The organism is Thermodesulfobacteriota bacterium (assembly GCA_040757775.1).
Lineage (GTDB): Bacteria > Desulfobacterota > UBA8473 > UBA8473 > UBA8473 > UBA8473.
In genome coordinates, this window is record JBFLWQ010000022.1 from 1 (window position 1) to 57,671 (window position 57,671).

59 protein-coding genes and 1 riboswitch (1 of these 60 running past the window's edge) are annotated in these 57,671 nt (G+C 41.5%); of the genes, 21 read left to right on the forward strand and 38 right to left on the reverse strand.

Annotated elements, in window-relative coordinates:
- Positions 1-1,003 precede the first annotated feature (1,003 nt).
- From AB1401_12230 to AB1401_12270, 9 genes are all read right to left on the reverse strand, one after another.
- The gene (locus tag AB1401_12230) at positions 1,004-1,237 is read right to left on the reverse strand and encodes a DUF2283 domain-containing protein (GenBank protein MEW6616212.1); all 234 of its coding nucleotides are present in this window, start codon (positions 1,235-1,237) and stop codon (positions 1,004-1,006) included.
- Positions 1,225-1,452, reverse strand: a complete 228-nt coding sequence (locus tag AB1401_12235; GenBank protein ID MEW6616213.1) for a hypothetical protein — start codon at positions 1,450-1,452, stop codon at positions 1,225-1,227. Before AB1401_12235 ends, AB1401_12230 begins: the two co-directional genes overlap by 13 nt.
- A gap of 220 nt (positions 1,453-1,672) precedes the next feature.
- Entirely contained in the window at positions 1,673-3,052 is a 1,380-nt protein-coding gene (locus AB1401_12240; protein ID MEW6616214.1) for an FAD-linked oxidase C-terminal domain-containing protein, read from the reverse strand.
- 5 nt (positions 3,053-3,057) lie between these two features.
- Positions 3,058-4,353, reverse strand: a complete 1,296-nt coding sequence (gene larA, locus AB1401_12245; GenBank protein MEW6616215.1) for a nickel-dependent lactate racemase — start codon at positions 4,351-4,353, stop codon at positions 3,058-3,060.
- 26 nt (positions 4,354-4,379) lie between these two features.
- Positions 4,380-5,801 carry an L-seryl-tRNA(Sec) selenium transferase gene (selA, locus tag AB1401_12250; protein ID MEW6616216.1) on the reverse strand — a complete coding sequence of 474 codons (1,422 nt, stop codon included), beginning with the start codon at positions 5,799-5,801 and terminating at the stop codon, positions 4,380-4,382.
- A gap of 39 nt (positions 5,802-5,840) precedes the next feature.
- Positions 5,841-6,449, reverse strand: a complete 609-nt coding sequence (locus AB1401_12255; protein MEW6616217.1) for a MarC family protein — start codon at positions 6,447-6,449, stop codon at positions 5,841-5,843.
- Positions 6,450-6,667: 218 nt separating this feature from the next.
- Positions 6,668-7,297: a ribulose-phosphate 3-epimerase gene (locus tag AB1401_12260; GenBank protein ID MEW6616218.1), complete on the reverse strand. Its 630-nt coding sequence runs from the start codon at positions 7,295-7,297 to the stop codon at positions 6,668-6,670.
- Positions 7,298-7,410: 113 nt separating this feature from the next.
- On the reverse strand, positions 7,411-7,821 hold the full coding sequence (locus AB1401_12265) for an EamA family transporter (protein MEW6616219.1): 411 nt from the start codon (positions 7,819-7,821) through the stop codon (positions 7,411-7,413).
- Positions 7,822-7,928: 107 nt separating this feature from the next.
- Positions 7,929-10,652, reverse strand: a complete 2,724-nt coding sequence (locus tag AB1401_12270; protein ID MEW6616220.1) for a cation-translocating P-type ATPase — start codon at positions 10,650-10,652, stop codon at positions 7,929-7,931.
- Positions 10,653-10,884: 232 nt separating this feature from the next.
- Here AB1401_12270 and AB1401_12275 point away from each other — a divergent pair, with 232 nt between their 5' ends.
- The 4 genes from AB1401_12275 to argC all read left to right on the forward strand — a co-directional run bounded on the left by AB1401_12275 (position 10,885) and on the right by argC (position 13,916).
- Entirely contained in the window at positions 10,885-11,685 is an 801-nt protein-coding gene (locus tag AB1401_12275) for an SDR family oxidoreductase (protein MEW6616221.1), read from the forward strand.
- 243 nt (positions 11,686-11,928) lie between these two features.
- A complete protein-coding gene (rplM, locus tag AB1401_12280) occupies positions 11,929-12,357 on the forward strand; it encodes a 50S ribosomal protein L13 (protein ID MEW6616222.1) in 429 nt (142 codons plus the stop codon).
- Between the two features lie 65 nt (positions 12,358-12,422).
- Positions 12,423-12,815 (forward strand): 30S ribosomal protein S9, encoded by a 393-nt coding sequence (rpsI, locus tag AB1401_12285; GenBank protein MEW6616223.1) that lies wholly within the window; start codon positions 12,423-12,425, stop codon positions 12,813-12,815.
- Between the two features lie 63 nt (positions 12,816-12,878).
- On the forward strand, positions 12,879-13,916 hold the full coding sequence (gene argC / locus AB1401_12290; protein ID MEW6616224.1) for an N-acetyl-gamma-glutamyl-phosphate reductase: 1,038 nt from the start codon (positions 12,879-12,881) through the stop codon (positions 13,914-13,916).
- Between the two features lie 118 nt (positions 13,917-14,034).
- Here the strand turns inward: argC and AB1401_12295 are convergent, their stop codons facing one another.
- Entirely contained in the window at positions 14,035-15,453 is a 1,419-nt protein-coding gene (locus AB1401_12295; GenBank protein MEW6616225.1) for an HD domain-containing phosphohydrolase, read from the reverse strand.
- 336 nt (positions 15,454-15,789) lie between these two features.
- Here AB1401_12295 and tnpA point away from each other — a divergent pair, with 336 nt between their 5' ends.
- The gene (gene tnpA, locus AB1401_12300) at positions 15,790-16,278 is read left to right on the forward strand and encodes an IS200/IS605 family transposase (protein ID MEW6616226.1); all 489 of its coding nucleotides are present in this window, start codon (positions 15,790-15,792) and stop codon (positions 16,276-16,278) included.
- An 18-nt stretch (positions 16,279-16,296) separates the two neighbouring features.
- Here the strand turns inward: tnpA and pyrF are convergent, their stop codons facing one another.
- The 16 genes from pyrF to AB1401_12380 form a co-directional block, all read right to left on the reverse strand.
- Positions 16,297-17,034, reverse strand: coding sequence for an orotidine-5'-phosphate decarboxylase (gene pyrF / locus AB1401_12305; protein ID MEW6616227.1), 738 nt, complete (start codon positions 17,032-17,034; stop codon positions 16,297-16,299).
- 357 nt (positions 17,035-17,391) lie between these two features.
- Positions 17,392-18,003 carry a guanylate kinase gene (gene gmk / locus AB1401_12310; protein ID MEW6616228.1) on the reverse strand — a complete coding sequence of 204 codons (612 nt, stop codon included), beginning with the start codon at positions 18,001-18,003 and terminating at the stop codon, positions 17,392-17,394.
- Between the two features lie 30 nt (positions 18,004-18,033).
- On the reverse strand, positions 18,034-18,291 hold the full coding sequence (locus AB1401_12315) for a DUF370 domain-containing protein (GenBank protein ID MEW6616229.1): 258 nt from the start codon (positions 18,289-18,291) through the stop codon (positions 18,034-18,036).
- 53 nt (positions 18,292-18,344) lie between these two features.
- Positions 18,345-19,229, reverse strand: a complete 885-nt coding sequence (locus AB1401_12320; protein MEW6616230.1) for a YicC/YloC family endoribonuclease — start codon at positions 19,227-19,229, stop codon at positions 18,345-18,347.
- On the reverse strand, positions 19,223-19,771 hold the full coding sequence (locus AB1401_12325; protein ID MEW6616231.1) for a DUF4416 family protein: 549 nt from the start codon (positions 19,769-19,771) through the stop codon (positions 19,223-19,225). Before AB1401_12325 ends, AB1401_12320 begins: the two co-directional genes overlap by 7 nt.
- Entirely contained in the window at positions 19,768-20,775 is a 1,008-nt protein-coding gene (rfaE1, locus tag AB1401_12330) for a D-glycero-beta-D-manno-heptose-7-phosphate kinase (GenBank protein ID MEW6616232.1), read from the reverse strand. The genes AB1401_12325 and rfaE1 overlap by 4 nt, the downstream gene beginning before the upstream one ends.
- 17 nt (positions 20,776-20,792) lie before the next feature.
- Positions 20,793-21,206, reverse strand: coding sequence for a TraR/DksA family transcriptional regulator (locus AB1401_12335; protein ID MEW6616233.1), 414 nt, complete (start codon positions 21,204-21,206; stop codon positions 20,793-20,795).
- Between the two features lie 176 nt (positions 21,207-21,382).
- Positions 21,383-22,726, reverse strand: coding sequence for a 30S ribosomal protein S12 methylthiotransferase RimO (rimO, locus tag AB1401_12340; protein MEW6616234.1), 1,344 nt, complete (start codon positions 22,724-22,726; stop codon positions 21,383-21,385).
- Between the two features lie 125 nt (positions 22,727-22,851).
- Positions 22,852-23,556, reverse strand: a complete 705-nt coding sequence (gene lolA / locus AB1401_12345; protein ID MEW6616235.1) for an outer membrane lipoprotein chaperone LolA — start codon at positions 23,554-23,556, stop codon at positions 22,852-22,854.
- A gap of 5 nt (positions 23,557-23,561) precedes the next feature.
- The gene (locus tag AB1401_12350; GenBank protein ID MEW6616236.1) at positions 23,562-25,784 is read right to left on the reverse strand and encodes a DNA translocase FtsK 4TM domain-containing protein; all 2,223 of its coding nucleotides are present in this window, start codon (positions 25,782-25,784) and stop codon (positions 23,562-23,564) included.
- A gap of 70 nt (positions 25,785-25,854) precedes the next feature.
- Entirely contained in the window at positions 25,855-26,676 is an 822-nt protein-coding gene (gene uppP, locus AB1401_12355; protein MEW6616237.1) for an undecaprenyl-diphosphatase UppP, read from the reverse strand.
- Between the two features lie 62 nt (positions 26,677-26,738).
- Positions 26,739-27,434 (reverse strand): lysophospholipid acyltransferase family protein, encoded by a 696-nt coding sequence (locus AB1401_12360; GenBank protein MEW6616238.1) that lies wholly within the window; start codon positions 27,432-27,434, stop codon positions 26,739-26,741.
- A gap of 159 nt (positions 27,435-27,593) precedes the next feature.
- A complete protein-coding gene (gene ispF / locus AB1401_12365) occupies positions 27,594-28,073 on the reverse strand; it encodes a 2-C-methyl-D-erythritol 2,4-cyclodiphosphate synthase (GenBank protein ID MEW6616239.1) in 480 nt (159 codons plus the stop codon).
- A 62-nt stretch (positions 28,074-28,135) separates the two neighbouring features.
- Positions 28,136-28,819 (reverse strand): 2-C-methyl-D-erythritol 4-phosphate cytidylyltransferase, encoded by a 684-nt coding sequence (ispD, locus tag AB1401_12370; GenBank protein MEW6616240.1) that lies wholly within the window; start codon positions 28,817-28,819, stop codon positions 28,136-28,138.
- Between the two features lie 13 nt (positions 28,820-28,832).
- On the reverse strand, positions 28,833-29,924 hold the full coding sequence (locus AB1401_12375) for a PIN domain-containing protein (protein MEW6616241.1): 1,092 nt from the start codon (positions 29,922-29,924) through the stop codon (positions 28,833-28,835).
- A 292-nt stretch (positions 29,925-30,216) separates the two neighbouring features.
- The gene (locus AB1401_12380) at positions 30,217-30,699 is read right to left on the reverse strand and encodes a CarD family transcriptional regulator (protein ID MEW6616242.1); all 483 of its coding nucleotides are present in this window, start codon (positions 30,697-30,699) and stop codon (positions 30,217-30,219) included.
- A 197-nt stretch (positions 30,700-30,896) separates the two neighbouring features.
- Between AB1401_12380 and AB1401_12385 the strand changes: the two genes are divergently transcribed.
- Entirely contained in the window at positions 30,897-31,046 is a 150-nt protein-coding gene (locus tag AB1401_12385) for a hypothetical protein (protein ID MEW6616243.1), read from the forward strand.
- A gap of 49 nt (positions 31,047-31,095) precedes the next feature.
- Here AB1401_12385 and AB1401_12390 read toward each other — a convergent pair whose 3' ends face one another.
- The 8 genes from AB1401_12390 to AB1401_12425 all read right to left on the reverse strand — a co-directional run bounded on the left by AB1401_12390 (position 31,096) and on the right by AB1401_12425 (position 39,022).
- Positions 31,096-31,971, reverse strand: a complete 876-nt coding sequence (locus tag AB1401_12390) for an FAD/NAD(P)-binding protein (protein MEW6616244.1) — start codon at positions 31,969-31,971, stop codon at positions 31,096-31,098.
- A gap of 49 nt (positions 31,972-32,020) precedes the next feature.
- Positions 32,021-33,034: a 4Fe-4S dicluster domain-containing protein gene (locus AB1401_12395; protein MEW6616245.1), complete on the reverse strand. Its 1,014-nt coding sequence runs from the start codon at positions 33,032-33,034 to the stop codon at positions 32,021-32,023.
- A gap of 11 nt (positions 33,035-33,045) precedes the next feature.
- The gene (locus tag AB1401_12400) at positions 33,046-33,996 is read right to left on the reverse strand and encodes a 4Fe-4S dicluster domain-containing protein (protein ID MEW6616246.1); all 951 of its coding nucleotides are present in this window, start codon (positions 33,994-33,996) and stop codon (positions 33,046-33,048) included.
- Positions 33,986-34,423 carry a hydrogenase iron-sulfur subunit gene (locus AB1401_12405; GenBank protein ID MEW6616247.1) on the reverse strand — a complete coding sequence of 146 codons (438 nt, stop codon included), beginning with the start codon at positions 34,421-34,423 and terminating at the stop codon, positions 33,986-33,988. The genes AB1401_12400 and AB1401_12405 overlap by 11 nt, the downstream gene beginning before the upstream one ends.
- A gap of 19 nt (positions 34,424-34,442) precedes the next feature.
- Positions 34,443-36,413, reverse strand: coding sequence for a CoB--CoM heterodisulfide reductase iron-sulfur subunit A family protein (locus AB1401_12410; GenBank protein MEW6616248.1), 1,971 nt, complete (start codon positions 36,411-36,413; stop codon positions 34,443-34,445).
- 58 nt (positions 36,414-36,471) lie between these two features.
- Positions 36,472-37,347, reverse strand: a complete 876-nt coding sequence (locus AB1401_12415) for a CoB--CoM heterodisulfide reductase iron-sulfur subunit B family protein (GenBank protein MEW6616249.1) — start codon at positions 37,345-37,347, stop codon at positions 36,472-36,474.
- A gap of 3 nt (positions 37,348-37,350) precedes the next feature.
- Entirely contained in the window at positions 37,351-37,914 is a 564-nt protein-coding gene (locus AB1401_12420) for a 4Fe-4S dicluster domain-containing protein (GenBank protein MEW6616250.1), read from the reverse strand.
- Between the two features lie 178 nt (positions 37,915-38,092).
- Positions 38,093-39,022, reverse strand: coding sequence for a radical SAM protein (locus AB1401_12425; protein ID MEW6616251.1), 930 nt, complete (start codon positions 39,020-39,022; stop codon positions 38,093-38,095).
- A gap of 321 nt (positions 39,023-39,343) precedes the next feature.
- Here AB1401_12425 and AB1401_12430 point away from each other — a divergent pair, with 321 nt between their 5' ends.
- From AB1401_12430 to AB1401_12455, 6 genes are all read left to right on the forward strand, one after another.
- Positions 39,344-40,891: an AMP-binding protein gene (locus tag AB1401_12430; GenBank protein ID MEW6616252.1), complete on the forward strand. Its 1,548-nt coding sequence runs from the start codon at positions 39,344-39,346 to the stop codon at positions 40,889-40,891.
- Positions 40,888-42,378 (forward strand): cysteine--tRNA ligase, encoded by a 1,491-nt coding sequence (gene cysS, locus AB1401_12435; protein ID MEW6616253.1) that lies wholly within the window; start codon positions 40,888-40,890, stop codon positions 42,376-42,378. The genes AB1401_12430 and cysS overlap by 4 nt, the downstream gene beginning before the upstream one ends.
- Positions 42,379-42,648: 270 nt before the next feature.
- On the forward strand, positions 42,649-42,960 hold the full coding sequence (locus AB1401_12440; GenBank protein ID MEW6616254.1) for an RNA-binding protein: 312 nt from the start codon (positions 42,649-42,651) through the stop codon (positions 42,958-42,960).
- Between the two features lie 403 nt (positions 42,961-43,363).
- Positions 43,364-44,587, forward strand: a complete 1,224-nt coding sequence (locus tag AB1401_12445) for an ABC transporter substrate-binding protein (protein MEW6616255.1) — start codon at positions 43,364-43,366, stop codon at positions 44,585-44,587.
- Between the two features lie 40 nt (positions 44,588-44,627).
- Entirely contained in the window at positions 44,628-45,095 is a 468-nt protein-coding gene (tsaA, locus tag AB1401_12450; protein ID MEW6616256.1) for a tRNA (N6-threonylcarbamoyladenosine(37)-N6)-methyltransferase TrmO, read from the forward strand.
- A gap of 105 nt (positions 45,096-45,200) precedes the next feature.
- Positions 45,201-45,266, forward strand: a riboswitch (Fluoride riboswitch).
- Positions 45,267-45,376: 110 nt separating this feature from the next.
- The gene (locus tag AB1401_12455; protein ID MEW6616257.1) at positions 45,377-46,585 is read left to right on the forward strand and encodes a cation:proton antiporter; all 1,209 of its coding nucleotides are present in this window, start codon (positions 45,377-45,379) and stop codon (positions 46,583-46,585) included.
- Between the two features lie 82 nt (positions 46,586-46,667).
- On the opposite strand, the gene AB1401_12460 is transcribed toward AB1401_12455, so the two are convergent.
- Positions 46,668-47,444 carry a TatD family hydrolase gene (locus AB1401_12460; protein MEW6616258.1) on the reverse strand — a complete coding sequence of 259 codons (777 nt, stop codon included), beginning with the start codon at positions 47,442-47,444 and terminating at the stop codon, positions 46,668-46,670.
- A 138-nt stretch (positions 47,445-47,582) separates the two neighbouring features.
- Positions 47,583-48,224: a histidine phosphatase family protein gene (locus AB1401_12465; protein ID MEW6616259.1), complete on the reverse strand. Its 642-nt coding sequence runs from the start codon at positions 48,222-48,224 to the stop codon at positions 47,583-47,585.
- 196 nt (positions 48,225-48,420) lie between these two features.
- Between AB1401_12465 and AB1401_12470 the strand changes: the two genes are divergently transcribed.
- From AB1401_12470 to AB1401_12510, 9 genes are all read left to right on the forward strand, one after another.
- Positions 48,421-49,275, forward strand: coding sequence for an enoyl-CoA hydratase-related protein (locus AB1401_12470; protein MEW6616260.1), 855 nt, complete (start codon positions 48,421-48,423; stop codon positions 49,273-49,275).
- A gap of 133 nt (positions 49,276-49,408) precedes the next feature.
- Positions 49,409-50,113 carry a rhomboid family intramembrane serine protease gene (locus AB1401_12475; GenBank protein ID MEW6616261.1) on the forward strand — a complete coding sequence of 235 codons (705 nt, stop codon included), beginning with the start codon at positions 49,409-49,411 and terminating at the stop codon, positions 50,111-50,113.
- An 80-nt stretch (positions 50,114-50,193) separates the two neighbouring features.
- The gene (locus AB1401_12480; GenBank protein MEW6616262.1) at positions 50,194-50,817 is read left to right on the forward strand and encodes a phosphoribosylanthranilate isomerase; all 624 of its coding nucleotides are present in this window, start codon (positions 50,194-50,196) and stop codon (positions 50,815-50,817) included.
- A gap of 13 nt (positions 50,818-50,830) precedes the next feature.
- Entirely contained in the window at positions 50,831-52,018 is a 1,188-nt protein-coding gene (trpB, locus tag AB1401_12485) for a tryptophan synthase subunit beta (GenBank protein ID MEW6616263.1), read from the forward strand.
- Positions 52,018-52,812 carry a tryptophan synthase subunit alpha gene (gene trpA, locus AB1401_12490; protein ID MEW6616264.1) on the forward strand — a complete coding sequence of 265 codons (795 nt, stop codon included), beginning with the start codon at positions 52,018-52,020 and terminating at the stop codon, positions 52,810-52,812. The genes trpB and trpA overlap by 1 nt, the downstream gene beginning before the upstream one ends.
- Before the next feature lie 63 nt (positions 52,813-52,875).
- Positions 52,876-53,643: a 3',5'-cyclic-nucleotide phosphodiesterase gene (locus tag AB1401_12495; protein ID MEW6616265.1), complete on the forward strand. Its 768-nt coding sequence runs from the start codon at positions 52,876-52,878 to the stop codon at positions 53,641-53,643.
- Positions 53,636-54,010, forward strand: a complete 375-nt coding sequence (queD, locus tag AB1401_12500; protein ID MEW6616266.1) for a 6-carboxytetrahydropterin synthase QueD — start codon at positions 53,636-53,638, stop codon at positions 54,008-54,010. The genes AB1401_12495 and queD overlap by 8 nt, the downstream gene beginning before the upstream one ends.
- 60 nt (positions 54,011-54,070) lie before the next feature.
- Positions 54,071-54,838 carry a GTP cyclohydrolase FolE2 gene (gene folE2 / locus AB1401_12505; GenBank protein MEW6616267.1) on the forward strand — a complete coding sequence of 256 codons (768 nt, stop codon included), beginning with the start codon at positions 54,071-54,073 and terminating at the stop codon, positions 54,836-54,838.
- Positions 54,839-54,853: 15 nt separating this feature from the next.
- Positions 54,854-56,062 carry a 2,3-bisphosphoglycerate-independent phosphoglycerate mutase gene (locus tag AB1401_12510; GenBank protein MEW6616268.1) on the forward strand — a complete coding sequence of 403 codons (1,209 nt, stop codon included), beginning with the start codon at positions 54,854-54,856 and terminating at the stop codon, positions 56,060-56,062.
- 17 nt (positions 56,063-56,079) lie between these two features.
- Here AB1401_12510 and AB1401_12515 read toward each other — a convergent pair whose 3' ends face one another.
- Together AB1401_12515 and AB1401_12520 are read right to left on the reverse strand one after the other, a co-directional pair.
- Complete coding sequence (locus AB1401_12515) at positions 56,080-57,486, reverse strand: MmgE/PrpD family protein (protein MEW6616269.1); 1,407 nt, start codon at positions 57,484-57,486, stop codon at positions 56,080-56,082.
- Between the two features lie 20 nt (positions 57,487-57,506).
- On the reverse strand, positions 57,507-57,671 hold the 3' portion of the coding sequence (locus AB1401_12520; GenBank protein ID MEW6616270.1) for an enoyl-CoA hydratase/isomerase family protein. It continues 618 nt past the right edge of the window; only the last 165 of its 783 coding nucleotides appear in the window; the start codon falls outside the window, past its right edge; its stop codon occupies positions 57,507-57,509.

A 57,671-nucleotide genomic window follows, 5' to 3' on the forward strand; every position in this document is an offset into this window, starting at 1 on the left:
GGTAGTTTTTCCAACACAACTTTACTAAAAACCGCCAAGCTATATTCTCAGTCTTTACGGTATGTTCGAATGATTTTATGTCCATGACACCATTATATTATGGTGCCAAATCTTTTACAATCACCTAGATTTTGATCATTGGGAAAGACTTTTCCAGATATTTTTCTCCCATAACTTCCAACCAATCCACAATTCATAAAACTCGGTATATATATAATACTAGGAATAAAGATAATATCATTTTAATGATTTTCATATACCTCAAAAAGTAAAATAATTCAGTAATAATGCGCATAAAATATGTCATTGTATTTTTCTTCATAATTTTTGCCTAATGCGGCGTTGACCCGTGCCCGATTTTTGAGGATCCGTGCTGAACGAGGTGTTAGAAATTCTTTTAATCCCTTAAGAGAGGGCACTATTCACCCGCGAAACAAAAATCCGCAGTCACGCTGTAGTGCACTGTACGGACTAATAAGCGTACAGTTCGGACACTCGATTCCACCTTTAACACGTTTTGGAGTAGCTGACAGGTTCCCCCTCGCGGCTCTAACTCGTCCCGTAACATTGTCTGGAAACTCTTTATCCCTTATTGCCCTTAGTTTATCAATCAATATCCCACTTTCCTCATCTTTTGTAGTATCAAGTATTGTAATTGTACGATTGATTTCTTTGAAATCAGGTTCCTTTTCACCCGCTATTCTTATTGTATTTTGGAATCTTTGATTCCAGACTATAGATAATTTCCTCTGTCAGTGACATGGTCATCTATCCCGATCACGTTTTCTTTTGATCAGTTCCCTTACCATGTATGCCCGCAAACAACCTGAGCGATTCGATATCAGAAAAAAGAGATTCCAGGAAATAGCTTCCTACGCCCTTTTCTTGTGATTCGTAAAAATAAAACCCTTCCTTAAAATCTTCTGCACTGATTCAAGGATTCTTATTTTCATGAAATTGAATCCTGTATATCTTTTTTGATCTGATCCCAGTAATTGGTTCGTCATACGGTTTTTTGAATCAATTTCTTATCAAGCGTAAGTTCATAGGAGAGAATTGTTTTAATGTTCATCTTTTTCGAAGCGTTAAGAATTTCTATACCAACTATTTTATTTTCAGATGTCGTATCTAAGTTAACACCCTCTGATATCTCAACGGCTCCATCAGGTTTCTGATTTCCTAATTTGATATATATGGCGTCAAACTCGCTATCATAATGGACTCTCATTTTTTCCATCCTTTCTTCAGTGGATAATTTGTTATTACGGTCACTGTATCACCTTCAATAGAGAAAACAATTTTCAACGGATACGAAATTCCAGCAAAATCTCTTATGATCTCATGTTCGCCATGGGGTAAATTCATTCTTGCCAAAATATCTTTTACCGTTGACTCAGGAATTCCGTAAAGTTTTGCTCGCCTTTTAGCATAACGTGAGAATTTTATATACATAAAATATTACCTAATTCCCTACTACATCGCCTGGCAAACATCACTTTTGGAAATTTTATACTTATTGGTAATGAGAGTCAAATATGATGGTCTCGCAAAAAGTCCTGTTTTGTCATTCCGAGGAGCGCAAGAAACGAGGAATCTTTAATGATATCAGATTTCTCGCTGTCGCTCGAAATGACACGGGGCCGGTTTTCGACTTTTACGAACACATCAAAAGCTAATCCAGAAATATCTTTCCCGGATTAAGGACATTATTGGGATCGAAAGCCTTCTTTATCCTTCTCATTACCTCAACTCCAAGATCACCCAACTCCATCCTGAGATAGGGGGCTTTCGTAACACCAATGCCATGCTCCCCGGATATAGTTCCTCCCAGGTCCAACGTAGCCTGAAATATCTCTTTTACAGCCTCATGTGCCCTATTTACCTCTTCTTCTCTCCTCTTATCTATCATTATATTGACATGGATATTGCCATCTCCTGCATGTCCGAAGTTAACAATATCTAACTCTAATCTCTTTGCAATCTCATTGATCTTTCTCAAGATATCCGGTATTTTGCTACGGGGGACTGTGATATCTTCATTGATCTTTGTGGGCTTTAACTTAAGTAAAGAAGGGGATATAGCCCTTCTTGCCCTCCACAGATTTTCTTCGCTCTCCTCATCTTCGGCAATCTCCACTCTACTTGCCCCATATTCCATACATATCTCCTGGATTCTGATTGCATCCCTGTCCACTATATATGAATCACCATCTACCTCTAAAAGCAGAATAGCTTCAGCCGCTACAGGCAAGCCAATATTAAGAAAATCTTCCACACAGACAATAGCTGAATGATCCATGAATTCAAGGGCGGAGGGGATAATCTTTGAAGCGGTTATCCCGGTAACAGTACGGGCTGCATCCTCAAGTTTGTAATAAATCGCCAGGAGGGTCTTCTTGGATGCAGGCAGGGGGAGTAACTTAACTATAATTTTGGTAATAACCCCCAGGGTGCCTTCGGAGCCAACCATTAGCTTTGTGAAATCATAGCCAACTACTCCCTTTACCGTCTGAACCCCTGTGGATACAATCTCCCCTGTAGGCAAAACTACCTCCAGACCTATAACGTAGTCTTTGGTTACACCATACTTCACTGCTCTGGGTCCCCCAGCACACTCGGCAACATTTCCACCCAGAGTGGAGAATTTTAAACTGGCTGGATCTGGAGGATAAAAAAGCCCCAGCTTTTCTACCTCTTTTTGAAAATTTCCAGTTACCACTCCAGGTTCTACAAAGGCTATGAGATTTTCTGTATCGATCTCTATAATCCTGTTAAACCTGACCATCACCAGTACCAATCCCCCCTCCACCGGCAGGGTTCCACCAGTGAATCCAGAGCCAGCGCCTCTTGGGATAACAGGGAATTTTTCTTCATTGGCAAGTTTAAGAATATCTGAGATTTCCTGAACATTACCAGGAAAAACAACCAGATCAGGAAGGTAACTCTGATTGGTAGCGTCATAGCTATAACAGACCCTCTCTTCCGGTTCAGAGTGAACATGCTCCTTACCTGCAATCCTTTTTATCTTATCAACAACCCTCTTTTCTATCATCTTCGCTACGCTGCTCCCCTGACCATTGGTAAGACACTCCCACCATCCGGAATAATATATGTAGAGGGAGTTTTTCCTAGCATTTCATAAGCCATAGAGACCGCTTGATCTATTGAATCCGCTGGAATTATAGACATCCTCTCCACATCTTCACTGGCAAGCTCAGAGATCAGGATAATTTTCACCTTCTTTGCCTTAATCAAAGTAGAGAAAGCCGTCTGTCCATTAATCTCAAAATTTCCCCTGAGGGCACTCTCAAAATCCATAAGATCATCATATATAAACCAATTGAGGAAAGTGGAATTGCCAAAACCCTCAGAACACTCTGCTAAAACAATCATTATCCCGTTGTCTTTAAGGATATTTATTGCATAGTCAATGCTTTTGTGTGCCTGGATAAAATTGATGTCCTTGGGAAAGCCCCCACAGCTAACGATAACAAGATCGGCCTTCTCATTAAATTCAGGGCTAAAGTTACTTAAGAGAAAATTGCATCCCTGCTGGTGGGCCGATAAATAATCACCTGCAACTACTTCTATTATCTCTTTAGTTGGGGACAGGATTGTATTGAAGAGAAATACATAATCCAACATCCCACAAGCCTGGATCATGGCATGGTGAAAGGGATTTCCCTTAAGTACCCCGGTCTTTACCATGTGGTGTCTCCCTCCAACCTCGGGCGGATTCAAAGCCAGAAGATGTAAATCAAGACAGCTATCGAATGAAGCCACTCCCGGCATAATGCCCTTTCTGCCTCCTCCAAAACCTGCCAGGTAATGGAATCCTATGGTTCCCGTTAGAATGACCTTATCAGCCTCTGCTACCAGCCTGCTTACTTCAACCCTTGTACCCATATCGGTTTTACCTAAAGGGACAAGATTCTTTGAATCAAAGGCATTATGATCACAGACGTTAATCCGTTTATAGACTTCATCTCCAACTATTACCCTGTGTTCCAGTGGTAGTTGCTGCCGATGAATCCCCAGGGCAAAGACAATATTAATGTCTTTATCGCTTATACCAATCCTGTTCAACCTGTTAATCATGATAGGAAGGTATATCTCGCTTCCTGTATAACGGGTAATGTCGGAGGCAACCACAGTTATTTTCTCGCCTCCCCGGAATATCTCGTCAAAAGGTGGGCTGCCAGTGGGGGTATTCAATACAGAGTCAATGAGTCCAAAAGTATTTACAGGAGGATGGATTTCTCCTGGGGTAACAATTCCCAGCAAATTATCGGATGGTATATTAAAGGAGAGAACCTTTCTGCCATATCTCAGAGTGATAAGACGTTCTTTCATACAATTGGACACTATAATAAATACTGTTAACTGTTAACTGTTAACATCTTAATCGCTTTTTCAATTATCTTTGCTTCGCCTTCCTGTAATGTCCGTACATCTAAAAGGAGCCGGGCATCATCTATCCTGGCTATAATAGGGGGGTCGTAATTTCTTAAGCCCTCCTCTAAGCTCTCAATAGACATGTGGACGGGTTTTATGGAAATCACTTTGGTAGGGAGATCTTGCAGGGGAAGGGCTCCGCCACCTGCCCTGGAACTATCGTCCTTAATCTCTATCTGGAAATTCCCGGAACTCTCCTTTCTCAACCTGCGATAGAGACTCTTTGCCCTCTTCTCTATTTCCTGCAAGGGCATTGTTAACATCCGAAGGGTTGGAATTTCCTCAACTGCTCTTTCCTCTTCCATATATATACGGAGGGTACTCTCCAGAGCAGCAAGGGTAAGTTTATCTATTCGAAGTGCCCGGTTAAGGGGATTCTCCTTAATCTTCCCTATTACCTCTTCTCTTCCCAGAATTATACCTGCTTGAGGGCCTCCCAGAAGTTTATCCCCGCTGAAGGTAACCACATCCACACCCTTACTGATTGCCTCTTGCACTGTCGGTTCTTTTGTTAAACCATATTGCCCCAGATCTATCAGACATCCGCTTCCAAGGTCATCCATTACAGGCAGGGAAAACTCCCTTCCCATCTCTACCAGTTCTTCAAGTTCAACTTCAGATGTAAATCCGACGATTTGAAAATTGCTGGTATGCACCTTTAAAAGCAAAGCGGTATCATCGGTTATGGCTCTCCTGTAGTCTATTAAGTGGGTCTTATTGGTTGTACCAACTTCCACCAGCCTGGCTCCACTGCTTCTCATAACATCGGGGATTCGAAAGGATCCACCTATCTCCACCAGCTGTCCCCTCGATACGATAACCTCTCGCCCCCTTGCTATGGTATTGAGGGCTAAAAGGACAGCTCCGGCATTATTGTTAACCACCAACGCTGCCTCTGCACCTGTAAGTTCGCACAGAATATTCTCCACATGAGAGTAACGGGACCCCCTTTTACCTTCCTTTAAGTTGTATTCTAAATTGGAAAAGTTGGAAGCAACCGTTACCAGGTTTTGCAACACCTCAGGGGTTAATAAAGACCTCCCCAGATTAGTATGCAGGATAACCCCTGTGGCATTAATTACTCTCCTTAAACTCAATTGCCCCATAGTAGAAATCATTTCTGATACCCTCTTGCAAAAGTATTCGAGGCTTAAACCCTCCTCAGGGAGTATATTGAAATCAGAAGACAATATCCCTACCCGCTCTTCCTCTATCACCTGTTGAACCGTCCTCAACACCAACCAACGGGGATATTTTTCAAGGAGTTCCTTAACTTGAATTTGCTGAATCATTTTATCAACAGAGGGAAGCATCCTCAAGTATTTCTGTCTGTCTTTTTCTTTCATAAAACCCCCACTTAAAAAGTTAGTCGCTTCATAACAAAATCAACACATAGAAATCATTTCATATATCCCTCTCCTGATCATCATAACCGCTAATGCTGCAAGCAATACACTGACCACCTTGCCAAAGGCTTTTGCCCCGCCCTCACCCATTATCTTTATGATGTAGGCAGAATTTAAAAATACGAACCATACAAGGAGAAGGTTCAGAACCAATGAGAGGATAGTTGGCAAGTAACTATATAAATCCACGGAGATAATGATTGTGGTAAGGACTGCCGGACCAACTATTAACGGCATACCAAGGGGAACAACACCCAGGGTGGAACTGGTTAATCTGCTGGTCTTTTGGGGAAAAAGTAAGTCAGTGGTAGCAATTATCAACAGGATTATACCACCTGCAATCTTAAAGTCAGATATTGAAATACCCAAAACCTTGAAAATAAATTTCCCGATAGCAAGAAAACCCATACTTACAGCAAAGGAAGTCATAATGCTCTGTTTTACTATCTTCCTTCTTTCACCAGTCCCTATCTCCTCGGTTAACGATATAAATATAGGAAGGATTCCAACTACATCTATTGCTATAAAGATTGGTATAAGTGCTAACAGGTAGTTTGTCCAATTTTCGGTTTGGAAGAGGGTGACCATTATGAATCCTCGTCAATACTGCTCAGTTCATGCTGAAAAATGAAAAGTTTCCTTTGAAGCAAACATGAGCAGGATTTTTGGGGTACCCATCTTGACGAAGCGGAAGACAAGCATTTTCAGGTGTTTGACCCGCCAGAGGCGGGGAGTTCATGAAAATGCCTGAAGCGAATCATAGATGGGTCAAAAATACTGCACTAGAGAGCGGAAAAGGGAACTTTTCAGGACGAATTTCTTAGAAACGCCTCATAGCTTTCCTTTGGATCCGGCTGCAGGAAGATACGGCTCCCAACACATGCATAATCCACCCCCGCTGCCTTCACCTTCTTTATATTATCAAGGCTAATCCCGCCATCTATCCCGATAAAGGCAGACAGAAATTGAGAGCGAAAACGCCTTATCTCATCAAGCACCCCGGGTATGAAAGGACTGCCATAAAAACCAGGATCAACTGATAGAAACAAAAAAGAACCAACCTGCGGTACTAAAGACTGAAATTCTGAAATGGCGGTCTTTGGGTTTACAGCCAGACCTGCTTCCATACCCAACTTCCTGATATTAGAGATAACATTCTCTGGGTCTGGATCTGCCTCAAAATGGAAGATAACCTTTTTAGTCCCCATGGATTTAAGAGAGGCAAGATAACTATTGGGTTCTTTCACCATTAAATGTGCCTCCATATCTAAAGGTATTTTCACCCCCATTAAAGCATCCAAAGATATACTCTTTGAAGGGACAAAAACCCCATCCATAAAGTCAACCTGAACATAATCCGTGAACCCCTTAGCAATATCTATCATATTCTGAAAGTCATCTAATTTATCAGTCAAAATAGCCGGAACAATCCTCATTATTCCTATTTCTCCTTCCTGTAGATTTCAGACAAACTTAACTCTTTATCTGACTCTTTTTGCCTAAAGGAGGTAGAGTTGTTAGGCAACTTTTTGAGTCATGGTTGCTCTTGTTATGTGCAAATTAATATCATGGCTACCAACCCCAGAACAATCCCCAAGCCCTGTTTTATTGAGATGGATTCATTTAGGAAAATCATTGCTAATACAATAGCAATAACAGGATAGAGAGCTGACAATACTGCGATTAATGAAATTGGTCCCTTTGAAGCAGCATAAAGAAAGCATAGAGCTCCAGTAAACCCCAAAATACCTGTCGTTGTTGCCAACAAAACCCCTTTAGGGTGAATATCAGGTTTAAATTTTAAAGAGAATAATACAATTATAGCAACTAACATGCCACCCATGACTTCGAAAAGTATTGCGCTCTTTGGGCTAATATATTTTGTGGTAATCTTAGGAATAAAGCTCCACAAACCCCATAAAACAAATGCTCCAAAAGTGGGTATTAACCACTGTTTCATAGTAATCTCCTTACCATAATTAATTATACATAATACTTACTTACCCTGCTGACAAACATCACTATTGAAAAGATATATGTAATATTAACCTAGACTCCGGATAAACGTTAACTGGTTATCTTTCTTCCTGCTGGCACCTTCTTTCTTAGAATGACCTTTGTTGCCTCGATGATGGCAAAGACAACCATGCCAAAACCGACAATTATACCTACATCAGAGAAAGAAGGTTTTATGATGCCAAACGCCTCACGCACAGCTGGAATCTGGATTAAAACAGCAATCAGTGCGAGTTCCCATGCAAGGGTAATTAGAAGCCACTTATGCGGAGGTGCTTTGAAAACACTGTATATGAGGGAGCGACAGTTGATGGCGACAACAAATTCCACAATAATAAAGAGAAAGAATATCTCTGTCCTTGCATGCGCTATATGAGATAGATCGTGGAAAAAAAGAACGTAGAAGAAGGGGCACTCAATTAAGACTGCCCGCAATATGAAAGATTTTACATCCCATCCAAAGATACTCTCTTTCGGATCTCTTGGAGGTCTCTCCATAATATCATGGTCAGGGGGCGCAACCCCAAGAGCAAGTGCAGGAAGTCCATCAGTCGCCAGATTTATATACAGTATGGCAGCCGGCAAAAGGGGTAAAAAATCCAGTCCCATTATTAAAACTATGCCTCCAATGACCACAACCTCTGTTATGTTACACTGAAGGAGATAGGCAAGATATTTCTTTATATTATCATATATCCATCTGCCCCGCTCTATAGCCGTAACGATAGTTGCAAAGTTATCATCGCTCAGAATCATATCCGATGCCTCTTTTGCTACATCTGTACCTGTTATTCCCATTGCCACACCAATATCAGCATGCTTCAGGGCAGGGGCATCGTTCACCCCATCGCCTGTCATGGCTACAACCTCACCTCTGGCCTTCCATGCTCTGACTATCTTTAATTTGTCCATCGGTGATACCCTCGCATATACAGTGACCTTCTCCACTATGTCCTCAAAATGCTCATCGGTCATCTTTTCTAATTCTTCACCACCCAACACAAGATCTCCATCTCTGTAAATAGCAAGCTCCCTGGCTATAGCCACAGCCGTAAGTTTATGGTCTCCTGTAATCATAATGGGCTTAATATGGACTTTTTTGCATGTCCTCACAGCTTCAATAGCCTCATCCCTTGGAGGGTCTATCATCCCGATGAGCCCAAGAAAGACCATATCCATTTCAATCTGCTCTTCGACCAGTGGGCTGTCTGACTTAAGTTCTCTATATGCCACGGCAAGAACCCTTAAGGCATCCTGTGCCATCTCCCCGTTTGTTTCCACGACGTGAGCCCTTTTTTCAGGGGTTAATTCCACTATTTCATTCACCTCCATGATACAGGAACATTTTTCTAAGACCACTTCAGGGGCACCTTTCATAAAGGCTATACATTTGGAACCATTGATTTTTTGGATAGTTGTCATTCGCTTTCGCTCAGAGCTAAAAGGAATCTCCTCTATCCTCGGATAAGTCAATCTCTGTTCATGGATATTAAGACCCGCCTTAGCAGCAACAACCACAAGAGCCCCTTCTGTGGAGTCCCCCTTAATAGACCATTTACCATCATCTTTCTGGTAGAGATCCGCATCGTTACATAACAGACCCCCCTGAAGCAATAATTGGAGGGATTTGTCCTCCCTTACGTTTACTTCATCAGATTCTCTAACCTCTCCCTCTGGCGTATAGCCCACACCTGTAACTTCAATCATCCTTTTATTTAAAAATATCCTTCTTACGGTCATTTCGCCCTTAGTCAACGTCCCTGTTTTGTCAGTACATATAACAGTTGTACATCCCAATGTTTCTACTGCCGACATCTTCCTGACAAGGGCATTTTTTCTAGCCATGGCATGCATGCCAAGAGCAAGGGTTCCTGTGACAATAGCTGCTAAAGCCTCAGGGACTGCTGCAACAGCAAGGGCAACGGCAAAGATAGTCATTTTTATGACAAATTCGAAGTTAACCGAACCTCCTATCAGTTCTCTAATTAGGCTGATCACTGCAACCAGTCCGGATATACCAAGGCAAATGCCACCCAGCCATTTGCTAATTTCATCTGTTCGTTTTTCCAGAGGTGTCTTTTCTGTCTTAATAGCGGCTACCTCCTCCGCGATCTTACCGAACTCTGTCTTCATGCCCGTGCTGGTAACAACTACTCTGCCCCTCCCATAGCTAACAGTCGTACCGGTAAAGACCATATTCTTTCTGTCTGATACAGGTGTGTCTTCCGGTAAAACTCTCACATTCTTGCTAACTGGGGCAGATTCTCCTGTAAGGGGAGCCTCATCACATCTTAAGGAGTGTGTTTCTATTAATCTGGCATCTGCCGGGATTTTATCTCCTCCCTCCAGGGGTAATATATCCCCGGGGACAAGTTCCTCCACGGGGATTTCCACTTCTCTGCCTCCCCTTAAAACTTTTATGGTAGGAGAAAGCATCTCTTTTAATGCCTCAATTGCCCGCTCTGCCCTGTACTCCTGGATAAATCCCAGGACCGCACAGAATACGACGATGACCAGGATAACAGCAGCATCTACTATCTCTCCTACCAGCGCTGAAAAGATGACGGCTAGAATAAGGATAAGGAGAAGGAGGTTTTTGAACTGACTATAGAATATGGTAAGGGGTGAGATCTTTTTTTCGTGTCTGAGTCTGTTGTATCCATATTGTTCAAGGCGCTTTCTTACCTTTTCATCATCTAAACCTCTATCAGGATCTGTTCCCAGTTCTTTTAAAACACCTTCAACATCGATCGAATGCCAGAGGAACTCCTCCACAGATATACCTCCAAGTTTGATGGCTTCACAAAACTTAAAATCCCGAGTACCCTTCTGCCTTTTATACTCTATTTATTTCAAAAAATGCAAGTTAAAAGGTAAAGGATAATAGTAACGGAAAGAGGGTAATTTTGAAAATCCACTGATAATTTCTGTTGACACATATCCCTTATCTTGGTAAAAAGTTTATAAGGCATTCACTATAACAACTATACATAAAGGAGGGGTTACTATGGACTTAGGTTATAAGGGGAAAACCGTGGTAGTCACTGGAGGAGGTTCTAATATTGGCAGAGCCATATCCTTGACTTTTGCTAAAGAGGCCGCAAATGTAATGATCGGGGATATAGATACAGCACAGGCTGAAAACGTTGCTAAAGAAGCAAATGCCTTTAAAGCCGGAGGAAAAACCATTACAACTAAATGTGACGTAACAAAGCTGGACAGTGTACAGGCTATGTTTAAAAAGGCCAATGATGAGTTTGGACAGATAGATGTTTTGGTAAACAATGTAGGATGGGATCAAATGATGCTTTTTACCGAAACTACGCCAGATTTCTGGAACAAGGTGATAACCATCAACTACGTAGGGGCATTAAACTGTACCAAGACTGCTCTTGATTATATGATAGAAAAAAAGAGCGGGGCAATTGTCAGCATCAGTTCCGATGCCAGTCGTCAGGGTGAATTCAGAGAGGCAGTCTATGGAGGCGTAAAAGGTGCCATTAACAGCTTTATGAAAACGATAGCCAGGGAAAATGGTCGTTTTGGGATAAGGGCTAATGTGGTGTGTCCCGGTGTAACAATACCTAAAGAGGCCGCAGAGATTGGTGAGCAAAGCATGTGGAAGGATGCTGGAGCCATGTTTACCCCTGAGCAATTGGAAAAAATTTCGAAGGCATATCCGCTCCGTAAGATTGGAAAGCCTCAGGATATAGCCAATGCTGTGGTCTTTCTTGCCTCAAATGAAGCAGCAGGTCATATAACTGGTCAGGTTCTGAGTGTCAGCGGGGGGTACAGTATGGTGGGATAAAACACCTGATGTAATACCGTAACCTAATACTAGGAAAAGGGGTAAGATAACACAACGCTGTTTCTGCCCCTTTTTTAGTTTTCCTCTTAATATCTCCACAATTAAATCATAAAAACCGGATACTTTACTTACTATGGAAAGAGGACATTTCTAATTGTGGTTAACAATCTATACATTTTCCTTGACAAAAGTAAGGGAATATATTAGTTTATTAAACTTATTATTTTGAGCGCGGAGCAGATAATGAAGACTTACAGTGCTAAGAAGAATGAAGTCGAAAGAAAGTGGTACCTAATAGATGCCAATGGGAAAATACTCGGGAGACTTGCCAGTGAGATCGCTGTGAGATTGAGAGGCAAGCACAATCCTATTTATACTCCCCACATAGATACTGGCGATTTTGTAATTGTAATAAATGCAGAAAAGGTTCTCCTAACAGGAAAGAAGCTGAAAGAAAAGGTTTACTATCGCCATAGCGGATATCCTGGTGGACTTAAATCGACTACTGCAGAAAAGTTACAACAAAAAAAACCTGAAGACCTTATAAGTCTGGTTGTCAAAGGTATGCTGCCAAAGAATAGCCTTGGCAGAAGTATGATTAAGAAATTAAAGATATACGCCGGAGAAGAACATCCCCACCAGGCTCAGAATCCTGAAATATTAAGTATTTAAAAAATGGTGCTTTTCATATTACTTTCCAGTGAATTATTGGACTACCGAATTGAGGAGTTTTTGTAATGGCAGAAGATAGATTCTACGCAACAGGCAAAAGAAAGACATCCATTGCCAGGGTTTGGTTAAAATCCGGCAGTGGTCAATTTAAGATTAACGACAGATCTCTTGATGAATACTTTAAACGTGAAATCCTGAAGATGATTATACAGCAACCATTTGGGTTGACCGATACGGCAGGGAAGTATGATGTGTTTGCCAGTGTCAATGGAGGGGGAATCTCCGGTCAGGCTGGAGCAATAAGACACGGTATTACAAAGGCTTTATTGGAGATAAACGGTGATTTCCGCCCTATATTAAAAAAAGCTGGGTTTATTACCAGGGATTCCAGGGTCAAGGAGCGAAAAAAATACGGCAGAAGAGGAGCCAGAGCAAGATACCAGTACTCAAAAAGATAGAGTCTGGCTGCGCCAAAAGGAAGGCACCTCCGGCCTTCCTTTTTTTGTTGGAGAGAAAGAAGGATGCTAAGAGTTGCTATAATAGGTGCCAGTGGATATACGGGTCAGGAACTGATCAGGCTTCTGCTCAGACATCCCAGTGTGGAAATCACTGCATTGACATCGAGAAGGTTTGATGGAGTCAGGGTATCAGAGGTTTTTCCTATTTTTGCAGGGGAGATGGATATTAAATTCATTCATCCATCTACAGAAACAATCTGTGATCTTTCAGATTTCGTATTCTCGTGCTTACCCCATAAGGCAGCTATGGATATAGTTCCCCAATTTATGGAAAAGGGGAAAAAGACAGTAGACCTGAGTGCAGATTACCGTTTTAAGAATCATGAGGTTTATGAGAGGTGGTATTGTAAACACACCTCCCCAAGTCTATTGAAGAATGCTGTCTATGGTCTCCCTGAATTCTACAGGGCTGAGATAAGAATGGCGACACTGGTTGCCAATCCTGGTTGTTACCCAACTAGTGTCATATTTGGATTGGCACCTTTATTGAAGAACAAGATGATAGACTTAAATAGTATAGTTGTTGACTCAAAGTCAGGTACGTCAGGGGCAGGACGGGAAGCAACAATGGAATATCTTTTCTGTGAAGTTAATGAAGGGCTTAAGGCATATAAGATAGGAGAGCACAGACATACCCCTGAGATGGAACAAGAGTTAAGCCTCCTTACTGGTGAAGAAATAATAATCTCTTTTACCCCGCATTTGATACCAACAAATAGAGGTATACTTAGCACTATATATTCAAAATCTCTTAAAACTATTTCGACATCGGAGCTAATAGGGATTTACACCGACTTCTATCAGGGAGAGAGGTTTGTCAGGATATACCCCGAAGGTAACTTTCCCAATATATCCTTTGTAAAAGGCACCAATTTCTGTGATATAGGTATCCGATTCGATCCAAGAACAAAGAGGGTAATAGTAATATCGGTCATAGACAATCTTGTTAAGGGTGCTTCAGGGCAGGCAATTCAAAATATGAATATTATGTGCGGATTCTCTGAGGATTCAGGGATAGATAACCTTACTCCCTTCCCTTGATATTTAAAACTCTATCTACATAAGGAACCTTTTCATTAACCACTTTTTCTTTATCTAGAATAAACTTCTCACGGGGATTTTTTAATTTATTATACTGCCACCTAAGTAAACCAGTACTCTAATACAACTTGAAATAATTGTCTATGAATATACGGTCTGAAATATCCTTGGTGATAAAAATGTTATTATCATGCAGAAGATCAATCTCTTTCTTCTTCTCTATCGGTTGACCATCATTTTTAAATAGTATTCTGATGAAAGGTCTTAGCGGCCAGTTTATGTTACCTTTTACTACCTGCCCTATCTCTCCCGAATTCAACCGAACGACACTATATACTGGGAAGAATGAAAACACATTGAAAAAAGCCTTAATCATATCAATGCTAAACACCTCATGCTTCATGCCCAACAGCATTTTAACACCTTCATGGGGAGTTACCGGCCCTCTTTGGGGACGGGAATGGGTAACTGCCTCAAAGAAATCTACCATCCCAATAAGTTCTGAAATGTCCGAGATCCCCCTTAGTCCCTTAGGATAACCGCTGCCGTCTACACGTTCATGGTGTTCAAAGGCAACTTTAGGAATAATCCTGTATTCGTCTTTAACTTCCAGGAGTTTATCGTAACCTATTTTAGTATGTTTCTTCATAACATTGTATTCTTTATCGGAAATAACTTTCTTTTTGTTTATGATACGGTTAGGAATATCATACATACCAATATCATGAAGTAAAGCGGCTATACCTATTATTATCGTATCATCCTTGGAGTAGGATAAGCTAAAAGCCATTTTAATGGCATAGATAGCTACATTGACCGAGTGAGCTACAATTAAGTCTTCAAATGTATCTGGATGAGCAGAGTAATAATACAGCATATCTATATTTTCTGCATAAGCAACAATCCCGGTTATAACATCCAATACCTTTTCTATCCGATCGTTGGTACCATAATTTGAAGAGGTAAGTATTTCACTTGTAATATGACAGAATCGGATATAGAGTTCTGCAACAGAGACCAAATGATCCCCCAATTTAACATAGTTATAAAAAAGATCTATATTATCACTTTTTATGACTTTCATATGAAAAGCAAAGGGAGAATTTTGTCCACCTAAGATGACCTCATTCTGCCCATATCTAAGCGATGTCTCCTCTTTACCTCCCACATTTTTTCCAAGTAACGTGTTGTTAACCAACGATCCAAATTTACTGTTTTTGTCAACCAGGATTATTTGATCTCCCCGTCTTTCTATTGAGAGGTGTTGCCTTGAAATACGATAAGGGCTGCGTTCATTAATAATAAGATCAGCCCCCTTGTATATAAAACCTTTGGAAGGAGAATATCTTCCTATAGTGTGGGGGAAGTGCCTTATAATTCTCTCTCTGTTTAACAGAGCGGCTTTGGAGGTATTATTAAGACCAGATATTACTACAACTAGGCGATCGCTGTCATGTATGTAACTTTGATACTTGGTATCCTGCGCCTCGTGGTGAAGCCTCTCAATGGCATTATATTTACCTCGCTCTATTGACATATACTTTCCTCCAGTTCAGAGTTTTTTTGTTCCCAATATAATTTATAAGAATAAATTTCTGTAAAAAATAATAGGTTAAGGAAATTTGGAAGTCAATAAAAATATATTGCATATACTTACTCTAAGAAGGTATGCAGCTAATATTCAACAGAGGATTTATAAAGCCCCTTTAATGCTCGTCATATTCCAGCAAGTTTGGCAAATATCCAGATAATTTGTTGACTACGAAGATAAAATTGGCTATAGTTTTAACCACTTAGAAATTTCAGATTACAAAACAACATATCCCATCAAAGAGAAATCAGGGTGAACTCCTTAAACCCTTGGAGGGAGATTATGATAGATACCATCCTATCGTCCTATTTCCAACCTGTAAGAGAGACTCATTGGAAGAAATCTTTAAACTTTTTATACAAAATCTATTATCACCTAATCCTTTTTACCCCAAGGTATCGACCAATTATTACCCATGAAATATCAACAGAATTGGAGGCAATCTTTAAAGAGATTACCATCACAAAGGGATATGTGCTTTTCGGTTTGGTTATTCACCCAAATCATACCCATCTGATTCTGGGGACCAAGCCCACACATTTCATACCTAATGTCGTTAAGGATATAAGAGAGAGGACATCATTCTTGATCATGGGGAGATATAAAGATATTCAAAAACAACACAAAGTTAAAAAGCTCTGGAGTAGAAATTTTCGGGTGGAGACCTTGGGGAATTTCAATATAGGAAAAATAGAAAATTATCTGAGAGATCCAAAAGAGCATCAGCTTTTGGATGAATGGGAAAGGCATCTTGAAGTGGGAAAAAAATGAAAACTTCTTCCATCAAACTCACATACTCAATAGTTTTATATCCTCTAAAATACCTTTAGCCGACTCAACCGGGTCTGCAGCTTCAATTATGGGACGACCGATTACTATAAAATCCGAACCTGCTAATATTGCCTCTTTAGGAGTCATAATACGTTTCTGGTCATCAATAATTTCAGGGTTTGGCCTTATGCCCGGAGTCACAATTAAAAAATCTTCATTAAGGTTTTCTCTGATTATCCTAACTTCTCTGGGGGAAGCCACTACACCGTCAACGCCTGCTTTTTTAGAAAGCTTGGCTAGCCGGAGAACCTCTTCATCTACTGAATAGTCAATACCAACTTCTCTAAGATCCTTCTCATTCAAGCTGGTAAGCAGTGTTACCGCCAATACAATAGGCTTTGGAATATTCAACTCCATGGCTTTTGCCTTTGTAAAATCAACAGCCATCCTCATCATATCAAAACCACCAAGGGCGTGAAGATTATACATAAATACCTTTAGTTTCACAGCCTCCTGCCCAGCTTTGGCAACTGTATTTGGAATATCATGAAACTTTAGGTCTAAGAATACCTCTCCCTCATTTTTGTGGATTATCTCTAAAACCTCTGGACCAGTATTGGTATACAGTTGCTTACCTACCTTAAAAACTCCTGCATAATCCCGAAGTTGCTCTACCAGCCTCTTAGCATCCTGAAGGTTATCCACATCCAGAGCTATAATGATCCTATTCTTCAGGTTGCGCCCTTTGACTAACACTAAATTTGCCCTCTCAATTATTGATGGCTTCGTAAAAAGTCCATCTGTCCGCCTTTGGCGGATTGCACTGCATCCTCAGTCATTGCAGCGTACCTGTAAGTAAGCCTCATTTTTTCGGATTTGCGCGCCTTGCATCTGGTCCGCCTCTGGCGGATTACTTTGCCATCCTAATTTTGACTTTTTACGACTTCATCAATTATTACTACTCAGACAATTCATGTTTTATGTCATTCTGAACGACTGAAGGGAGTGAAGAATCTTCCCGTCCTGGGTCTCATTTGTGAGATTCCTCGTCGCTGCGCTCCTCGGAATGACAATGTGTCGGAGTAGTATTATCTAAAACATGTTATTAAAATTTTAGGGCAGTTGAAAGAGACCTTTAACCCGTGGCAAGACCCTCTCTCTTCGGAACTTCTCCGCAATTATTATTGATTTCAGCGTAGATATTGCTTCATTGAAATCGTCATTTAATACTATGTAATCATACTGATAAATGTACTGAAGTTCTTCTTTTGCACTTTTTAACCGCTTTTCAATATCCTCATTACTATCTGTACTCCTCAATCTCAATCTCTCTTCCAAATCCTTCAAGGAAGGGGGAAGGATAAACACATAAATGCCATCTGGATATTCATTCTTAAGTTGTCTGCCCCCCTGGCCATCTATATCGAGAATTATGTCAATTCCCTTATGCCGGTACTCTTTTAAGGAATCAATGGTTGTCCCATATCTATTACCATGAATCTCAGCCCATTCGACAAATCTCCTGTCGTTTATCATCTCCTGGAACTTCTCTTTAGAGACAAAACGATAATCTTCTCCGTCTTTCTCTCCTGGCCTAGGAAGCCTTGTAGTATAAGATACTGAATGATATAAGTTAGGAAAGAATTTTACAACCTCTCTGCATAAAGACGTTTTGCCAGCACCAGATGGAGCTGATATTATATATAACAATCCCTCTTCGTTCATTTAAATCAGTTCAATAGGTGGGTTCAGGTTCTAACTTGTCTTTGAATCATCAGAATCGAATCTTTGCGCAACCGTTTCTGCCTGAACCGCAGATAGTATAACATGGTTACTATCGGTAACAATAATAGACCTGGTTTTTCTTCCTTGAGAAGCATCTATAAGTCTTTTATCTTTTTTTGCCTCATCTTTCAGCCTCTTCATGGGAGCCGAACTGGGAGAAACAATTGCTACCACCCTTGATGACACAACCACATTTCCAAATCCGATATTTAATAATTTTAAACTCATAGACATCCTCCAACTTTTTAGAATTTATCCGCCAGAGGCGGATTGATATAAAGTTATTCTATATTTTGAATCTGCTCTCTTATCTTCTCCAGCTCACTTTTGATCTCTACAACTTTCTGGGAAATATCGGCATCATTGGCCTTGGACGCTATGGTGTTGACTTCACGATTTATTTCTTGAAGCAGAAAATCCAATTTTCTTCCTACAGGGTCATCCATTTCCATTATCATCCCGAATTGTTCAAGATGACTTTTGATACGAACCAGCTCTTCAGTAATGTCACTTCTTTCTGCAAGGAAGGCTATTTCCTGTTTAAGTCGTTGTGGGTCAACTTCAAAAACTTCGCCCAGTTCCTTAACTCTTTTGGCAAGTCTATCTCTGTAAAGTACCAACACCCGCGGGGACATAATCCTAATGCTGTCAATTAGCTTTTCAACACTATTCAATCTCACCAAAAAGTCTTTATAAAGTACCTCTCCTTCAGATTCCCTCATCCTTTCCAGAGAATTTAAGGCATTTTTAAATGCCTCATTAAATGCCTTTCCCCCCCCCTCCTGGTTAGGTTCTATATCTTTAACAACAATTATATCTCTAATACCTGTCAACATACTTAAGCTGATATCTTCACTCAGATGCAGCCTATCTTTTAATTCTTTTAAAACAGAATAATACTCTTGTGCTAAAGGAAGATTTAACTCAAGACCTCGCCCTTCGTTCTCTTCTATACCAAAACCTGATTGGACAATAATCTCAAAGCGCCCTCTGGAAAATCTCCCGGAGACACTTTTTCTTATCTGACTTTCCGTAGAAGAAAATCTCTTGGGCAGTTTGCAAGAGATGTCCATGTACCTGTGATTAACCGATTTAATCTCAACAACTATACGACCACCTTCGAAGACACATTCTCCTGAGCCATACCCTGTCATACTCTTTAACATAATTCTCTTCTCTTTAACCCTTTAAGTTGAAACACATATTTTTTTCTAATTGTATTCATCAATTCTATTATATCCTTAGACCTATAATCCGGATATGTCCAATCTAAAGCATGAAAGCTTTTATCTTCATATATCAGGGTTAAATCAGCATATATTCCATCTCTTAAATAGGGTCTGTGAGCATACCCTTTCCCTGTTGCCAGTATGAGATGGCTTAAAGAAATATAACCAGGGTCAATGTTCAACCTTCTGTTCCCCTTATGGTCAGAAAAATGCTCCTCTATTTTATTGGTATATAGTTTTATATGGGACAATCTATAGGGCAAAACCATTTTATTAAATGAGAGAAACCTCCGAATCAAACCCTTACCCATCTCTTTTTCATAGTATGATGTAGAATCAAAAGGGAATATCTCAGAAACAAAATCAATACTGCCAAGTTTCTTAGATAACTCTTTTGTGACTTCTGTAATTAACTCTAGGGTTTGGGAAAATACACTTACTATCAATTTAACTGGCTCAGGAGCCTTAGGTTTACTCATCCTTTTATAACTTTGTTTCTCTTTATTGCTCCTATTAACTCACCCCTGCTCACTGCAGCCGTTCCTATCTCTCCTACTACAATCCCAGCGGCGTAATTTGCAATAACTGCTGCTTCTTTTAAAGAAGCCCCTACCGTTAATGCCAGAGTCAGGGCACTTATTACTGTATCACCAGCTCCAGTCACATCATAGACCTCTTTTGCAAGAGTTGGAATGTGAGTTACATCTCCACTGTCCTCAAATAAAGTCATCCCTTCTTCGCCACGGGTGATTAAAAGTAATTTACAGGCTAATTTATTTAACAAAATCTCCCCAACTCGCAGTAAGGTCTCTTCGTCTTTAATCTCAATACCAGCGGCATCACTGGCTTCATTATTATTAGGCGTGATTACTGTGACATCCTTATAAAAAGAAAATTTGTTTACCTTTGGGTCAACGGATATGATCTTCTCGTTGTTCCTGACAAGACGGAGGATTTCCCTGATAAGTTGTCCAGAGATAACCCCCTTTCCATAATCTGATATAATAACAGCATTTAAACCATTTAAATTCTTTTTAAGGTACGAAATGACTTTCTGCATACTCTCCAGAGTAATCTCTGAGATATCTTCACGATCATACCTAACTACCTGTTGGCCATGGGCTATTATTCTTGTCTTTACCGTGGTAGGACGGCCGTCCTCAACAATTATTCCATCGGTATCAACCCCCATATCCCTGAGATCACCAATTAGTTTATTTCCCATCTCATCATTTCCAACTACTCCACACACCAGTACCTTTCCCTCCAGAGAGTAAATGTTGTTTACTACATTAGCGGCTCCACCCAAAAGCAGGCTCTCGGAGGTAACGTTAACCACAGGAACAGGGGCTTCAGGAGAGATTCTGGATACCTTTCCCCATACAAACTGATCCACCATTATATCACCGATTACAAGGATCTTTGATTTTTCGAACTTCGATATAATTTCCAGCCCTCTTTTAGTACTTAGCATCCTCTTCATCTTGACATATCCTTTAGCTAGTCCTCATCTTCCTCAGTATCCATATATACCAGATTCCTATAAACCACACCCTCACTTACTCTCTTAACCTTGGGTTCTTCCTTTTCTAACTCGCTCTTACAAGGTACACATAACCGGGCAAAAGGCATCACTTTCAATCGATTCTCATTGATTTTTTTTCTGCATCTTTCACAAACACCATACGTTCCTTTCTCAATCTTTTGCAATGCCTCCTCTATTTCAATAATTTTTTTCCTGTCACGATCACACAGCAGAAGGGACAGTTCTCTGTCCCTTTCATCACCAGCTAAATCCATGATATCTCCCAATTCAAACCGGGACTTGCTTGACTCCTCTTTCATACTCTCTATTATCTCTTCTAATATACCTTCCTTCATTTTCAGTAACAGTTCTTTTGCTGATTCGTACACAACAGCTCCCTTTTTTAAAGATTTGTTTAATCTTATCCCCTTATTCCCATAATATCCCTTTTAGTTACCCTAATTAACCAGAATTACCATGGTATATATCTCTAAATAGCAATAGCATCTGATTAGGAAACGGATAATACAAAAAATTCATTTTTTGTCAATCTAAAAATGGCATTTTATTTGATTATTAGTTCTCCAATTAAGTCATACTCATGCACACCTGTAATAACAACATCAAAAATTCCACCCGGGGATGCCTGCCCTTTGGTAAGGTACGTTACCCCATCTACATCCGGAGCCTGTGAAGGAATTCTCCCTTTCAATAATCCAGTATCCTCATTTAGTTTCTCTATGAGAACCTTTTTATTAGTACCTATAAGTCTTTTATTATTCCTCAATGCAATCTCTTTCTGGGTTTCCATTAATCTTCTGTATCTTTTTGTCTTTATTTTTTTCGAAATTTGATCCGGGAAGGCAGATGCCAGTGTACCCTCTTCCCTGGAATACTCAAAAGCACCAAGTCTATCAAACTCTATGTCCTTAACAAATCTCAACAACTCCTCAAACTGCTCGTCGGTCTCCCCCGGAAACCCAACGATAAGAGATGTACGAATACAAATATTTGGAACTTCTCTTCTCAGTCTCTCTATCAACTTCCGGATAAACGTACCCTTTGTCTTTCGGTTCATAGCTTCTAATATCTTATCGTTGATGTGCTGTATTGGCAGATCTATATAGTTACAGACCTTTTCCTCTTCTTTTATCACCTTAACCAGGCCTTCAGTAAAATGGGCAGGATGGGCATATAGGATGCGAATCCATTCAAGCTTGTCAACCTTACTCAATCTTCTCAACAACTCTTCCAGATCTGTAACTGGATTAAGATCTCTACCATACAGGGTAGTATCCTGCCCAATCAGGTTAATCTCTTTTACCCCCATTCTCACCAGATTTTTTACTTCATTTATAATATGGTCTAGGGGTCTACTGCGAAATTTGCCCCGTATTTTCCCGATAACACAGTAAGAACAAGAATTAGAACACCCTTCTGCTATCTTGACATAAGCACTGTAATCAGCAAAGGTATTCACCCTAGGGGTTTTATCAGTATATATAAACTCAGGAACACCAATATAACTTTTTAACGGATTTGCAGACCCTTTCACTTCATCTAAAATTTCAACTACCCTTTGAAACTCTCCGGTACCAATAAAGATATCTGCCTCGGCCAGTTCCTCTGCAAGGACATCCTGATAACGCTGAGGCAGACATCCTGTTACAACTAACAAACGGCAGTTTCCCTTCTTTTTGAGCTCTGCAAGTTCCAGTACCGTCTCTATGGATTCTTCTTTTGCCTCTTTAATAAAACCGCAAGTGTTAACTATGATTATTTCGGCTTCTTCCTCTTTCTGAGATATCCGGTAACCGTTTTCAATTAATAATCCCAGTATTACCTCGGTATCAACAAGATTTTTCGGACAACCCAGACTGACCAGGCTCACACGTTCTTTTGTTTTCATAGGAGATTTTTTTGCTTTTTGATATACCTTGGCGGATCTGCTTATTATAAGTAATTATGGTTGGAAGTCAGGAACTTACTACTTTTTGAATATAAATCGCAATAAGCATAACGTATGCAAAGTTTTTATTGATTCTGAAGCATCTGCGGAGATTCAATAACCTCAACACCCTTAGGAATAGTGAAGACGAATATTGAATCTGACAATCCTAGGTTTACAACGGGATTTTTGAATTTAATTCGAATAAGGTTTCCATAGAAATCGTTAAAATAGGTCCCCATTACCTGAAAGGTAACTCTGTCTACCAAAAGAAACAGCTCGTTAAGATTCGACTGAGGTTCTTTAGGGACGAGCCTCAACAGATAGCCCTTCTCTCCGTTGTTGAGAGTCGGCTGAACCAACTGGACATCAAAATCTCTCTTGAGGTTCCCCATTCCAGACAGGAAAAAGGTAGAGGTATTTGAACGATACACCTTTGACAGCTCACTTATCATCACCTGTCTATCCTGGGGCATATACATCCAGAGGGTCTTCCCGTCTGTAACAACCTCCTGTTTATCAGGATGATAATAATCCCAACGCAGTTTGCCTGGATTCTTAAAGTATATTTTCCCCTTTGCCACTTGAGTCTTATTAAGGGTTTTCAGGGTAGACTCCTGAATGAACTCGGCTTTAAAGTCCTTTGTTCTCTGATAAACCCCTTGAACCTTAGCAACTATTTCTTCCAGAGGAATACCCAACGTCGGGTTGGGGAAAGAAAGCGAAAGCGTTAATATCACTCCAAAAAGGAGTATAAATCGATAGATTCCCATATATCTCCCATTAGCCATCTTACTCAAAGCTTTCTTATCAAAACCTCCCTTGGTTTAACCCCATCTGATGGTCCAATTACCCCCTCCTCTTCCATCCTCTCAATTATTCTGGCTGCCCTGTTATAACCTATTCTCAGATGTCTCTGTATCATTGAAATTGAAGCCTGTCTTGCATTGGCAACCAACTCAACGGCTTCATCATACTTCTCGTCATATTCATCATCTGTTCTGGAATAGACATCTCCTCTAGGCTCAAGTATACATTGGTTATAATCTGGGTGACTTTGCCCTTTAATAAAAGCAACCACTCTTTTAATCTCTCCCTCAGAAAGATATGCCCCATGAATTCGCTGGAGCTTTGAGGTGCCCGGTAACAGGAAAAGCATATCCCCTGACCCTAGCAGGTGTTCTGCACCGTTTGCATCAAGAATAGTACGTGAATCTATTTTGGACGACACCTGGAAAGAAATTCTGGCAGGAAAATTCACTTTAATTATACCGGTTAATACATCTACAGAAGGGCGCTGTGTGGCAACAATCATATGAATCCCAGCTGCCCTTGCCATCTGAGCTAACCTGGCTATGGATTCCTCCACTTCCTTTGATGAAATCATCATCAGGTCCGCTAATTCATCTATAATCACCGCAATATAAGGTAACCTTTTATGTCGCTCTTTGGATTCAGGTTCTTCATTTAATGAAGAACCCTTCTTCAGGTCTACAACTATCCGGGTGGTGGCTATTGATTCACTCTCCAGCTTCTGGTTATAACGGTCTATATTTCTGACCCCTTTTTCTGCCAGCAGCCGATACCTGCGCTCCATTTCCTCAACTAACCATTTCAATACTGTAGCAGCTTGTTTGGGCTCGGTTACTACCGGGTTTAAAAGATGTGGAATCCCATCGTAGGCTGACAGTTCCAGCCTTTTGGGATCTATCATTATCATCTTTACTTCTTCCGGGGTGGCCTTATACAAAAGACTACATATCATTGAATTTACAGATATACTCTTACCTGTTCCTGTTGCCCCGGCTATCAACAAATGTGGCATCTTTGCAAGATCTGTGACCACGGGGTTTCCGAATATATCCTTCCCCAAAACTATAGTAAGCTTTGAAGTAGCTTTCTGGTAAGTGTCCTGACTAACTATATCCTTAAAAAAAACCGCCTCTCTTACAGAATTTGGTATCTCTATCCCTACAACAGACTTGCCAGGGATAGGAGCTACTATCCGAACACTGATAGCACTGAGTGCCAGTGCCAAGTCATCAGACAGATTTGCTATTCGATTGATCTTAATCCCCGGTGCAGGCTCATATTCATACATGGTTATCACAGGTCCAGGGCTGACTTCTGTAACCCTTCCTTCTACCGCGAAATCGGAAAGTTTTTTCTCAAGAATCTTGGAATTCATTATTAAGCTCTCTCTATCTACCTTGGCAGTCTTTTGTTCCTGGTCTTCTAAAAGCGATAGGGAGGGTAATTGATAATTACCTTTTGCCTTCGTTAAGTCAAATTCTTTCTGTATCGGGGTCGTTTCTTGATCCTTCCATGAGGAATCAATAATGACAGGGGTTTTAGACCCCCAGGGCATATTCTTTTTTTCTACGGTCGATGATTTTCCCCTGGCACGTTTGAGTCTACCTCTGTATATGATAGAATCACTTTTAAAACGCTCCAACATATTCGCTAATAACCCTGTGATTTTATTTACAAGCCATACAAAAGACATGTTTGCGCTAATCATTAAAGAGGATATAAAAACTAAAATGAGTAGCGTATAAGCCCCCATTTTATTAAAGTATCTTATTAACTCACTGACCAAAACTCCGCCTAAAACTCCTCCCGCAATGATTGGCTGGTCAAAAAAATTTATCTGAGTAAATCCCATGCTTAAAATTCCGGTTGTTGATAATAGCAAGAAAACAAAACTTATCAACTTGTATAAATTGAATTTGACCTCTTTCCTGACAAACAACCGGAAAGAAACGACAAACAGAATAATCGAAAAGAGATAAGAAGCTAAACCAAAAACCTGTAAAAGACCATCAGATAAATAAGCCCCAACAACCCCCCACAGGTTATTAACCTTAGTTAAGTTAGGGGCATAGTTATTAAATGATGGGTCTGCTGGATCATAAGATATCAGGCTGGAAGTGATGAAAACAGTTACGGCAAAGATTATTAATCCAAAGACTTCCCTTATTATTCTGTTTTTAGAGATGAAAGATACTATCTTATTCATCTCACCTCCAATTTGGCTGCTAGTTTTATATTAATTTAGAAACGAGAACTTTTAAAACATATCATAGAGATTAACCAAAGGCTATAACTACTGATCCAAGAAGCCAGCAGTAATAAGCAAAGTATCTCAGCTTCTCTTGCTTTAGGGTTCTGATCAAGAATTTTATGGCAAGAATACCTGTTAGCATAGCACTCAGGGTGCCCAAAAGATAGGCTGGAATTTCACCAGCCTGGATATGAGATGCCTGTGGAATCTCCAGTACGATTGCACCAAGTACTGCAGGAATGGACAGTAAAAAAGAAAATTTTGCAGCATCTTTTCCATCGATCTTTCTGAATAAGCCGGTAGCTATTGTAGAACCTGATCTGGATATACCAGGCGTAATGGAGAGTCCCTGAACAAAACCAATAAATACAGAATCTTTAAAAGTTAAAGAGCTTACTTTCCGCTTTCTTTCTTTGACACGGTCAGCAATGGCCAGAAGAATACCAGTTACAATCAGCATGCAGGCAGTTAACTTTACGGAAGAGAACAATATCACAACGTAATCCTTAAAGAAAAACCCTAAAATTGCAGTGGGTATGGTTCCGACAATAATCAATAATCCCAGTTTCCGCTGTGAGTCATATGAGTTACAATCAACATTTTTACGGCTCCCTGGCGCATCCACCTTAGTGATAAATGACCTCAGAATACCGATAATATCCCTCCAATAATACATTAAAACAGCAAATAATGTTCCCATATGCAACAAAACATCGAATAGAACCCCTGGCTGATTAAACCCCTTTAAATAATGCTGCGCTATAACCAAATGGCCTGAGCTGCTAACAGGCAAAAATTCTGTTAAACCCTGAAGGATACCAAGGGCAATCGCTTGAAGAACAGTCATTAAAGTTTCCTCTTGAAACGAGAGCTAGCATCAAAAATCCCCATCACTCAGAAAGACACATTTTAGGAAAGATTCCTGCTGATTACTTCATGTACTCTATAAATAAGGTTTCCCCTGTCCTTTAATCCTAAATTAAGGGTCTCTATAGGTTTATCAATTATAATCTTAATATTTCCAGGACGAACCTTCCTGGTACCCCTTTGCATAACCTTTCCAGTACCTGTCAGTGTAATCGGGACTATGGGAATTTTAGCCCTCATAGCCAGAGTAAACCCTCCTTTTTTGAAAGGTTGGAGCATCCCATCATAACTCCTTGTTCCCTCAGGAAAGATCATAATCGAAGCCCCCTTTTGTATCTTGGCATGGACATAGTCCATACCACCCAGGGTATTACGGGGATTAAATTTATCAATGCTTACACAGCCTGCTAAGACCATTGCCCACCCCAAGAAGGGAATCCTGAATAACTCTTTCTTTGCTATCCATGTAAAATGAAGAGGCAGCGTAATTAATGCAAGAATATCATAAATGCTCTGGTGATTTGCCATAAATATCTGGGGTTTATCCTTAATGATATTCTCAAGTCCACTTACCTGAAGTTTCACACCACTGGTATAGAGATTCAATCTGCCCCATATATTAGCATAAAACCTGATTGCCCTGCCCTCCTTATCAAAGGGGAGGCTTAAAGCAATTACGAATAGAGCTATTATAGTAGAAAGAGTAATCACGGTCCAAAAATAGACTGTCCTGAGCAATTTAGTTATTCCCTAATACTCTTTTTTTACCTTACAACAGCTGGCTTAAGCCTGCTGTTGAATTTCTTTTTACCAACAGCAAGCTTAAGCTTGCTGTTGGACCGAGAGGGGCAGTAACACTCTCTTATTTAAGTTTCCTCTGTTAGGCAATCTATGGTTCTAAAACTCAACAGATATCACCGAGACCACTGCATAGGCAGCTATCCCCTCCCCCCTGCCAGTAAAACCCAATCCCTCTGTTGTGGTAGCCTTTACATTAACTTTCCTGGCATCAATCTCTAATGCCTCGGCAATGTTTTCCTCCATCCTGGGTATGTATTCAGCCAACTTGGGATTCTGGGCCACTACGGTGCAATCAATGTTGTTTGTCCTGAACCTTCTCTCTTCTTTTAAAATTTTTACCACACGCAGTAACTCTAAACTGGATATACCCTTAAATTTCAGATCACTCTCAGGAAAATGCTTACCCAGGTCCCCTGCTCCGATAGCTCCAAGTAAGGCATCACAAATAGCATGAAGGAGAACATCGCCATCAGAATGTCCCAGTAACCCTTCTTTATAAGGTATCTCTACACCACCCAATATAAGCTTCCTGCCCTCTACCAATTGATGAACATCATAACCAAAGCCTACTTTCATAATTCAGCCTCAAACCTCAAATTAATGTGGGTAACCATTCAGTCTTACAATACTGTCAACTGTCAATTTTTAAGAAGGGCCTCAGCTATAATCAAATCCTCCGGTGTTGTAATTTTGATGTTCTCATAAGAACCCACTATGATTTTAACCTTTACCCCTAAAAGCTCTACCAAGGATGAATCATCAGTTCCGCAAATATTATTTTGAGAGGCATTTTCGTAAGCCCTCTTTATAATATCATACTTAAATGTCTGAGGAGTCTGGGCAAGCCAGAGCTTATTTCTATCCAATGTTTCTATTATTTCTCCATCAGGAGAAATGGCTTTAACCGTTTCTTTTATTGGAATAGCAACTACAGCTGCATTATATTGGAGGGTCTTTGATATGCATTCATCTATGAGTTGAGTGGTAATAAAGGGGCGAATGCCATCGTGTATCATCACTATATCGCACTTAGATTCGATTGCATTCAGACCGTTCCTAACAGAATCGTGTCTTTCAACACCACCTATAACTATCTTGGTAACTTTTTTCAAATTATATTTTTTTACTATATCTTCTCTGCAACGTATTTCCTCTTTTTTGGAAACAACAACATAAACTTCACTGACATTTGTTGAATATTCAAACCTTAAAAGGGTTTGAGCTAAGATTGGTTTATTGCCTATGTGAAGAAATGGCTTATTAATACCTTTACCCATTCTTTTCCCCACACCAGCAGCGGGGATAACGGCAATAACCCTCATGTAATCCTCTTAACTAGTACCCTAAATTATGAACAAGCTCAGCCGGTGCTTCGTCTTTTAATTCAGTAAAAATCATCCTCCCAGCAGTAGTTTGAAGAACACTGGTTACAGTTACCTCAATGTTTTTCCCCATATGCTTTTTAGCATTATCTACTATAACCATAGTACCATCATCGAGATATGCCACCCCCTGCCCTGATTCCTTACCCTCTTTCAGTATTCTGACATTCATAACCTCACCCGGTAGAACCACGGGTTTGAGAGCATTTGCAAGTTGGTTTATATTTAAGACAGAGATCCCCTGAAGTTCTGCCACCTTGTTCAGGTTGAAATCATTAGTAATAACCTTTGCGTTCATTTCTTTAGCCAGGGCTACCAGCTTAGTATCGACATCCTTTATCTTTGGAAAATCATGTTCGACAATTCTCACATCAAGGTCGACCTGTTTTTGCATCTTATTCAAAATATCTAAACCTCTCCTGCCCCTGGTTCGCTTAATTGAATCAGAAGAATCGGCAATATGCTGTAATTCTTGAAGAATAAATTGGGGTATTATAAATGTTCCCTCAATGAAACCAGTTTCACAGATGTCAGCTATTCTGCCATCTATTATCACACTGGTATCTAAGATTTTAGGACTTTCTCCCAAAGGCTGTCTTTTATAAAGCTTCGCTAAATCAGAAAGATGGAATTCTTCTCCTTTTTTGCTTCCTATCTTTAAGCCTAAGTAGCCGATAATAAAATTTGTTAATATATGAACTAAAAGACCGCTTATCTGCCCTTTAAGTAACCCAAGTAAAAATATATACGAAAACAGGTTTGCTATAATAAGACCAGCGATTAACCCTATGCATCCTCCGATTATAGCCCTCAAAGGATACCTTACAATGCGTTGTTCTAAGATAAGAATTACGGCTGAAATGATTGAACCTAATATTGCTCCCCACAATGCCGGGTAAACAGAATTCAACAACTCATAAGCAGCATAGTAACCAACAGCCGAGCAGAATAAAATCAAAAAAATACGTAAAACAGTAGTACCCATATTCAATGTCACCTCCCTTCCTATGAATTTTGATAATTGACGGCTTCGTAAAAAGTCCATCTGTCCGCCTGAGGCGGATTCCGCTGCATTCTCAGTCATTGCAGCGTACAGGTAAGTACGCCTTATTCCTTCGGATTTACGCGCCTTGCATCTGGTCCGCCTCTGGCGGATTACCGTGCCGTCTGATTTTTGACTTTTTACGACTTCATCATAATGGGTAAGCTATGTTAAAGTTAGATTCTGTACATGAAAATCAGCCATTCACCCCTCTCCTGCGGGCAGGGATAAATGGCTAGGCTAAAAATACTTTGAATTTAGACAAGATGTAGTATACGCGTATAAGGGCAACATCCTAACAATTAAAAATACTCATAATGTTATCTTCTATTATCTTTTCAGAACTATTTTGAGCGATGGAGAGTTCTTTTACCAAAAGGTTCCTGGCAGCATCTAACATCTTTCTTTCTCCAAAAGAAAGGTCCTTTTCTAATTTTAAGATGAAGAGGTCTCTGAGAACCTCGGCAACCTCAAATACTGAACCGCTCTTAATCTTCTGCATATACTCACGATATCTTCTATTCCATGTTTGATTTTCAATCTCAATATCCTTCTTTTTTAATATGTCGTATACTTTGGGAACTTCTTCCAGGTGAATCACCCTTCTTAAACCAACCATTGCAATATTATTTATCGGAATCATTATAGTCATATCACTGTCTAATATCCTGAATATAAAGAATGTCTGTTCATTATCGAAAATCTTTTTGTTCTCGATAGACTGAATAACCCCTACGCCATGGGAAGGATATACTGCTATATCTCCAATCTTAAACATCCGATAGTACCTACCTCTCCTTTCATTGTTTTTTTTAAAAATTTAACACATTTTAGCGATATAGTCAATAAAATTATTGCCAAAGGACGATTCCTGTGAACTAAGCTTGATGACTTCTTAAAGGGTGAATTTACGTACAAAAAACTAGGAACTTTTCAGAACAAACGAAACACTCATGATACTACGGATCACAAAGGATGATGAAAATCTGTTCCTGGCAGGTTCAGGAATTGCTGCCAGGACAGCCTATCCGCCTCTGGCGGACTACCATGGGTGGTAATCTTATAATCAGCAGGACAGGCGTCTCGCCTGTCAGAAACGTATTCTCAGATGAAAAGGATGAGTGATTGTGTTGTTAGGTTTGAAGATCGGGACTGACTGTAAAAGGACTGAAGGTTAAAACTCATCAGAAAGGAAATTACGGATCTGGTCACATGTAAAGACAGGACCATCTTTACATACGTATATATTTCCAATGTTGCATCTTCCACATTTACCTATACCGCATTTCATTCTCATTTCCAGGGTGGTTATTATCTGGTCATTGGTGAATCCCAATTTTTCTAACGATTGCAGTGTAAACTTTATCATTATGGGAGGACCACAGGTAATAGCTACGGTATTCTCTGGAGAGGGACTTATCTCTTCTAAAACTGGCGGGATAAGTCCCACTCTGCCGGTCCAGCTATCATCTCCCCTGTCCACAGTGGTATACATATTCACTCTATCATCTTTCTCCCATGCCTCTAAGTCATATTTGAAAGATAGGTCTGCCGGGCTTCTTGCACCGTACAGGATAACTATGTCCTTGTAAATATTACGGTTATCAAGGACATTCCAGATCAAAGACCTCAAAGGCGCCAAACCAATCCCTCCACCAACAAAGACAAGATTCTTGCCCTGAATCAAATCTAAAGGAAACCAGTTCCCATATGGTCCCCTAAAACCTATCTCGTCTCCTTCCTGGAGTTCATGGATAGCCTGGGTTACTTTTCCTACCTTCATTACACTAAATTCCAAGTGGTCCATCCTTGTGGGACTTGAAGATATACAGAAGGTGGCTTCTCCTATCCCAAATACAGAGTATTCAGCGAACTGTCCGGATTTAAATCCGAATTGAGCCTTCTGGGTTTCGTCCTTGAAATTAAAATGAAAGGTTTTAATATTCTGGGTTTCCTGGATTACCTTTTCAATCCTCATCACATGAGGCACATAGACGTTTCCCTCTTCCATTACCGAATCGTTTTTATCCTTTTTAGCTTCAACTATCATGGAATAAAGCTCTCCTCTAAAAATACGCTTTTATTAAAAATAGGAGGCATTAAATCCCTCCTATTATCTCCGTAACATCCACATTCACAGGACATTCTCTTATGCACCTTCCACATCCCGTACAGGCTATGGCACCGAAATTCATAGGATAATATTCAAACTTATGGTGATACCTCTGTCTCATTCGCCTCCATTTTTCATGACGGGGGTTCTCCATAGGCATTCTGGTAAACAATGGAAACTTACAGCTATCCCAGCTTCTGACCCTTTTGCCTTCCTTCTTCCTATTTTCATCATTTATATCAAAGCAATGACAGGTTGGGCATACATAGGTGCATATGCCGCATGCCATGCATTTCTTTGACACCTTCTCCCAATACCCCCTGTTTTCAAAATTTGACCTCATCTTCTCCTGTAATCCAGACAAGTTTATCTCTCTGGCTATTCTCTCTTTTGCCGATTTTCTCAGCTCTTTTGCCTTTGATTCTTCCTCACTGCCAGCACCAGAGAGCCCACTCATCCTTGACAAGAGATTATTCCCTCTCTCGGATATAGGCTCTATTAAAAGGCTATCGCTAACATCCGTACACAGTATATCTACATCTTCAGACTGCCCTGGAGAGATGTCCATGGAGGCACAAAAACAGGTATCGCAAGGTTCGTTACAGCCCAAACCAATAAGGAGACTATTTTCCCTTCTTCTGAGGTAATAAGGATCCCTGTAGGTATCGGCAAATAACATATCTATGATCTTTAAAGCCCTGGAATCACATGGCCTTATGCCAAAGACAATCTGCTGCCCTCTATCAGGCATTAACTCCTCTATCGCATATCCATCTTCCCCCTTACGAAAACGAAACATCTCCTCTACAGGGGGGAAAAAAAGGGCTTTGGGGGGTATAACCGTATTCTTATACCAGTCAAGAAAATCCGTATTTTCACCACCCCAGGTACTGAAAGCTACCTGTCCTCCTGACCGGGAAGGCAAAACTACTGCATAGTCTTTCCTCAGTTCCCTAAGAAACGTATTTAGTTGGTCTTTTCTGATCTTCTTATAGCCCATAGTTATCTCTCTTATTTAATAAATTCCTCTGGATCTGTAGCTTCATAATGGGTAAAGACCGGGGAAGCATCCTTGTCCACACCTGTCTCATGATTGAAAAGACATTTGACCTCTTCCACCATCTTCCTCTGCAAACTTCTCAAAGGGATCCCCACAGGGCACGACCGTTCACATTCTCCACAGTCTGAACACCTTCCTGCAACATGGAGGGTCCTTATCAATTGAAATACGAGATTGTCCTGCCAACTTCCGTATGTAGCAATCCATTGCGGGATGTTTACATCGACAAAACATCTTTCGCAGAAGCATGCAGGACAAACATTTCTGCAGGCATAGCAGCGAATACATTTACTGAACTGTTCCTTCCAATACCTCCATCTCTCCGGAGCATTTATACCTTCAAATTCTTTTATCTTTTTCAGACTCTTTTCTATTTGAACTCTTGGAGATACTTCACTGCCTAAGAGCATGTCGTATTCGAGAGGCGTTGGGTGCTCACATCCAAAACACTTGTCAAAGATCACATCTCTAAAGGGAACTGTCTTTTTCGAACCATCCATTTGTAGAATAAGGTTATCGCCTTCCTTATCTATCTCCTTTACCTGATCAATATCTGCACCTATTTGTTCCTCTAATTTCTTTATATCAACAACTCCCTCGCAGGGGATTCCCAATATTACCATTTCATCCCTGTTTACTTTATTGTCCTGCATCAGGCTCACAAGAGACCGGGAATCACAGCCCTTTACTACTATCCCTAACTTCCCTTTTATCTCAGTAGTATATCTGCACAGATTATTTACTATAAAAGGATTAATAACCAGACCTTCAAGATCATCTTCTCTATTCGTTATCAATGGGGAAGTTCTAAACTTAACGGTTCCCTTTCCATACCCCACTATGTAGTCAACTTTACCTTCCTTTAAGAGCTTCCTGGCCTCTTCTTTTAATCTATTCTCCATCTTTTATCTCATCCTTAAAAAGTCTGTTAGGGCCTACCTTCCTCACTCCCTCCACAAATTCCTTTACTACCTGAGCCATTTTAGGCCCTTCAGATGCAGCAACCCAGCTAAATTGAACCCTCTCCGGTTCAATCCCAACGTATTCAAGGAGCTTCCTGGTCACTGCAAATTTTCTTCTTGCATGAAAATTCCCAGACTGATAATGGCAATCTCCCGGGTGGCAACCAGAAACCAAAACACCGTCAAGCCCGTTTTGCAGTGCCATTAGAATAAACATAGGGTCTATCCTTCCAGAACAGGGAACTCTTATGATCCTTATGTTATGGGGGTATTCCAGACGAGCTGAACCGGTCAGGTCTGCACCAGCATAACTACACCAGTGACACAAAAACCCCACTACCTTTGGTTCCCATTTTGTCTCTTCCATAATCCAACCTCTTTGTAATTTACTGAGCTACCGCCATCAATTCCTCAAAGATTTGCTCATCAGTCATCCCTTTCAGCATAATACAGGAGGATCTGCAGGTAGAAACACATGCCCCACAGCCATGACACACGCTTTCCAGTACCTTGAGCTGCTTTTTCTTGGTTCCGTCCCGCAGGTTGATCTCTTCCTCCTGGATAGCTTTGTAAGGACAGACATCCATACATGCCTTGCACATAGAGCAGACAGCGGTGTCTATACTTGAGACCAGTGGTTCCAGGGAAAGTTCGTCGCTGCTGAATAGGGCTGCAACCTTTACCGCTGCACCACTGGCAGCAGCAACGCTATCTGGAATATCTTTCGGAGACTGACAGGCACCTGCCAGAAAGACCCCGGATGTGACCGTTTCAACAGGAGCCAGTTTTGGGTGCAATTCCGTGAAGAACCCAAATTGGTCATAAGGTATACCCAGGATTTTGGCTAATTCCTTCGAATCGTGGCGTGCAGTTATCGCTGTAGCCAGCACAACTAAATCCGCCTCTACCTCTACCTGAATGCCTGCCAGGGTATCTGCCCCTTTAACTATTAATTTATCCCCCCGCTGGTAAATCTTTGAGACCCTTCCTCTGATATACAACGCACCATATTGTTCCATTGTCCGCTGCACAAACTGCTCATAGTTCTTCCCCCCTGATCTGATATCCATATAGAATATATTAGTCTGAACGTCATGGATATGTTCCTTAAGCAATACCGCGTGTTTCGCTGTGTACATGCAACAAACATTGGAACAATAAGGAAATCCCTTTTCAGGATCCCTAGACCCTACACACTGGATGAAGACAACATTCTTCGGTTCCTTTCCATCTGACGGTCTAACTATGTGTCCTCCTGTGGGGCCGGCCGGGCTTATCAGCCTCTCCAGCTGGAGGCCGCTAATAACATCCTTAAACCTTCCACCGCCATACTCACCGTAGACACTGGCATCGAAAAGGTCGTACCCCGTTGCTACCACAATGGCACCAAATTTATCTTCAATGACCTCGTCTTCCTGTTCGTAATCTACTGCCCCTGCCTGACAGAGCTTCTGACAAATCTGGCATTTACCCTTGGTAAACATCCTGCAGTGTTCTTTATCGATAACAGGTACATTCGGGACAGCCTGGGGAAAAGGGATATATATAGCCTTTCTCATGCCTGTCTCCATGTCGAATTCACTGGGAACCTTTACAGGGCACTTCTGATAACAGGTTCCACATCCTGTGCACTTCTTCATATCAACGAGACGGGCCTTTTTGCGAATCCTTACATCAAAGTTGCCTATATATCCACTGACTTCTTCAACCTCTGAATAAGTAAGTATCTCTATATTTTCGTTTTGGGATGACTCCACCATCCTGGGTGTAAGTATTCAGGCAGAACAGTCTAAGGTGGGAAATGTCTTATCCAGTTGTGCCATCCTCCCGCCAATAGTCGGAGTCCTTTCCACTAAGGTAACCTTGTATCCAGCCTTGGCGATGTCTATGGATGCCTGCATCCCGGCAATACCTCCACCGATTACCAGTGCCTTTTTAAAAACCGGGCTGGAAAACCGGGTAAGAGGCTGGTTCTTTCGAACCTTGGCTACAGCCATCCTGATCAGGTCTTTAGCCTTTTCTGTTGCGAATTCTTTGTCTTTATGCACCCAGGAACACTGCTCCCGAATATTGGCCATCTCGAGTTTGTACCTGTTAAGGCCGCCTGCCTCTATACACATCTGGAATGTTCTCTCGTGCAATCTGGGAGAGCAGGAGGCTACCACTATTCCGTCCAGGTTGTGCTCTTTAATGGCATCCTTGATGATCTTCTGCCCTGGATCTGAGCACATGTACTTATATTCTGTTGCGAAGGCTATCCCATCTTCTTTTGCCAACTCTTCAGTAATTTTTTCTACATCTACGATGCTTGATATATTCACACCGCAGTGACAGATAAATACTCCAATTCTTGACACAGTGACACCCCTTCTTTAGATTGGGGACTTTGAAGGGATACTTTTCCAAAGCCCTTTTTTATATCAAATCCTTTTCCTTTAATAGATTCTTTGCGCTAACAATATGCTTATCAATCCCAAGTTCCTTATAGCCCATTCCCATAGCTATACCCATCAATTCGGAGATAAATAAAACAGGTAAGGAATAATTAACACCATATTTCGAAGCTATCTGTGACTGTCTCATATCCAGGTTGGCAAAACACAAAGGACAGGCAACAACGATACAATCAGCATCAGCAAACCTGGCTGCTTTAAGGATTTCGTTGCTCAATCTCAAGACAATATCCGTTCTATCCAGGGCAAAACTGGCGCCACAGCACTCCGTTTTGTGAGAACAATACGGCGATTCTGCCCCCAGTGCCTCTATAATCTCCTCCATTATCGTGGGATTTTCTGCATCAGGGTCAATAGTCACCAGTTCTGGAGGCCTTGTCAAAAGACAACCATAATATGATACAGCCTTTAACCCCGTTAAAGGCTTCATCACATTTTCCTTTATTTTCTCTACACCAAACTCCTTCGAGATAAGATCCAGGAAGTGGATAACCTTAAGAGTCTTATTATAAGGCTCTCCAACTATTTCGCTTATTCTATTCAATATCTCAGGGGCTTTTTTCATTGTCTCATGGGCAACTTTAAGGCGATTGTAACAGGCAGAACAAGTGGACATTATGCTATCCAGACCTTGTTTCTCAGCCAGGGCTAGATTTCTGAAGGGTAATGCCAGAGCCAGTTCTTCACTGGTAACGTGGGCTGGCGAGGCACCACAACAATTCCAATCTCTTACTTCTTCCAGTTTCAATCCTAATCTCTCACAAACCTTCTTCGTGGAAATATCGTATTCCTTCGCTGTGCCATGAGAGGAGCAGCCTGGATAATATCCGTACACCATAATCTATTCCCCTTTGCCCAAAAACGCCCTTGATTTCTCAAAGATGTTTTTCATCACATCAGTCCCTTTTATTCTATCACTGGTAAGGGATATCTTTCCCTTCATAAATAACTTCTGGCCTATATCAGCATCCTTAAAAAACTGCCTGGTTTTTAAATTATACATCATAGCCAAATGTGTTTCCTGTAATCTCCCCTTATTCTTTATACAGTTCAAAAAAATATCATTGAAGTTTACCACATTTGGTTCCTTAGATTGATAACCCTCTTTGCGGGCAAGTATCCTAAGGGTATCCATAATCTTGGCGATGTCTACCCCTTTCGGGCAACGGGTTGTGCAGGTTTCGCAAGAGGCACACAACCAGGGCGTCAGAGAATTCAAAACCTCCTCTTTCAGTCCCAGTTGAATCAACTTCATTATCTGATTTGGGGTATGGCTCATCTCCATAACAATGGGACAACCTGCAGTACACTTACCGCACTGGTAACACGCATATATATCCACATCACTGAGTTCAGATATAGCTTTCCCAAAATTTCTTACATCGGCATTCAATTGGTATATCATTGTTCAACTCTCTTCTGTTAAACTAAAAGTAACCGTTCACGGTTATCGGTTCACAGTTCACGCTTTTTTCAACTGAAGCAAAAAGGGATACTTTTTTAAAACTCTAGTAGACTTTATTTGTAACACGCAAGTTAGGCGTCGTCAAGTAAAAAAATGAACATTCATTCATTTTTACGTTCTAATTCCATCCATCTTTTACTTGGAAATCAGGCAGAAAACCACCATCAACATGGTCGGGATACTGGATCCATCCATTTTCAAAGCCTCTTGATTCTAGGGCACAGTGGTACCCCTCAAATTCCTCATTGGTTAGTCTTCTTCCCAAATCCTCACTATCCAATGCCTTATACCTGGGAAAGTACTGTCCCATAAGACTTATATATATGTCTGTCCCCAGTTCTCTGGCAACCATATCTAAAAGGGAAAAGGATTCTGCACCATTACCTGGAAGTATCAGGTGTCTTACAATAATACCTTTTTTCCCAATATCCATATTGTTCAACTTAAGATTACCAACCTGCCTCTTCATCTCTTTCAAAGCTGAGATGTTATGCTCCAAATAGTTCTCTACTCTGGAATAAGAAGAGGCAGCTTTATTACTTCCGTATTTGGCATCAGTAAGGTATATATCTACTATCCCCTCCAGTAATTTCAAGATCTCTACTTTCTCATAACCGTTTGTATTATATACAATCGGTATCCTCAAGCCATCAGCCTTTGCCGTTGAAACGGCTTTTACTATATGGGGCAAGTATGGCGTTGGTGTCACAAGGTTTATGTTATGACACCCAGAATCTTGGAGTGAAAGCATCTTATTTGCAAGCTCTTCAGGAGACATCCCTTCCCCCATACCCAGTTGACTTATCTGATAGTTTTGGCAGAAGCTACATCTCAGGTTGCAGTGGCTGAAGAATATCGCACCGGAACCTTGGTTTCCTGAAATTGCCGGCTCCTCACCAAAGTGGGAAATCACCTTTGCCACCTTCAAATTTGATCCGGCATTACAATAACCCAATTGGCCAACCCTCCTGTTGACATGGCATTGTCTTGGGCATAAAGCACAATCTTCAAATATTTTATAAAGGGCATCAACTATAGATTCAAACATATGAAAACCCGACAATCCCTATAAACACTTTAAATAAATCAAAAGTCGTGCCAAAGGAGTAAACGTACTTGATAAAACTACAACTACTTGGAAAGACAAGAAAAATTGATAGCCAAGAAACTATAAAGAGAAAAGACTGCATGGACAAACGACCTGTTTGTAAACATTCAGATTCCACTCTGTCAACTGATGATTACGTTACCTAAAGAGATTTATATCAAATGGTCTGGATTTAATTTGACAGCAATTGATCTTATTATATAATGACTCCTCGATGAAAACAAAGAATTTTTATTGGTCAGCAAATTCTCAGGGGGAATCATGAATTTAAATGACGCATTGAAACGCCAGATAGAAATTCAACCTGATAAGGCCTTTCTCTTATTCAGGGATAATGAAATTTCTTACAGCACTTTTGGTAAAAGGGTCAACAGCGTAGCATCTGCATTAAAAAAAGAAGGTGTTAAAAAGGGAGATCGGGTAGCCTTATTTCTCAATAATTGTCCAGAATTCCTCTACGGCTGGTTTGCCATAGCCAGATTAGGGGCAATTATGGTTCCTATAAACGTTGCCTTTAAAGAGAGAGAGGCATCTTACATCTTGGACCATTCTGAGGCAAATACGCTGATTGCCGATTTTGACCTCTACAGAGAAATCATTGAACGAAAGCGTGAGGACTTACCCCACCTAAAGAGCGTCTTCTGTATGGGAAACAACGAGTACCCGAAGACAACCAGCTTCTCCCGTATCATAAATGAAGACAGCGATCTTTTGCCAGAAGAACAATTGACCGGAGATGATGTGCTCTCCGTTATTTATACCTCAGGTACGACAGGTGAACCAAAGGGGTGTGTACTCAGCCATTTCCATTATATCGCCTTTGCAGAAGCAATTAAGGATAACCTCCTTGTAACATCTGAGGACCGCTTTATCTGTGTTCTTCCGCTTTTCCATGCAGGTGCCCAGTGGGTCATCACTACGACGTCTCTAATAACTGGTGCAAGTATTGCCCTTATAGACCGTTTTCGTCCTCGACTGTTCTGGCAACAGGTATGTCAATACAACTGCACGGTATTCCACTGCATAGGGGCGATCCTCGCCTTTTTAGACAAACTCCCGGTCACAGAGTACGAAAAAAATAACACCCTTCGAGTTGTGTTAAGCGCTGGCCATCCTGAGCTTTCAGAGCGACTGGGCAGGAGATGGGGATGTAAGATGCTTCAGGACTGGGGAATGAGTGAAGGGGGGTTAACCATCGAGCATATTAATGGACCCCACAAAAAGGGCTCATGCGGGAGACCCCAGGGTCCCAATGAGATCAAGATATTTGACAAAGATGACAGAGAAGTCCCCTCAGGTACAGTAGGTGAGATTGTTATGAGAGGACCCATGCTCTTTAAAGAATACTACAGAGATGCAGAGACTACGGCAATTTCAATGCAAAGAGGATGGTTCCACACAGGGGATAATGCCTATAGAGATGAGGATAACTTTTTCTATTTTGTCGACAGAAAAAAGGATATTATAAGAAGGAGTGGCGAAAATATCTCTTCTCTGGAGGTAGAAGAAGTGATCCGATCTCATCCAAAGGTAGAGGAAGTGGCTGTCATTGCATTTCCTGATGAGCTTCGGGGCGAAGAGGTAAAGGCATATGTTATCCTTGAAGAGGGAGAGACCCATGAAACTGTTTCACCTACTGAGTTGATCCAGTTCTGTGAAGAAAGGTTGGCATATTTTAAGATTCCCCGATATATCGTATATAGGAAGGATTTCCCAAGGACGTTGACTCACCGTGTGAAAAAAGATGAATTGAGAAAGCTTCGGGAAGGACCAGAAGGATACTACTTCGACAGGAGAAAAACAGAATGACATTGAGGGTATATAACACATTGACAAAAAGCAAAGAGGACTTCGAACCTTTACAGAAAGGCAAAGTGGGCATGTATGTCTGTGGGGTTACTGTATATGACCTATGCCATATAGGTCATGCCCGTTCAACAATTGTCTTTGATGTCATCTTCAGGTATCTCAGGCATAAGGGTTATGAGGTGACCTATGTGAGAAACTTCACAGACGTTGATGACAAAATAATCAACAGGGCAGGAACTGAAAAGGTCAGTTGTCAGGAGATCTCGGAAAGGTATATAGAAGAGTTCAGCAATGATATGAAATTACTCGGGATTGTTCCACCAACTATAGAACCAAAGGCAACAGATCACATCCCCGATATGATAAAGACCATTGAGAAGCTTATTGAAAACGGATATGCATACAGGATAGAAAATGATGTATTCTTTTCAGTAAACAAATTTCATGGGTATGGAAAGCTTTCCGGAAGGACTATCGAGGAAATGTATGCAGGAGCCAGAGTGGAAATCGATGAGAGGAAGGAGAACCCCATGGATTTTGCTCTCTGGAAGGCAAGCAAACCAGGGGAGCCTTCCTGGGATAGTCCATGGGGAAAGGGGAGACCTGGGTGGCATATAGAGTGTTCTTCAATGAGCCAGAAGTATCTTGGAGAAACATTTGACATCCATGGTGGAGGAAAGGACCTCATATTCCCTCACCATGAAAATGAAAAGGCCCAATCAGAGGGGGCTTCAGGGAAACCTTTTGTCAAATACTGGGTGCATAATGGTTTTGTAAATATTGACAAAGAAAAGATGTCAAAATCCCTTGGGAATTTCTTCACCATAAAGGAGATAGTTGAGCGATACCATCCGGAGGTGATTCGTCTTTTCTTGCTCTCCAATCATTATAGAAGCCCTGTCGATTTCTCTTATAAAAATATAGAAGAGTCCAAAAAAGGCCTGGATAGAATATACACCACCCTCAAAAATATAAATGACCTTACAGGGAGTGAAAACGAGGATAAGAGTCTTTCATTGGAAAGCCTGAATGAAATAGAGAAGGAGGTATGTGGAACATTATCCGATCTTCCTGTAAAATTTGAAGAGGCAATGGATGATGATTTCAATACTGCCCTTGCCATCGGTTATATCTATGATGGGGTAAAGGCACTGAACAGATATATAAGCGACAAAAGAGGACTTGCCAGATCCCCGAACTCCATTGGCATACTGAAATATGGAAGAGATACATTAAACAAGATTGGCTTTGTTCTTGGTTTATTCAACACAGACCCGGAGGATTATTTTAAGAAACAAAGGTTAAAAGGAATTTATGAGCTAGAGATAGATGAAAAAGAAATCCTTCGTCTGATAGAAGAAAGGGCAAGTGCCAGATCAGAAAAAAACTGGAATCTGGCAGATGATATTAGAAATCGGCTGACCGAAAAGGGTATTGTTCTGGAAGATGGACCCGAAGGCACAATCTGGAAGATAAAAATTTTATAATACTCTTGTAAAATTGTATTGCAATTTTACAAGATGAGTATAAGTTTGCTGCATCAGGGAGGAGTTAAATTGCTCTTCTGATCGTGGGATGAGATGGGATATACAACAACAGCTTGTACGCGATTTCTGAAACGCTGCGGACGGCCTTTCAGAAACGTGTGACGCTCATTGTTATGCTTTGATAGGAGGTGAAAGCAAATAAATTTTAGAATAGAACAGTTCTATTATTAAACTCTCTAACAAATAAAAAACCAGCAAAAGGAGATTAGAATGAAGATCTATGTAGGAAATTTGTCGTATAAGGTCACCGAAGAGGACTTACGGTTGGCTTTCGAACAATTCGGGCAGGTTGAATCCACCGCTATTATAAAAGACAGGGATAGTGGTCAGTCAAAGGGATTTGGATTCGTGGAAATGCCCTCTAAAGCTGAAGGTCAATCTGCAATTGATGACCTAAATGGCAAAGAGTTGAAAGGAAGAACTCTTAACGTGAATGAGGCTCGTCCTCGTACCGATAGTCGCGGTGGTAAAGAGGGATATGGCAAGCGCAGAGGAGGACAGGGGCGTGGCCGTAACTTCTAATCATCGACATTGAATACATAGAACTATTATCATATAAAATTCGCCTGAACACACTATGCACAAAGACGGGCAGTACCGTACCGCTTGAAACAATTTTTCAGTCTCCGGCATGCATTGTCTGTACCATAAACTATGGTAACTCTGCCCGCGTGTGATGATGGGCGTTATACAGATGTAACCTCATAAACAAAGAAAGGATGCCGCTAATGGTGGTGGCATCAACTACTGGCACAATAGTTTCGGGGGGGGCGAAGCCAGATTCAAGGTCAGTGAGCCTTCTTTTGACCTTTCGGGCCAAGCAGGGCGTTATCCCTTTACACACCCAAACGATGACTTTGTGCAGCCTAGAAACCTCTATCGCAAAGTTTGGGATCCAATATAAGTTAAAAGGGAGGATTTTAGTATGAAATCAGGAAGTTTAGTTAGGTGGCGTAATTTGACAGTTATATTTATTTTGTCGTTTGCATTGCCGTTCATTTTGGGAGGTGAATATGGGTATTCTGAACAAGTAAGGGGTATTACTGGCGACACTATAAAGATAGGTGCCCAGGCCAGTATTACAGGGCCAGCAGCGGACCATTTTACAGCTTGGGTTGGAGCAATGAGGAACTATTATAGGAACATAAACGACCAGGGTGGTATTCACGGAAGAAAGATACAGCTTATAGTAGAGGATACCCGATACTCCATTCCCCTTTCATCAGCTACTTTTAAGAAACTTCTTTACAAGGATAAGATATTTAGTCTCTTTGGTCCTGAAGGAACAGGGCAGACCATGGTTTTAAAAAGACAGATCGAGAAATTAAAAGTGCCGTCTATCGGTATATCTCAGGCTATAAGTTTAGTCCATCCGACGCAACGGTACATTTTCATCGCGGCTACACCTTACGAGAACCAGATTAGTGTTATGTTTGATTATTTGATAAATGTATTAAAACTGGAAAATCCACGAATTGCAGTTGTATATCTAGATGTTGAATATGGAAATGTCTGTCTCAGGGCTGCACAGGAGAGGGCAAGATTCTATGGAATTCAACTTGCTGGTGTAGAGGTTATATCCCTAATGAACATGGATTCTACATCTCAGGTGCTCAATCTAAAGAAAGCTAATGCCGATTACATTATAATTCCAATGTCCTCTGAGTTTGCAATTAATGTCGTCAAAACGGCAAAGAAATTTAAACTAAAGAGCATATTTTTCGGTAATCATTATACCTGTGAGGACGACATTCTTCGCAACCTACCGTTTTCTGTTGACAATTTGATGGGAGTTAATTCTTATAACTCCTGGTATGACAAGAGCCCGGGCATGAATAATTTAAAGAGCATAAGTTATAAGTATCAGCCCGAAATAGATTATCGTATTAGAACATATATGCAGGGTTGGATTTCTTCATTGGTATGGGCAGAGGGATTTAAACGTGCAGGGAAAGATTTAACTATTGAAGGGTTTGTTAATGCCCTGGAAAGTATAAACAAACTTGATACGAATGGAATTTGTGGTCCAATTACATTGGGTCCAGACGACCATGTAGCTGCAGATTATTGTCGAATATACAAGGCTGACCCAGACAAGAAGATGTTGGCTCCAATAACTGACTGGATGATTCCGGCTGCCAAGAAGTAAATAGCTTCGTGTTTTGTTATTGGGACAGGGACAAGACAAAATGATAAAAATGACAGAACCGATTGGTATAATACATTCCCCTTATATGACAAAAGACGAATGCCCGATCCAGCCAGTCTATAGTTCTGGTGTTACGGGTCGTGTAGAAGTCTTTGAACAATATGAGGCAGGGCTAAAGGATATAGAGACATTTTCACACATTTATTTATTTTATCAGTTCGACAGGGCAGGGGAAGTACAGCTGATACGGTCCACTTTCCTGGATGACGAACCACACGGTATATTTGCAACGAGACATCCATGCAGACCAAATGGTATTGGTATGTCAATTGTAAAGCTAATAAGAAGAGACAAGAACATTCTAGAGATAGAGGGGGTAGATGTCCTTGATAAAACTCCTTTGCTTGATATCAAGCCTTACGTACCACGGTTCGACATTATTACCGGCGCAACGGAGGGGTGGGTTGCAGATAAGGAATGGCGACCAAAGCCAGAGGGAAAGGAGTAAGCATGTAATTTGATGGTGCCATTGGAGATATGGAAAGTCTTTTTATTTCCGATCAGAGTCCTTTTTTCTCTTGACAACGGGAGGAGCTTATAATTATTATAATGCAAAATACAAGGGGATGGGGTCCCCCTGATAACCGCCCGGACATGGGCTGATGACTCCTGCCGCTCAGGCTGCTGCAGCGGTGGAGTCATTACTGTACAATAACTAACCCGCTGCAAAGCGGGTTTTTTTGTGCCTTCGTCGAGGCGCGGTTGGTTTTACGAAAGGAGGACTCCGAAATGGAGCAGATTTTCATTATTGCTTCCCTTTGGCTTGGATTGGCCGTTACTTCCGCCATAATAGCCTATCACCTGCGCGTATCCATCGCCCTGGTTGAAATTTGCGTGGGTGTAATTACGGCCGCCGTGGCCGCTTCCTTCGGCAAAACAGAGGATTTGGGTTCAAATCTGGAATGGGTGCGTTTTCTGGCTTCATCCGGAGCTGTCTTGCTGACCTTTCTGGCTGGCGCCGAACTCGAACCGGATGTGATTCGAACGAAGCTGAAGGAGGTAACTGTCGTTGGTCTGATCGGTTTCATCGCGCCGTTTATGGGCTGTGCTGTAATTGCGCGCTACCTCCTGGGTTGGGGACTCCAGGCAAGTTTGCTCTGCGGCGTAGCGCTTTCCACAACCTCTATGGCGGTTGTCTACGCAGTCATGCTGGAAACCGGCTTCAACAGAACCGATTTCGGAAAGGGCATTCTTGGGGCTTGCTTCATAAATGATCTTGGGACGGTTATTGCCCTCGGTTTATTGTTTGCGCCATTCACATACAAGACGGTCATATTTATTGCCGTGACCGCTTTTATTTTGGCGATTCTGCCGTTTACCAGCCGTTTTTTGACCCGTATATACGCTTACCGTACCGCCGCGATCAGAACCAAATGGGTGATACTTATCCTTTTCGGTCTGGGCGCTCTGGCGCTTTGGTCGGGCAGCGAAGCGGTGCTTCCGGCATATCTTGTTGGCATTGTTCTGGCCGAATTCTCGAATGGCGATACTTTTTGGATTCGGCGACTGCGGACTTTGACTGTTGGATTCCTCACACCGTTCTATTTCATTCGCGCTGGGACGTTCGTTTCATTGCCAGCCCTTGCTTCGGCCCCGATTGTTTTCCTGGTATTGCTGGGGAGTAAGGTGTTATCGAAGATATTCGGGTTATATCCAGTTATTGGACAGTTCCGGCGCAGACGCGACGAGCGATGGTATTACACCTTGATGATGTCCACAGGGCTGACCTTTGGTACAATTTCCGCCTTGTATGGTTTCTCGCATGGCATCGTGACTCAGGGACAATACTCTTTCCTTGTAGCAGTCGTCATCGCGAGCGCCGTCGTTCCTACACTCATCGCCGGACTTGCTTTTCTGCCCCGGCATCTCCTGCCGCCCGAACCCGACAAACAGGTAATAGCCGCACCGCTCGAAAATGACGTGAGTGAAGAGGGGTAACAGCACATGGCACAATTGCGTTGGTCTAAAGGAGAGGGCGACATAGAAGGAGGCCAGAGGAGGACAGCTCTGCTGTTTATCCTTAGGGGATTAGTGAGGAGGCAAAAAGGGTTCTGAAGTTCTGGGATGTAATCTCTGCGACCTCTTCAAAGGATGTATCTTTAAGGGAAGCTATCATTTCCGCTACATACCTTACAAAAGAAGGTTCATTTCTCTTGCCCCGGTAGGGAACCGGTGTGAGAAACGGGCAGTCGGTCTCAATCAGTATTTTTGAGAGGGAAAGTTTTTTTACTATTTCCCGAAGCTCTACAGCCTTTGGGAAAGTTATCGTACCGGGGATGGAAATATAAAACCCCATATCAATACAACTCTTCGCCATAGAGTAATCGCCTGAGAAACAGTGTATAATCCCCCCCAAATTCCTGGCGCCTTCTTCTTTCAGAATCTCCAGGGTCTCTTTATGGGCATTTCTATTATGGATTATAACAGGAAGCTTCAACTCATTGGCCAGGTTGATCTGTTCCCGAAATCTCTTGATTTGAATACCCTTTGGAGAGAGATTACGATAGAGATCGAGGCCAATCTCTCCAAAAGCAACTACTTTTTTGTTATTGGCAAGTGACTTTAAAACCGTATAGGTGTTTTCGTTAATATCTTTTGCATCATGGGGATGGATACCTATGGATGCATATATAAAATCGTAAGAGTCTGCCAGTTCTATAGCCTCGCTGCATGACTCCGAATTGATCCCAATGGTAAGAATATAGTCTATCCCGCTCTCCTTTGCCCTTTTAATAACCTCACTTCGATCATTATCAAATTCAGGCAAATCCAGATGGGCGTGAGAATCTACTAACATGCGGAACCTTCTATCAAAAAATATAAGCGGTCAGCGATCAGCAAACAGCCAACAGCAAGATACGCTATAATAAGCAAGGCGAAGGGGTAAAGGATTTGTTTTTTACTGAGACCGGATGACTAACAGCTGAACACTTACTTAAAAATCTGCCCTACTTGCACTGTCAGCCATTGCTTTGATATGGCAGGTATCATTTATCACAGAGATAATAAATCCTCTCTCCGAGCTGTCGAATATATTTATTGCACATGTATCCTGCCTTATGCGCCAGAAATGTTGATTGGTCAGCCCCAGTACGGCACACAGAATAACCTTATTTACCACCCTGTGTGAAGCAATTGCGACGACCTCATTTTCATGACTGGTAAGTATGTTATTTAGTGCTCCCATAGACCGGAGTTTCACATCATCCAGACTTTCACCATCAGGCGTTTTAACATTGTGAGGTTCTTTTTGCCATTTATCATAAAGCTCCTTATATTCTTCCTTCACCCTGTCATGGGGCATCCCCTGCCACTTTCCAAAGTCAATATCGATAAAGCCTTCTGCCTCTTTTATCGAGAGGTAGGGGTGAGACCTGCCGATGGCATTAGCTGTCTCCATCGCCCTGCTCAAAGGACTTGAATAAATTGCATCTATCCTGTAATTACCAAGGGCTTCACCGGTTGCCCTTGCCTGCTCAAGCCCCACAGAGTTAAGGGGCACATCAATCCTTCCTCGAAATACCTGCTGTTTGTTCCAATCGGTCTCTCCATGTCTAACGAGGATTATTCTTGTCATGTTGTTTTATCTCTCCCCTATAAAATTGATGGCTTCGTAAAAAGTATCAGGTACTTTAGCATTCAATCCATTCACTGTCAAATAGTTATTTGTACTGAAAAAATACCTTGACTTGGAAAAAGGAGCAGGTATATTTAAAGCACTACCTTCAACAAAGGGGGGTATAGAATATCTATATTAAGGGAGGTCATAAGAAATGGCTTGGACAAAGTGGAAAACTGTAGCTGGTTTTGATTTTAAAGACATTATTTATGAGAAGAAGTACCATAAGGAACTGGAAGGTGGAATAGCCAGAGTAACGATCAACCGTCCAGACAAACTCAATTCTTTTACCAATTTGACCCAGGATGAAATGTTCAGAGCAGTGGATGATGCCAGCCATGATTCTCTGATTGGTGCGGTAATTATTACAGGTGCAGGGGATAAGGCATTCAGTACGGGTGGTGATGTCGGCTGGGAGGCCACCGGTCTAAGAGAGCAATTTTACTGGAGATACCCCCCCAATCAAATTGTTAGAATGTGCCGAAAACCGACCATTGCGGCGGTAAAAGGGTGGGCTATTGGAGGGGGACATCACTTAGCCTATGTGTGCGATTTTACTATAGCAGCAGATAACGCCAAATTTGGGCAGAATGGACCCCGGGTTGCCAGCCCGGCTGATGGTTATCTTGTTGCATACCTGACAAGGGTTGTGGGAGCCAAAAAGGCAAGGGAAATGTGGATGCTCTGCAGACGCTACAATGCCCAGCAGGCACTAGAGATGGGACTGATAAATACTATAGTGCCCTTGGATAAACTTGATGAAGAGGTGGATAAATGGTGTGAGGAAATCCTGTCGTTGAGCCCTGGTTGTCTGGAAATCCTAAAGGCAAGCTTCGATATGGATATTGACTACATGTCTGGTTCATACGGTCAGATGTCAAGGCTAATGTATCCTGATTGGTTTGATAGTGCGGAGTGTAAAGAGGGACCCAAAGCGTTTATGGAAAAGAGGAAGCCCGATTTCTGGAAGATCAGAAAGACAGAGATTAAAGCGAGGAAAAAGCTTTAATTATCTACTGATCAGGCATTACAGGGGTTTTATTTTTAAGCCCCTTTAATGCCTTTATTTTTCACCATTGAGTATAAAATCTATTCCAACCTGAAAAGGATTCATACCCAAGTCTTTTTGAAAGGATATATAAATGGAGTATTACTCCAAAAGACAGCATCTTTCCTTTGGACCTTCAATGACCCCTACTGTTAAGAAGCTTTTAATCATATCAGGGGCAGTTTTCTTGCTTCAAACGATAGTTGGTCAGCAGATGAACCTGATTTTTGGATTGGTTCCTGCTATGGTATGGCATGAATATTTTCTTTGGCAATTAGGGACATATATATTCCTCCACGGAGGGTTTTTTCATTTATTATTTAATCTCTTTGCCCTCTGGATGTTTGGCTGTGAATTTGAAAGATACTGGGGTTCCAGGGTATTTCTAAGATACTTTTTTATTACCGGCATTGGTGCCGCAATATGCACTGTGCTTATAACCCCTAACCTCTTTATTCCCACTATTGGAATGTCTGGAGTGATCTATGGTATCCTTTTAGCCTATGGTTGGTTTTTTCCTAACCGCATTATTTATATTTATCTGTTCTTTCCCATAAAGGCAAAATACTTTGTTATGATATTCGGGGCTATTGAGCTCTATGCATCCATAGCTGGAACTGGTGGAGGCATTGCCCACATTACTCATCTTGGGGGGATGGTTTTTGGTATAATATACCTGAATTACCATAGAATATGGGGATTTTTATACCAGTACTATATGAGATGGAAGTGGTCAAGGCTTAAGAGGCGCTATAAAGTCATAAATGGTGGGAAAGATAGTGATAAGACCTTCCATTAACGATGGACTCCTACTAAGTCAAAATTGGGATGATAAAGGAGTATGGACTTTCCTTTCAGGAGGGGTTAGCCCTGATATAAATGACAAAGATTAAAATCTGTGGAATAACCAATATAGAAGATGCTATCCGGGCAGTAAACCTTGGGGCTGATGCCCTGGGTTTTGTGTTTTATAAAGACAGCCCCCGTTATATTCGAGAAGACACAGCTAGGGAAATAACTCGTGAGCTTCCACCATTCGTATCCTCGGTAGGGGTATTCGTTAATGAAAAAGAGGATAGAGTAAGGGAGATCAGTGAAAGTTGTTCTATAGACATTCTCCAGTTCCATGGTAATGAATCACCGGATTTTTGTTCTCATTTCGACAAAAAAGTGATAAAAGCATTCAGTATTAATAACAGAAAGTGTCTTGAGGTTATTCCCTCTTATCAGGTAAGCGCTGTATTACTCGATACATATTATGAAGAAATCTATGGAGGCGGCGGGAGAGCTTTCAATTGGGAACTCGCCTCTGAGGCAAAAAGATTTGCCAGCAGAGTTATCCTTGCAGGAGGGCTTAATCCCGCCAATGTCATGAAAGCAATCCAAATGGTAGAACCCTATGGAGTGGATGTAAGCAGTGGGGTTGAATCTAAACCAGGCAAAAAGGATCCTGTTAAGTTAGAAAAATTTATAAAAATAATTAAAAAGGCTTATAAGCAGTAGAAGGGATAACGATATGTTACCTGATAAAAAGGGGCATTTTGGGATATATGGAGGGAGATATGTAGCAGAGACTCTAATGCCCGCCCTCTTAGAATTAGAGGAATCATACTACAGGTACAGGGACGATAGAGAATTTCAAGAGGAGCTTAACTACTATCTCAGGGAATATGTCGGACGAGAAACCCCTCTATATCTGGCCGAAAGACTAACCCAAAGACTGGGAGGTGCCAAGGTCTATCTTAAAAGAGAGGACCTATGTCATACCGGTGCTCATAAGATAAACAACACTCTGGGGCAGATCATTCTGGCTAAGAAGATGGGCAAAACTCGTATTATAGCAGAAACCGGCGCAGGTCAACATGGGGTAGCCACTGCAACTGTAGCTGCTATGTTTGGACTGGAATGCGAGATATACATGGGCATGGAGGATATAAAGCGTCAGTCATTAAATGTCTTTCGGATGAAGCTATTGGGTGCCAAGGTGCAGCCCGTCTCGTCCGGGACTAATACATTAAAAGACGCAATGAACGAGGCGATGCGGGATTGGGTTACCAATATATACAATACTTTTTATATTATTGGTTCCGTAGCAGGTCCCCACCCATACCCTATGATGGTTAGAGATTTTCAAAGCGTAATTGGCAGGGAAACAAAAAGGCAGATATTAGAGGTGGAGAAACGATTGCCAGACCATCTAATTGCCTGTGTTGGTGGCGGAAGCAATTCAATGGGGTTGTTTTATCCATTTAAAGATGATAAAGAGGTAGAAATGGTTGGGGTGGAGGCCGCTGGATTCGGTATTAATACAGGCAAGCACGCAGCTTCTATAATGGATGGAAGCGTTGGTGTCCTCCACGGAAGTAAAACCTATCTCCTGCAGGATGAAAACGGTCAGATCAAGCATACCCATTCCATTGCTGCTGGTCTGGATTATCCCGGGGTAGGTCCTGAACACAGCTACTTCCAAGACATAGGCAGAGTAAAATATTCTTCTGTCACTGATAAAGATGCTCTCGATGGATTCAGGCTCCTGACCACAACCGAAGGTATCATACCTGCACTGGAAAGCGCTCATGCTATCGCCTATACAATAAAATTTGCCCCAAGACTCGACGAAGAGAAGGTTATAATCGTCAATCTATCAGGTAGGGGTGATAAAGATATGAATACAGTAGCCGAAGCCCTGGGGGTTTCACTATAATGACCAGAATAACCAGGGTTTTTCAAAGATTAAGTGCCAGTAATAGAAAGGCACTAATTCCGTATATTACTGCCGGAGACCCATCTCTGGATTTAACAAAGAAACTCATTTTTCAACTGGAGGAAAGCGGGGCAGACATCATCGAATTGGGCGTCCCTTTTTCTGACCCCATGGCAGATGGTCCCACAATACAACGTGCCTCAGAACGGGCATTGGCAAACAGTGTCTCCTTAAGAGATGTTCTGGATTTAGTTAGTGAAATACGGATGCATACAGAGATACCCCTCATACTATTCGGTTATTACAACCCTTTCTTTACTTATGGTGCTGAAAAATTTTCCAGAGATGCCAGAGAGGCTGGTGTAGATGGTGTACTTATAGTCGATCTTCCCCCTGAGGAAGTGGACGAACTAAAGGTTTATGTTGACAAGGATAACCTGGATATTATATTCTTGATAGCTCCTACTAGTAATAAAGATAGAATAAAACTAATTACAAATAAAGCCAGTGGATTTATTTACTATGTATCGGTTACCGGGGTCACGGGTGCAAGGAGCAATCTTAACAGTCGTATTGAGGAATACGTAGCCAAGGTTAAGGAGTTTACATGCCTTCCGGTAGGAGTAGGGTTTGGTATCTCAACCCCAGGGCAAGCCGGTAAAGTAGCTAGGTGGGCTGATGCAGTAATCGTAGGCAGCGCCATTGTAAAGATCATCGAAGAGAACTTAAATAGTCCCGATATGGTTAAAAAGGTAGGGCAATTCGTCAAAAGCCTGAAGGAAGGGATAGGATAAAAGGCTGGAGCAACCCGTAACACCCACTAAGGTGGAGAAACCTTTTAGTATTTAGGAGTAGACGTGAAGATAAAGGTACTTGGTTGTTATGGAGCGGAACTGAAGGATTTTCATAGTACAACATTCCTCATTAATGATACTCTACTTCTTGATGCCGGGACAGTAACATCTGCCTTAACCCTGAATGAGCAGATGAATATCCGCAGTATTCTGGTCACTCACTCTCACCTCGATCACACAAAGGATATCCTCTTCCTGGCTGACAATGTAATTGTAGGGGAAAATCACACCTCAGTAGAAATAATCAGTATTCCCGAAGTCATTGATAACCTAAAGTCTCATCTGTTGAACGATAAAATATACCCGGACTTTACCGTCCTCCCTACTATAGAAAAGCCCATCTTGCAGTTTAAGCCGATAAAAACAGGGGAGTTTATCTGTATTGCAGGGCTAACTGTCATTGCCATTCCTGTCAATCACGCAGTGGATGCTGTGGGCTATATAATCAGGGATAAAAAGAGCTCCATTGTATATACCGGTGATACAGGCACTACAGACAAGATTTGGGAAGAAGCCAATAAGTTACCGGACCTAAAAGCGGTATTTATAGAAACATCTTTCCCAAATCGTTTAAGTAAGCTGGCTGAGATTAGCGGGCATCTTACCCCCTTGATGCTAAAAGATCAACTGGACAAATTAAAGAACCCTGACTTATCCATCCTTGTCTTTCACATGAAACCTCAGCACCTTCCTGAACTGGAACATGACCTTGCAGAAATAAAAAACCGAAGAATTGTTATCTTAAAACAAGGAGAGGTGTTCAATGTATGAGGTAATGATTGAATCAGGGTTTTCTGCTGCCCACAGCCTTAGAGAGTACGAAGGCAAATGTGAAGGGCTCCATGGGCACAACTTTAGAGTAGACGTCTATGCAAGGGCAAAAAAACTGGATAGTACTGGCATGGCAATAGATTTCAGAACCTTGAAAGAAAAAACTCATACCATTTTAAATCAATTGGATCACACGTATCTAAATGAGATTCCTTACTTTTCTGAGGTAAATCCATCTTCTGAGAATATTGCGGTTTATATATTCAAGAATTTAGAGAAAGAGACCAGTGATGGTAATGTTGTAATAAGCAAGGTAGCTGTCTGGGAATCTGAGGGTTCCTGTGCCTCCTATTATGAGTTAGAGTAGGGGCAATCCTGTGTGATTGCCCTACTTATTTCAGAAGGGTAATTAAAAGAAAGCATAGATATGATCGATATTCAAAACCAGATTGACCATAGGAATATAGAGATTGAGAAAGTCGGTGTAAAAAATATCAAATACCCGATTATCGTTTTAGACCGCAAGAATAAGACGCAACATACAATAGCTAACATCAATATGTATGTCAACCTTCCCCATCACTTCAAGGGGACCCATATGAGTAGATTCATTGAGATACTGAATGAGTACAGGGGAAGAATAAATATCAAAACCCTCTTCACCATAATTGACGAAATGAAAGAAAAACTCAATGCCAAATCTGCTCACCTGGAGATAGAATTTCCTTATTTTATAGAGAAAAGGGCTCCTGTTTCGAAAGCAAAGAGCCTGATGGAATATACCTGCAAATTTTGTGCATCCCACAATGAAGAGAGAGATTTATATATTCAGGTAGACGTCCCCATCACCACCTTATGCCCCTGCTCTAAAGAAATTAGCCAGGATGGCGCCCATAATCAGAGGGGTAAAGCATCAGTTAAGCTGCGTTTCGAAAAATTCCTCTGGATTGAAGATATTATAAAATATGTTGAGGAGTCCGCAAGTAGTGAAGTCTACTCCCTTCTTAAGAGGTCCGATGAAAAATTCGTTACAGAAAAGGCATATTTAAATCCTATGTTTGTTGAAGACGTGGTCAGGAATGTAGCCTCTAAGCTCGATGCCGATACAAATATTACCTGGTTTAGTGTGGAGGCAGAAAACTTTGAAAGCATTCACAACCATAATGCCTATGCTTTTGTAGAAAAGAAGGTTTGAGTGGGGGAGAAATAAATGCTTTCACATGGTCTTCTTGAAAAACTGGTAATAAAAAATAACACTAAAATAGTGTATCTCATTTTAGATGGGGTAGGTGGACTGGAAGTGGAAGGAAAAGGGGGAACTGAACTGCAGGTTGCCCATACACCCAACCTGGATGAATTGGCTAAAAACTCTACCTGCGGTTTGTTGGACCCTGTTGCCCCGGGGATCACTCCTGGGAGTGGGCCTTCTCATTTCGCTCTCTTCGGTTATGATCCTTTCGAAAGCAATATTGGAAGGGGGATTCTGGAGGCATCTGGGATAGCTTTTCCATTGACTCCCAGAGATGTGGTAGCCCGGATAAACTATGCAACCATCGACAAAGAGGGGAGGGTCATTGACCGTAGAGCCGGCAGAATAAACAATTCTGAAAACAGTAGGATATGTGCAAAGCTAAAAGAAAATATCAGGCTTGGTAATACTGAGGTTTTCGTTGAACCAGTCAAAGAACACAGGGCAGTACTGGTATTAAGGGGAGACAGTCTTGAAGGAGACATAGAAGATACAGACCCTCAAAAGGTTGGATTATTCCCCCTGGAACCCAAAGCCAATAATCCCGAATCAAAGGCAACAACTAACTTGGTTTCGGATTTTCTGTCTCAGGCAAAATCAATACTGGCTGATGAAAAGAATGCCAATATGATCCTCCTCAGGGGATTTGCCAGGCACAGAGTCTATCCTTCGTTAGAAACAAGGTTTGGCTTGAAGTCTCTTGCTATAGCTACTTATCCTATGTATAAAGGAATAGCCCGGTTGCTGGGGATGACTGTTCTTCCATCACTGGAGGGTATTGAGGATGAATTTAAGGCATTGAAAGACCAGTTTAACAATTATGATTTCTTCTATCTACACATCAAACAGACCGACTCCCGTGGAGAAGATGGGGATTTTGATGCCAAGGTGAAGGTAATTGAAGAGGTTGATAGCCTTTTGCCCCAGATAACTGAACTAAACCCTGATGTACTGGCGGTAACAGGGGATCATTCTACCCCTGCAAAGTGGGGTGGACATAGCTGGCATCCCCTTCCAGTAATACTGAATTCTAAGTTCTGCCGAATTGATCAGGTAACAAAATTCGATGAGATAAGCTGCATCCAGGGAGGGTTAGGCCGCCAGCCCACCGTTAATCTTATGGCCATTATGCTCGCCAATGCGGGACGCCTTGCAAAGTTTGGGGCATAATACCAGGTTCTGCTTGATCACCAACTCCTTACCCATTCGGAAACGCTCTTTATCCCTTCGAGGGTTTTCAATTCTTTCTTTATACTTTCCCGTTTTCCCTTTTCGAACACACTTGAGGTAAGTACATCAAACTTGTTATCCATCTCTTCCTCGGTCAGAGGATTATGGCTGAATCCTTTGCATGTGGAAGTAATCTCATATTCATTCCCGTCTTTCAAACGGACATTCAGGGGAGATTTAAATATACCATCTTCCATAAATGCCTTGTCCAGTTCCCTATCTCTCTCAATCTTCACCTTATCCGCCAGATCAAGCATCTTAGTGTCTGTAAGTCTTTTTTCAGATAGCTGCTCCTTTGGATTTAAAAGATGGCCGTCTACTATCACTGTTGCAAGGATGAAAGGCAGGCTCCACTGAGATATGGTCAGATTTTTTGGTTTGACTTTCACTTCTCTGGGGACACCCAGGAAGAGGGCAAAATGTGGAACATATGCCGTTATCTCACCTATATCCTCTGCTTCGAATCCATGTTCATTTATAAGTTTGATTACCCCATCTGCATACCCCTGGTTATAATGGCAGCATCCATAGTATTTAAATGCCATTTCTTTGATATTCCATGTTTCTCCAAGACCGTCTACGAGGTCGTCCTGGAATGTCATGTCTCCTGAAAGGGCATTGATAACCCCAAACCGTCCTTTACTATCCCATTGTCCCTCAAATATGGCATGAGGGCCAACAAACCCCTTTTTTGCCATAAGGGCATTTAGTATCCCGTTTTGTGATGCCCTTCCAGAGTTCCACCTGTAAGTCCAGTTTCCGTCAATAAGGTAATCTATGGTGGCTGCACCCATAGACCCTCCTGCCAGGCCAAAGGCATTGGTCATCTCCTCCTGCTTCAGGTCAAGGAGTTTACCAGAAGCGGCAACTGCACCAAAGGAAGGAAATATGGAGTTCGCCTCAAAGCCCCTGGCAGCAGTGAAACTCTGGGGTCTCCTATTCATGGCAGATGCAACCCTGGTCACAACCTCATAGCCAGCCACAACAGAGGTTATAAGGTCTTTTCCTGTCACACCCTCCCGTTCAGCCATAGCCAATGCTGAGGCTATCACACTGCAACTGGGATGGAGTTCCACCCGTGGATATGTATCACTCAGGTCATAGCTCAATGCCATAACCGCATTTACCATCGCCGCATTGGGAGACGGTACAAGATCCTTATGTACCATAATAGTAGACTCCCCTCTCCCTCCAGTCTCTCTAACTATGTCGAGGAGGGCTTTAGTCCAGGGAGAGTCAGCCCCATAAACGGCTATACATACCCAATCGTAGATGCAGAGTTTAGCCTTTTCAACCACATCTGCCGGAATATCCTTGTATTTTAAATCAACAACCCATTCTGCCAATCTCTCTGCAAAGTACATAATAAAAACCCTCCTTATTCTTATCTTCCTTTCCATACCGGCTTCCGCTTTTCTTTAAAGGCGGTCATGCCTTCAACAGAATCCTCAGAACTTGCCAATATAGCCAGTGCATCACCGGCATCGGCTATTCCAGCCCTGAATTCCATGGTCAATCCACGATAGAAGGCATCCCGGTTCATCTTCAT

Bases quoted from the DNA above. Each gene is read 5' to 3' on its own strand.
- AB1401_12230 (MEW6616212.1), bottom strand. From the start codon at position 1,237: ATGGAAAAAATGAGAGTCCATTATGATAGCGAGTTTGACGCCATATAT.
- AB1401_12235 (MEW6616213.1), bottom strand. From the start codon at position 1,452: ATGTATATAAAATTCTCACGTTATGCTAAAAGGCGAGCAAAACTTTAC.
- AB1401_12240 (MEW6616214.1), bottom strand. From the start codon at position 3,052: ATGATAGAAAAGAGGGTTGTTGATAAGATAAAAAGGATTGCAGGTAAG.
- larA (MEW6616215.1), bottom strand. From the start codon at position 4,353: ATGAAAGAACGTCTTATCACTCTGAGATATGGCAGAAAGGTTCTCTCC.
- selA (MEW6616216.1), bottom strand. From the start codon at position 5,801: ATGAAAGAAAAAGACAGACAGAAATACTTGAGGATGCTTCCCTCTGTT.
- AB1401_12255 (MEW6616217.1), bottom strand. From the start codon at position 6,449: ATGGTCACCCTCTTCCAAACCGAAAATTGGACAAACTACCTGTTAGCA.
- AB1401_12260 (MEW6616218.1), bottom strand. From the start codon at position 7,297: ATGAGGATTGTTCCGGCTATTTTGACTGATAAATTAGATGACTTTCAG.
- AB1401_12265 (MEW6616219.1), bottom strand. From the start codon at position 7,821: ATGAAACAGTGGTTAATACCCACTTTTGGAGCATTTGTTTTATGGGGT.
- AB1401_12275 (MEW6616221.1), top strand. From the start codon at position 10,885: ATGGACTTAGGTTATAAGGGGAAAACCGTGGTAGTCACTGGAGGAGGT.
- rplM (MEW6616222.1), top strand. From the start codon at position 11,929: ATGAAGACTTACAGTGCTAAGAAGAATGAAGTCGAAAGAAAGTGGTAC.
- rpsI (MEW6616223.1), top strand. From the start codon at position 12,423: ATGGCAGAAGATAGATTCTACGCAACAGGCAAAAGAAAGACATCCATT.
- argC (MEW6616224.1), top strand. From the start codon at position 12,879: ATGCTAAGAGTTGCTATAATAGGTGCCAGTGGATATACGGGTCAGGAA.
- AB1401_12295 (MEW6616225.1), bottom strand. From the start codon at position 15,453: ATGTCAATAGAGCGAGGTAAATATAATGCCATTGAGAGGCTTCACCAC.
- tnpA (MEW6616226.1), top strand. From the start codon at position 15,790: ATGATAGATACCATCCTATCGTCCTATTTCCAACCTGTAAGAGAGACT.
- gmk (MEW6616228.1), bottom strand. From the start codon at position 18,003: ATGAACGAAGAGGGATTGTTATATATAATATCAGCTCCATCTGGTGCT.
- AB1401_12315 (MEW6616229.1), bottom strand. From the start codon at position 18,291: ATGAGTTTAAAATTATTAAATATCGGATTTGGAAATGTGGTTGTGTCA.
- AB1401_12320 (MEW6616230.1), bottom strand. From the start codon at position 19,229: ATGTTAAAGAGTATGACAGGGTATGGCTCAGGAGAATGTGTCTTCGAA.
- AB1401_12325 (MEW6616231.1), bottom strand. From the start codon at position 19,771: ATGAGTAAACCTAAGGCTCCTGAGCCAGTTAAATTGATAGTAAGTGTA.
- rfaE1 (MEW6616232.1), bottom strand. From the start codon at position 20,775: ATGAAGAGGATGCTAAGTACTAAAAGAGGGCTGGAAATTATATCGAAG.
- rimO (MEW6616234.1), bottom strand. From the start codon at position 22,726: ATGAAAACAAAAGAACGTGTGAGCCTGGTCAGTCTGGGTTGTCCGAAA.
- lolA (MEW6616235.1), bottom strand. From the start codon at position 23,556: ATGGCTAATGGGAGATATATGGGAATCTATCGATTTATACTCCTTTTT.
- AB1401_12350 (MEW6616236.1), bottom strand. From the start codon at position 25,784: ATGAATAAGATAGTATCTTTCATCTCTAAAAACAGAATAATAAGGGAA.
- uppP (MEW6616237.1), bottom strand. From the start codon at position 26,676: ATGACTGTTCTTCAAGCGATTGCCCTTGGTATCCTTCAGGGTTTAACA.
- ispF (MEW6616239.1), bottom strand. From the start codon at position 28,073: ATGAAAGTAGGCTTTGGTTATGATGTTCATCAATTGGTAGAGGGCAGG.
- ispD (MEW6616240.1), bottom strand. From the start codon at position 28,819: ATGAGGGTTATTGCCGTTATCCCCGCTGCTGGTGTGGGGAAAAGAATG.
- AB1401_12375 (MEW6616241.1), bottom strand. From the start codon at position 29,924: ATGGACTTTTTACGAAGCCGTCAATTATCAAAATTCATAGGAAGGGAG.
- AB1401_12380 (MEW6616242.1), bottom strand. From the start codon at position 30,699: ATGTTTAAGATTGGAGATATAGCAGTATATCCTTCCCATGGCGTAGGG.
- AB1401_12385 (MEW6616243.1), top strand. From the start codon at position 30,897: ATGATGAAAATCTGTTCCTGGCAGGTTCAGGAATTGCTGCCAGGACAG.
- AB1401_12390 (MEW6616244.1), bottom strand. From the start codon at position 31,971: ATGATAGTTGAAGCTAAAAAGGATAAAAACGATTCGGTAATGGAAGAG.
- AB1401_12395 (MEW6616245.1), bottom strand. From the start codon at position 33,034: ATGGGCTATAAGAAGATCAGAAAAGACCAACTAAATACGTTTCTTAGG.
- AB1401_12400 (MEW6616246.1), bottom strand. From the start codon at position 33,996: ATGGAGAATAGATTAAAAGAAGAGGCCAGGAAGCTCTTAAAGGAAGGT.
- AB1401_12405 (MEW6616247.1), bottom strand. From the start codon at position 34,423: ATGGAAGAGACAAAATGGGAACCAAAGGTAGTGGGGTTTTTGTGTCAC.
- AB1401_12415 (MEW6616249.1), bottom strand. From the start codon at position 37,347: ATGGTGTACGGATATTATCCAGGCTGCTCCTCTCATGGCACAGCGAAG.
- AB1401_12420 (MEW6616250.1), bottom strand. From the start codon at position 37,914: ATGATATACCAATTGAATGCCGATGTAAGAAATTTTGGGAAAGCTATA.
- AB1401_12425 (MEW6616251.1), bottom strand. From the start codon at position 39,022: ATGTTTGAATCTATAGTTGATGCCCTTTATAAAATATTTGAAGATTGT.
- AB1401_12430 (MEW6616252.1), top strand. From the start codon at position 39,344: ATGAATTTAAATGACGCATTGAAACGCCAGATAGAAATTCAACCTGAT.
- cysS (MEW6616253.1), top strand. From the start codon at position 40,888: ATGACATTGAGGGTATATAACACATTGACAAAAAGCAAAGAGGACTTC.
- AB1401_12440 (MEW6616254.1), top strand. From the start codon at position 42,649: ATGAAGATCTATGTAGGAAATTTGTCGTATAAGGTCACCGAAGAGGAC.
- AB1401_12445 (MEW6616255.1), top strand. From the start codon at position 43,364: ATGAAATCAGGAAGTTTAGTTAGGTGGCGTAATTTGACAGTTATATTT.
- tsaA (MEW6616256.1), top strand. From the start codon at position 44,628: ATGATAAAAATGACAGAACCGATTGGTATAATACATTCCCCTTATATG.
- AB1401_12455 (MEW6616257.1), top strand. From the start codon at position 45,377: ATGGAGCAGATTTTCATTATTGCTTCCCTTTGGCTTGGATTGGCCGTT.
- AB1401_12460 (MEW6616258.1), bottom strand. From the start codon at position 47,444: ATGTTAGTAGATTCTCACGCCCATCTGGATTTGCCTGAATTTGATAAT.
- AB1401_12465 (MEW6616259.1), bottom strand. From the start codon at position 48,224: ATGACAAGAATAATCCTCGTTAGACATGGAGAGACCGATTGGAACAAA.
- AB1401_12470 (MEW6616260.1), top strand. From the start codon at position 48,421: ATGGCTTGGACAAAGTGGAAAACTGTAGCTGGTTTTGATTTTAAAGAC.
- AB1401_12475 (MEW6616261.1), top strand. From the start codon at position 49,409: ATGGAGTATTACTCCAAAAGACAGCATCTTTCCTTTGGACCTTCAATG.
- AB1401_12480 (MEW6616262.1), top strand. From the start codon at position 50,194: ATGACAAAGATTAAAATCTGTGGAATAACCAATATAGAAGATGCTATC.
- trpB (MEW6616263.1), top strand. From the start codon at position 50,831: ATGTTACCTGATAAAAAGGGGCATTTTGGGATATATGGAGGGAGATAT.
- trpA (MEW6616264.1), top strand. From the start codon at position 52,018: ATGACCAGAATAACCAGGGTTTTTCAAAGATTAAGTGCCAGTAATAGA.
- queD (MEW6616266.1), top strand. From the start codon at position 53,636: ATGTATGAGGTAATGATTGAATCAGGGTTTTCTGCTGCCCACAGCCTT.
- folE2 (MEW6616267.1), top strand. From the start codon at position 54,071: ATGATCGATATTCAAAACCAGATTGACCATAGGAATATAGAGATTGAG.
- AB1401_12510 (MEW6616268.1), top strand. From the start codon at position 54,854: ATGCTTTCACATGGTCTTCTTGAAAAACTGGTAATAAAAAATAACACT.
- AB1401_12515 (MEW6616269.1), bottom strand. From the start codon at position 57,486: ATGTACTTTGCAGAGAGATTGGCAGAATGGGTTGTTGATTTAAAATAC.